The sequence below is a fragment of the Rhodococcus sp. UNC363MFTsu5.1 genome, from assembly GCF_000686785.1.
GTDB lineage: Bacteria > Actinomycetota > Actinomycetes > Mycobacteriales > Mycobacteriaceae > Rhodococcus_G > Rhodococcus_G maanshanensis.
Genome location: NZ_JMLO01000002.1, coordinates 282,084 through 337,271, shown reverse-complemented (window position 1 = coordinate 337,271; position 55,188 = coordinate 282,084). Strand labels below are relative to the sequence as shown.

Genomic DNA, 55,188 nt, shown 5'->3' with positions numbered 1-55,188 from the left:
CCCACGTCCTACCTCCTCCCACCGTGGCGCGACCGCCCGTTCTGCCCAGTTTCGAGTTTGCCAGCGCTTGCTGAGAAACGAATGTGGAACATGTGACGAGGCCCTCATAGGACGGGCGAATCCGATCAATGACAGGATGGGACCGCGAGGTTCCGCGTCGCAACACGCCCCGTGGACCCGGTACGACCCGCACAATGAATTTCGACCACAAGTCGGCAAACTCAACAACCCGAACACAACTGTCGAGGAGTCAAAAGCATGGCCTTCTCCGTCCAGATGCCAGCTCTTGGTGAGAGCGTTACCGAGGGGACTGTCACGAGGTGGCTCAAGCAGGAAGGAGATACGGTCGAAGTCGACGAGCCCCTGCTCGAGGTCTCCACTGACAAGGTCGACACCGAGATCCCTTCCCCGGTGGCAGGCGTGCTGACCAAGATCGTCGCGCACGAGGATGAGACCGTCGAGATCGGCGGAGAGCTCGCGGTGATCGGCGCAGCAGGAGAAGCCGCCGCACCCGCACCCGCTGCCGCACCGGAGCCCGCCGCCGCACCCGCGCCGGCCGCACCCGCCGCCCCGGCACCCGCCGCAGAGGCACCCGCCGCACCCGCGCCCGCCGCGCCCGCCGCTGCGGTGTCCGGAACCCCGATCACCATGCCGGAACTCGGCGAGTCCGTGACCGAGGGCACCGTCACCCGCTGGCTCAAGGCAGTCGGCGATTCGGTCGCCGTCGACGAGGCGCTGCTCGAGGTCTCGACCGACAAGGTCGACACCGAGATCCCCTCGCCCGTCGCGGGCACGCTGCTCGAGATCAGCGCCCACGAGGACGACACCGTCCCGGTCGGCGGCCAGCTCGCCGTCATCGGTTCGGGCGCCCCCGCCGCCGCGCCTGCCGCGCCCCCCGCACCTCCGGCTGCTCCCCCGGCTCCCCCGGCACCGGCCGCCGCACCTCCGGCTCCCCCGGCACCTCCGGCTCCCCCGGCACCCCCGGCTCCCCCGGCACCCCCGGCGCCTGCCCCCGCTCCGGCCGCACCTGCGCCCGCCGCTGCGGCCGCACCGTCCGGTGACGGCAGCCCGTACGTGACCCCGCTGGTCCGGAAGCTGGCCACCGACAACAACGTCGACCTCGCGACGGTCACCGGCACCGGCGTCGGTGGACGCATCCGCAAGCAGGACGTGCTGGCCGCCGCCGAGGCGAAGAAGGCCCCGGCCGCCGCCCCTGCGGCCGCCGCTGCCGCGGCCCCGGCCGCACCGGCCGCTGGTGTCCGGCCCGAGCTCGCGCACCTGCGCGGCACCACCCAGAAGGTCAACCGGATTCGCCAGATCACCGCGGTGAAGACCCGGGAGTCGCTGCAGACCACCGCGCAGCTGACCCAGACCTTCGAGGTCGACGTCACCAAGATCGCCGCCCTGCGCGCCCAGGCCAAGGCCGGGTTCGCCGAGCGCGAGGGCGTGAACCTGACCTTCCTGCCGTTCTTCGCGAAGGCCGTCGTCGAGGCGCTCGGGGCACACCCGAACGTCAACGCCAGCTACAACGAGGACGCCAAGGAGATCACGTACCACGCGGCCGAGCACCTCGGCATCGCCGTGGACACCGAGCAGGGCCTGCTCTCCCCGGTGATCCACAACGCGGGCGACCTGTCCCTTGCCGGCCTGGCCCGGGCGATCGCGGACATCGCGAAGCGGGCCCGCTCCGGCGGCCTCAAGCCGGACGAGCTTGCCGGTGGCACCTTCACGATCACCAACATCGGCAGCCAGGGCGCCCTGTTCGACACCCCGATCCTGGTGCCGCCGCAGGCCGCCATGCTCGGCACCGGTGCGATCGTCAAGCGCCCGATGGTGATCACCGACGAGAACGGCAACGAGTCCATCGGCGTCCGGTCGATGTGCTACCTGCCGCTCACCTACGACCACCGCCTGATCGACGGCGCCGACGCAGGCCGGTTCCTCACCACGATCAAGCAGCGGCTCGAGGAAGCGTCGTTCGAGGCGGACCTGGGGCTCTAGCTCGACCAGTAGATCGGCAGCACGGACACGCCCGTCGGGGGCACCATCGGATCACCGATGGTGCCCCCGACGGCGTCAGGAGGCAGCACGATGCGAGTGACAATCGCCGGCTCGTCCGGCTTGATCGGGTCGTCCCTTGTGGCTTCGCTGCGGGCCGACGGCCACCAGATCCGGCGACTGGTGCGGCGGCCCGCCGCGGGTCCGGACGAGTTCCGGTGGACGCCCGAGCGCGGCGAACTGGACGAACGCGCCCTCGCCGACGCGGACGCGGTGGTGAATCTGTGCGGCGCGAATTTCGGCGACACCCGATGGAACGGCGTGTTCAAACAGACGCTGCGGGACAGCCGGATCACGTCCACCGACGTGATCTCGCGGGCGGTGGCGGACGCCGGGGTGCCGACCCTGCTCAACGCCAGCGCGGTCGGCTATTACGGCGACACCGGCGAGCGGGTCGTCGACGAGACCGCAACGGCGGGAACCGGGTTCCTTGCCGACCTGTGCCGCGACTGGGAAGCGGCGACTGCGCCCGCCCGCGAGGCCGGGGTGCGCACCGTGCTGCTGCGGAGCGCGGCGGTGATCTCACCGCGGGGCGGGCTGCTCGGTCGCCTGCGTCCGCTGTTCCGGGTCGGTCTCGGCGGCCGGCTCGGCACCGGGCGGCAGTACCTGTCCTGGATCTCCCTCGAGGACGAGCTCGCCGCCATCGCGTTCGCGCTGCGCACCGAGACGCTGAGCGGGCCGGTGAATCTCGCCGGACCATCGCCCGCGACCAACGCGTCCTTCACCGCCGAGCTCGGCCGCGCCCTGCACCGCCCGACGCCGTGGGTGGTGCCCGGATTCGCGGTGCGCGCCCTCGTCGGCGAGATCGCGGACGAGGTCGCCCTGACCGGGCAGCGGGTCCTGCCCGCGGCACTGGAGGATGCCGGATTCACCTTCCACCACAACACGATCGGCGAGGCAATCGACGCCGCGCTGTCGGACTGACCGCCTCCGGCCCGGACCGCGCCGAGCGGGCAGGCCGGCCGGGCGTAACGTGTGCCCCATGGGCGCCACTTCCTCGGTTCGGTTCAGCACGGATTCCCTCGAGGTGAGGAACCTCGGCACAGTCGACTACCTGACGGCATGGGATCTGCAGCGCGAGCTCGCCGCCGAACGGGCCGCGGACAGCGGGCGCGACACCCTGCTGCTGCTCGAGCACCCGTCCGTGTACACCGCCGGACGCCGCACCGCCCCGGAGGATCGGCCCACCGACGGCACGCCGGTGATCGATGTCGATCGCGGCGGCAAGCTCACCTGGCACGGGCCGGGGCAGCTGGTCGGCTACCCGATCGTCAAGCTCGCCGTGCCGGTCGACGTCGTGAACTACGTCCGGCGCATCGAGGAGGCACTGATCTCGGTCTGCACCGATCTCGGCATCGGGTGCGGTCGTGTCGAGGGCCGCTCGGGCGTGTGGCTGCCCGCCTCGCTGACCGGCGGTTCCTGGCTGCCCGAGCGCAAGATCGCGGCGATCGGCGTGCGGATGCAGCGCGGGGTCGCGATGCACGGCTTCGCGATCAACTGCGACGCGGACCTCGGGGCCTTCGACGAGATCATCCCGTGCGGCATCGCCGACGCGGGCGTCACCTCGCTCTCGCGCGAACTCGGGCGGACGGTCACCGTCGCCGAGATCACCCCTGCGGTGGTCGCCGCGGTCTCGGCCGCGCTCGACGGCGAACTCCAGGTCACCGAGCACGACATCGAGCGCATCACCTTCGACGAGGCGGCCGCGGCCGCGCCGACCCGGTTCACCACCCACCGGTTCGCCTGAGGCCCATCGCCTGCCGTCTCCCGGTCGATCGGCGTCCGCACGCCGGGCGTAGCATCGGAGCCGTGACTGTGGCCCCAGAAGGACGCAAGCTGCTCCGTATCGAGATCCGAAACGCGGAGACCCCCATCGAACGCAAACCCAACTGGATCAAGACCCGAGCGAAGATGGGCCCGGAATACTCCGAGCTCAAGGGTCTGGTCAAGCGGGAGGGTCTGCACACGGTCTGCGAGGAAGCAGGCTGCCCCAACATCTACGAGTGCTGGGAAGACCGCGAGGCCACCTTCCTCATCGGCGGTGAACAGTGCACCCGCCGATGCGACTTCTGCCAGATCGACACCGGTAAGCCGGACGCGCTCGACCGCGACGAGCCGCGCCGCGTCGCCGAGTCGGTGCAGGCGATGGGTCTGCGGTACTCGACGATCACCGGCGTCGCCCGCGACGACCTCGAGGACGGCGGCGCCTGGCTGTACGCCGAGACGGTTCGTCAGATCCACGCCCTCAACCCCGGCACCGGCGTCGAGAACCTGATCCCCGACTTCAACGGCAAGCCGGACCTGCTGGCCGAGGTGTTCGAGTCGCGGCCGGAGGTCCTCGCGCACAACGTCGAGACCGTGCCGCGGATCTTCAAGCGCATCCGTCCGGCGTTCCGGTACGAGCGCTCGCTCGGCGTCATCACCGCCGCCCGCGATTTCGGACTGGTCACCAAGTCGAACCTGATCCTCGGCATGGGCGAGACGCCAGAAGAGATCCAGCAGGCGCTGGTCGACCTGCACGAGGCCGGCTGCGACATCATCACCATCACCCAGTACCTGCGTCCGTCGCCGCGGCATCACCCGGTCGAGCGCTGGGTCAAGCCGGAGGAGTTCGTCGAGCACTCCGAGTTCGCCACCGAACTCGGCTTCGCAGGCGTGATGGCCGGACCGCTGGTCCGCTCCTCCTACCGGGCCGGTCGCCTCTACGCACAGGCGATGGCGCACCACGGCCGCGAGCTGCCCGAGGGCCAGGCACATCTCGCCGACGGGGGCAGCGCGTCGCAGGAAGCCAGCTCGCTGATGGAGCGGCTCGCCCGCGCCTGAGCCCGACCACCACTCGGGTGCGATTCGCCTCCGGCCAGGGACGTATCCTGTGACGTATGGCGAACGGCAAGGGCAAGCCCACCAAAGAGGCGAAGGCTGCGGCGAAAGCGGCCCGTAAGCAGGCATCGAAGGAGCGCAGGAGCCAGCTCTGGCAGGCGTTCCAGATGCAGCGCAAGGAAGACAAGCTGCTGCTGCCGCTGATGATCGGCGCCGTCGTCGGCCTCGCCGTGGTGTTCTTCCTGGTCGGCCTCATCTTCGGCATCGAGTGGTTCCTGCTGCCGATCGGCATTCTGCTCGGCGTGCTCGCCGCGTTCATCATCTTCGGCAGGCGTGTGCAGAAGACCGTGTACGGCAAGGCCGAGGGCCAGGCGGGCGCGGGCGCGTGGGCACTGGACAACATGCAGGGCGGATGGCGGGTGTCCAACGCGATCGCGGGCACCACCCAGCTCGACGCCGTGCACCGGGTGATCGGCAGGCCGGGCGTCATCCTGGTCGCCGAGGGTTCGCCTCAGCGGGTGAAGTCCCTTCTCGCGCAGGAGAAGAAGAAGACCGCGCGACTCGTGGGCGACACCCCGATCTACGACATCATCATCGGCAACGACGAGGGCCAGGTGCCGCTGTCGCAGCTGCAGAAGTACCTCGCGAAGCTGCCGAAGAACATCGACACCAAGCGGATGGACACGATCGAGGCGCGGCTGGCGGCACTCGGTACCCGCGGCGGCCCGGCCATGCCGAAGGGTCCGCTGCCCGGCGGCGCCAAGATGAAGGGCGTCCAGCGCACGATGCGCAGGCGCTGACCCTCCCCTCACAACAGAAGTGCCCTCGACGTGAATCACGTCGAGGGCACTTCTGGTTGGAGCGTGGAGTCAGCGCGAGCGGACCAGCGCCGTGCCGGTGGCGCGGTCGTGCATGCCGCGGCCGTCGAGGTCGGTGATCAGCGCGGGCACGACGAACACCAGTAGCACCTGCCGGGCCAGCGCCCGCACGACGCCGACGGGCACCGGTGCGTCGACCCGGGCCACCTGCAGTCCCACGCAGTACTGACCTGGGGTGAACGAGAACAGCGACACGGTGACCACGCCGACGACGAACCAGACCATCAGGATGATGCTGCCGAGCCGGCCGTCGAGCGCGTTCCCGCCGAGGAACAGCAGCGCGACACCGCCGCCCATCAGCCAGTCGATCATGAACGCCGCGAGCCGACGGCCGGTGCCGACCAACGAGCCGGGGCCCGTCTCCGGCAATCCGAGCAGCTCGCCCTTGTAGCGGTTCTCGGTGCCGTCCTCCCCCTTGGGAAGGGCCGCCGAGGGGCCAGAGAGCCAGGATCCGGTACTTCGCGCCATGCATCCAGGATAGGCCCAGCGTGGCGGGTCGATCACGGGGTGTGAGATATACCGTTTTCCAAGACGTGTAACACTGGCGAAACACAACCTTGATTGCTGGGCAACACCAGGTCCATACCGTCTGTCTCGACGCAAGCCGCCGGAATGCACAATCGGCAGGCACCAACTGAAGGAGCACACGCGTGGCGTTCACCACGGCCGAAGAGGTCATCAACTACATAGCCGACGAAAAGGTCGAGTACGTCGACATCCGGTTCAGCGACCTGCCGGGCGTCCAGCAGCACTTCTCGATCCCGGCCTCGGCGTTCAACAAGGACGTCTTCGAGGACGGCCTCGCGTTCGACGGTTCCTCGGTTCGCGGCTTCCAGTCGATCCACGAGTCGGACATGATGCTGCTGCCCGACGTCAGCACCGCGCAGCTCGACCCGTTCCGTGCCGCCAAGACGCTGAACATCAACTTCTTCGTGCACGACCCGTTCACCCGCGAGTCCTACAGCCGCGACCCCCGCAACGTCGCGCGCAAGGCCGAGGAGTACCTGAAGTCCACCGGCATCGCCGACACCGCGTTCTTCGGTGCCGAGGCCGAGTTCTACATCTTCGACAGCGTCGCCTACGACTCGAGCATGAACGGCGCGTTCTACAAGCTCGACGCGGTCTCGGGTTCCTGGAACACCGGCAACGAGCGCAACGCCGACGGCACCCCGAACCTCGGCTACAAGGTCCGCGCGAAGGGTGGCTACTTCCCCGTCGCCCCGTACGACCACTACGTCGACCTGCGCGACGAGATCTCCACCAACCTGCAGAACGCGGGCTTCGAGCTCGAGCGCGGCCACCACGAGGTGGGCACCGGCGGCCAGCAGGAGATCAACTACAAGTTCAACACGCTGCTCGCGGCCGCGGATGACCTGCAGCTGTTCAAGTACATCGTGAAGAACACCGCCTGGCAGCACGGCAAGTCGGCCACCTTCATGCCGAAGCCGCTGTTCGGCGACAACGGCTCGGGCATGCACGTGCACCAGTCGCTGTGGAAGGACGGCAAGCCGCTGTTCCACGACGAGTCCGGCTACGCGGGCCTGTCCGACATGGCGCGCCACTACATCGGCGGCATCCTGCACCACGCGCCGTCGCTGCTGGCGTTCACCAACCCGACGATCAACTCGTACCACCGCCTGGTGCCGGGCTACGAGGCCCCCATCAACCTGGTGTACAGCCAGCGCAACCGCTCCGCGGCCGTGCGTATCCCGATCACCGGCAACAACCCGAAGGCCAAGCGCCTCGAGTTCCGCGCGCCGGACTCCTCGGGCAACCCGTACCTGAACTTCGCCGCGCAGATGATGGCCGGCCTGGACGGCATCAAGAACAAGATCGAGCCGATGGCGCCGGTCGACAAGGACCTCTACGAGCTCCCGCCGGAGGAGGCCCGCAACATCCCGCAGGCCCCCACCAGCCTCGAGGCCGTCATCAACCGGCTCGAGGAGGATCACGAGTACCTCACCGAGGGTGGCGTGTTCACCACCGACCTGATCGAGACCTGGATCTCGATCAAGCGCGAGCAGGAGATCGCCCCGGTCAACCTGCGGCCGCACCCGTACGAGTTCCAGCTGTACTACGACGTCTAAGTCGTCACAGCTGACAACTGAACACACAACGGCGCCCCGACCAGTTCTGGTCGGGGCGCCGTTGTCCTGAGGGGGTCAGTACCGCCGGGCCGCGGTGAAGGGCATCGAGTCGAGGGGCGCCCGCTTGACCGACTGGCCGGGCGTCGGCGCGTGCACGACCATGCCGCCGCCTGCGTACAGGCCGACATGCTCGGTGCCGTAGAACAGCACGACGTCGCCCGGCTGCAGGTCACCCTTGCCGACCGGCGTCCCGCCGTTGATCTGGTCATATGTGGTCCGCGGGACGGACACGCCGGCCTGCCGGTACGCCCACTGGACCAGGCCCGAGCAGTCGAAGGAGTCGGGGCCGGTCGCGCCCCACACGTAGGGCGCGCCGATCTTGGTCTGCGCCGCGTCCAGTGCGCGCTGCCCGTGGCTGACCACCGCATTCGGAGAGATCGCGCCGGCAGGCGGCAGGCCGGGGATCTCGATGTTTCCGAGACCGGGGATGCTCAGTGGCTGTGCCATCGCGGGGGCGACGGGGATCAGCACCGCTCCCACGGTGATCGCCCCCAGCAGCATTCCACGGGTCAGTCGGTTGTTCTTCTGCAGGCGGTGCTTGCTCATACGAGGGGTCCTCCGGGTGGTCCGCTGACCGATGCCTCGTGTGGCTCGGTCGACTGGCGGAACCCAGAGTTCCTTCGTTACCCAATCGAGACATCGGGAGAACTACCCGGACAGGTACCCGTTTCGTGACATTTGGGTACCTGGGGCGATTTGTCTGTTACCTGGGTCGGAATCCGTACCGACTCCCCGGTCGGCTTGCACCCCACACGCTCGCACCGAATCCAGGCGCGAGCGCGACACCCGCTATGGGGTGTTGATGTAGTCCTCGATCGCCTTCTGCGCCTTGGGGTTTCCATTACCGATTCCGATGAGCGCGCCGGTCACGGCACCGGTCGGCAGCCCGATCATGCATCCGGCGAGGCTGCCAGGGAACATCGAGAGGCATCCGACACCGAGCCCGATGGCCGCGCCGATCGCGGTTCCGGCCGCGCCGCCGTTGGCCCAACCGAGATTGAGCTCGTTGAGCATGTTCTCCAGCGCTGCCTGTTTCTGGTCGACCAGGTGCACCCCCGGGATCACCGGTCGCGGCGGGCCGTCCTCCTGGGCGATCGGGCCGGCGTGTGCGGTTCCCGCTCCGGCCGCGATCACCGCCGCGGCGAACACTGCCGATACTGACGTTCGGGTCATCAGTTTCATGTCGATCCCCACCTTGACGACGAAGGACGAGTCGGGACTGACTGTAACTTCCGGTCGCGGCGACGGGTGAGCGAAACGCCGCAATTCCCCTGGCTCCGCCAGGCACCCGCTCATGGACGATCGTCCGAGTTCCAGCGGCGTTTCGCCGAGTGTGCAGCTACCGCCGCGTCGGCCGAGGGCCGGCGACGGCAGGTGCACACTCGGCGGCGGGCCGAGCGCAGCGAGAGTCGGTCTCCACCGTCCAGCGCACGTGCGTCACCAGCGGCTCCATGCTGAGCCTGCTGACCGCGCTCTCGAGCAGTCGGTCATCCCGTTCGTCGGCCGTCAACTCCGCCAGCACCGTCACCTCGCCGGTCTCGGGCAGATCGAACGAGCGCACTGACCGCAGTCGGAACTCCGGGCGGGAGACCGCCTGCACGGCGAGCCCGCGCACGTGGGCCTCGGCGTCATCGCGGCAGGTCACCTCGAAGACGTACTCGGCCGCGGGCATCTCGCGCCCCTTGGTGGCCGGTTGGTGGTCCATCAACCGGCCGAGCGGGCGCAGCAGGGTGTTCGCCGCCATGATCGCCACGGTGCCGATCACCGCCGCCCAGTACATCCCACCACCCGCCAGCGCGCCGATCGCTGCCGTCGCCCACAGCGTCGCCGCCGTGTTCAGCCCCGTGATCGAGGCGCCCTGCTTCATGATCACGCCGGCCCCGAGGAATCCGATACCCGAAACGATCTGTGCGGCAACACGAGTCGGGTCGGCGCCCGGACCGTCGAAGCTGTAGGCACCGAGAATCACGAAGAGCGTCGCCCCGAGGCTGACCAAGGCGTTGGTCCGGAGCCCGGCCAGCCGAGACCGCCACTGTCGCTCGATCCCGACCGCCGCGCCCAGCGTGAGGCCGAGCACGACGCGCAAGATGATCACCGTCGTATCCATTTTCAACTCCTAGTCCCCTGTGCCGAATCGGCGCAAAGGTCGCGAGGGGAAGGACCGAGGTGGGCGAGACCAGTCGTCTCAGCGACCACCGTCAGCCGAAATGCGTTGCGTCAAAACTCGACTGGGCGGGTCGTCCACGGTGGTCACCTCCTGGTGCGTCGGGCTGCCGCACACGGATGGACACCGTCGCGGTGGAACCTGCGAGCACACGAGGCCGAATCCACCATCATCCGATCGGGATTCCGTCGACATGACACCTCCACGTAAGGGCTTTGACACTGCACGACGTATCCCGATCACCGAAGGGAAGCCACTTGGGATCACCCCTTAAGCCGGGGAGATCTGTCCTGATCTTGGGCGTCTCTCGACGTCGTCAGATCAGTGGCCTGTGTTCGTGCAGGAGCCTCGCCTAACGAGGTGCTGCGTTGCCCACCGTAGGCGCGATGCCCGGGCGGGGCAACCCGCCAACGCCGCCGACGCCGGGGCCGGTCGGGTCACCGCGGCCCATCCCCGACCGAAGATCAGGGCACAGATCGGGGGTAACCCCGATGACACCGATCGGCCCCGTCCGTACGGTCATCGCCATGCGACCACAGAAGTCGGCGCTGACCGCCGCCATCGCCGCGATCGCCCTACTGCTCAGCGGCTGTGCGGATTTCGAGCGCACCCGCACCCTGCAGACCGACCTCGACGGGTTGACGGGCGCGGGGGTCGTTGGCGCGGTGACGACCGTGAGCGCGGGCAGCACCACCACGGTCCTGACGAGTGGTGTCGGCGATCGCACGACGGGCGCCGAGATCGCCGACGACAGCCGCGTCCGAGTGGGCAGCATCACCAAGACCTTCACGTCCGCGGTCATCATGCAGCTCGTGGCGGAGGGAAAGATCGATCTCGACCGCGCCATCGAGGGTTACCTGCCCGGCATGATCGCGGGCGCGGGCGGGGACGGCACGGCGATCACGGTCCGGCAGCTCATGCAGCATCGCAGCGGGCTGCCCGAGTTCGCGGGCGAGCCAGGGGCGGACGAACTGGTCGCCGCGACCGAGAACCGCACGATCACCCCGGCACAGGCGGTCGCGATCGCGATGGCCAAACCGGCGCAGTTCCCACCGGGTTCCCGCTTCCTCTACACCAACACCAACTACATCGTGCTCGGCATGCTGATCGAGGCGGTGACCCGGCACAGCTACACCGACGAGCTCACCACCCGCATCCTCGGCCCCCTCGGCCTCGAGGACACCTACCTTCCCGGCCCGGGCGAGCGCGCGATCCGGGGCCCGCACCCGTCCGGATACCAGGACGTCGACGGTGTCGTCGCCGACGTCTCGATGATCGAACCCTCGGTGCCGTGGTCCGCGGGTGCCCTGGTCTCCACCGGCCGCGACCTCAACAGGTTCTGGCTGGCCCTGCTGGACGGAAAGGTGGTTCCCCGTGCGCAACTGGACGAGATGACGAGGGCGCAACCGGCCGCCGACGAGGCCGAGGGCATGGGGTACGGCCTCGGCGTCGGATCCACCGACCTGCCCTGCGGGGTCAGGTACGTCGGCCACACCGGCGGAATCCCCGGCTACTACACCCTGTCCGGCGCGAGCACCGAGGGCAGGGCGGTGACCATCACCCTCACCCAGATCCCGACCCGGCAGACCGACAGCGAGGCCCTGCTCTCGCACGCACTCTGCCCGTGAGAACCGCGGTCAGGCGCCGAAGGTGTGCTCCACCACGGCCTTCGCCCGGCGCGTGACGCGCAGGTAGTTGTCCAGGAACTCCCCTGCGTCGCCGGAGTCCCAGCCGGCGACCTGCGCGACCGCGGACAGCACCCGGCCAGGTCCCGGCAGCTGATCGGTTGGCTTGCCGCGCACCAGGACCAGGGCGTTGCGGGCCTTGGTCGCCGTGAGCCAGGCCTCGCGCAACAGCTCGATGTCCGTCTCGCTCATCAGTTCCGCCGCGCCGATCGCATCCAGCGTCTGCAGGGTCGAGGTGTTGTGCAGGGCAGGCACATCGTGGGCGTGCCGGAGTTGGATCAGCTGCACCGTCCACTCCACGTCGGCGAGGCCGCCGCGTCCGAGCTTGGTGTGGGTGGCCGGGTCGGCGCCGCGCGGCAACCGCTCGGAGTCGACCCTGGCCTTGATCCGCCGGATCTCGCGGACCGCCTGTTCCGAGACCCCGCCCTCCGGGTACCGGGTCTCGTCGATCATGTGCAGGAACCGCAGGGCGAGATCCGGGTCGCCCGCGGCGGTGTGCGCGCGCAGCAGCGCCTGGATCTCCCAGGCCTGCGCCCACTGTCGGTAGTACGCCTCGTACGACGCCAGCGTCCGCACCAGCGGACCGTTGCGGCCCTCCGGGCGCAGGCCGGTGTCCACCTCGAGCGGCGGGTCCGTGCTCGGCGCGCCGAGCAACTTCTGCACCCGATCCGCGATGCTGTTGGCCCACTTGACCGCCCGGACCTCGTCCTCGCCCGGTCTTGGCTCGCAGACGAACAGCACGTCCGCGTCCGAGCCGTAGCCGAGTTCCCCGCCGCCGAGCCTGCCCATCCCGATCACCGCGAACGACGCGGGCGCCGGTCCGCCCAGTTCGGCCTCGCTGGCCCGGATCACCGCGTCGAGCGCGGCACCGAGCACGGCCGCCCACACCGAGGACAGGGCGCGACACACCTGCGGGACGTCGAGCATTCCCAGCACGTCGGCCGACGCCACCCGCGCCAGCTCATGCCTGCGCAGCGAGCGGGCGGCATTGACCGCACGCACCGGGTCGTCATAGCGCGCAGAGGAAGACAGGATCCCGCGGGCGACCTCGTCCGGGTCGATGTCGAGCAGCCGGGGGCCCGCCGGTCCGTCGGCGAACAGCCGCAGCACGTCCGGCGCCTTGATCAGCAGGTCCGGGATGTACGCGGACGACCCGAGCACGATCATCAGGCGCTGGGCCACCGCGCCCTCGTCGCGCAGGACCCGCAGGAACCAGTCCTGCTCCAGCATGGCCTCGGACAGCCTGCGGTAGGCGAGCAGTCCGGCATCGGGATCCGGTGTGTCGCTGAGCCATTCGAGCAACGTCGGCAGCAGCAGGGCCTGGATCCGCCCCTTGCGCGATGCGCCGCCGGTCAACGCCTTCAGGTGACCGAGGGCGTTCTCGGGCGCGGTGTAGCCGAGCGCCGCGAGCTGACGCGTCGCCGCGTCCGGGCTCAACCGGATCGCGTCCTTGTCCAGCCGGGCAACCGATTCCAGCAGCGGGCGGTAGAAGAGCTTGGCGTGCAGGCGACGGATCCGGTGCGCGTTGCGCTTGACCTCGGCATTGAGCACGCCGAGCGCGTCGCGCTGGCCGTCCGGGCGCATGTGCGCGGCGCGGGCGAGCCAGCGCAGCGCCTCCTCGTCGTGCGCGGGCGGCAGCGTGTGCGTGCGCTTGAGCTTCTGCAGCTGCAGCCGGTGCTCGATCAACCGCAGGAACTCGTACGACGCAGCGAGATTCGCGGCGTCGTCGCGCCCGACGTAGCCGCCGGCCGCGAGCGCGGTCAGCGCGTCGACGGTGCTCTGCACATGCAGCGACTCGTCCGCGCGCCCGTGCACCAGCTGCAGCAACTGCACCGCGAACTCGACGTCGCGCAGACTGCCGCGGCCGAGCTTGATCTCCCGCTCGCGCAGCTCCGGCGGCACCATCTCCTCGACCCGACGGCGCATGGCCTGCAGGTCGACGACGAAATCCTCGCGCTCGGAGGCCGTCCACACCATCGGGTTCAGCGCGTCGACGTAGCGTTCGCCGAGCGCGAGGTCGCCGGTCGCCGGTCGCGCCTTGAGCAGCGCCTGGAACTCCCAGGTCTTGGCCCAGCGCTTGTAGTACGCGATGTGCGAGTCGAGGGTGCGGACCAGCTCGCCGCGCTTGCCCTCGGGCCGCAACGCCGCGTCGACCTCGAAGAAGGCGGCCGAACCCACCCGCATCAGCTCGCCCGCGAGCCGACTGGTTGATGCGTCCGAGGGCTCCGCGACGAACACCACGTCGACATCGCTGACGTAGTTCAGTTCGCGCGCACCGCATTTGCCCATCGCGACCACGGCGAGCCGGGCCGGACACGGCCCGTCGGGGTAGATCTCCGCGACCGCGACCGCGAGCGCCCCCGTGAGCGCGGCGTCGGCCATGTCGGAGAGCTGTCGCCCGACCGTCTGGTACGGCAGCACCGGCTCGTTCTCGACGGTGGCCGCCAGGTCGGCGGCCGCCAGCACCATCAGCTGGTCGCGGTAGGTCTTGCGCAGCGCGGCGATCGCGGCGGGTCCGGTGATCCCCGCCCGGTACACCAGATTGGTCTCGGACGCGCTGCCGTCCGGGGTGGCCTGCACGCTGGCCAGCAGCTCGTCGGTGAGCTCGTCCCGGCTCGGCAGCTGGGACTCCCCCGCCAGCAGCTTCCACCCGGACGGATCGGCGACGAGGTGGTCGCCGAACGCGCTCGACGCACCGATCAGTCCGAACAGCCTGCCCCGCAAGGCCGTATCGGTTCGGAGTTCGGCATCGAGCTCGGCCCACCCGTCACCGAGACCGTCTTTGACACGGACCAGGGTGCGCAGGGCCAGGTCGGCATTCGCGGCGCGCGAGAGCGCCCAGAGCAGCTCCAGGCTCTCCGGGTTGGCCCAGTCGAGGTGGGCGAGCTCGTCCCCCGCGGTCGGCTCGACGAGGCCGAGACGGCCGACGCTGGGGATCGTGGAACGGGCGGTAGGCGGCTTGACCATCTGCGCTTACAGACCCAGGTAGGTCTTGATCTCGAACGGGGTCACCTGGCTGCGATACTCCTCCCACTCGCGCCGCTTGTTGCGCAGGAAGAAATCGAACACGTGCTCGCCGAGGGCCTCGGCCACCAGCTCCGAGCGCTCCATCTCGCGCAGCGCGGTGTCGAGGCTGCTCGGCAGCTCCTTGTAGCCCATCGCCCTGCGCTCCGCCGACGTCAGCGACCAGACGTCGTCCTCGGCCTCAGGCGGCAGCTCGTAGCCCTTCTCGATGCCACGGAGTCCGGCGGCGAGCAGCACCGCGAAGGTGAGGTACGGGTTGCAGGCCGAGTCTGGGCTGCGGATCTCGACGCGGCGCGAGGACGCCTTGTTCGGCGTGTACATCGGCACCCGGATCAGGGCCGAGCGGTTCGACGGGCCCCAGGACGCGGCGGTCGGGGCCTCGCCGCCGTGGATCAGCCGCTTGTAGGAGTTCACCCACTGGTTGGTCACCGCGCTGATCTCGTTGGCGTGCTCGAGGATGCCTGCGATGAACGCCTTGCCGGTGTCCGAGAGCTGCATCGGGTCGTCCGGGTTGTGGAAGGCGTTGTTCTCGCCCTCGAACAGGCTCATGTGGGTGTGCATGGCCGACCCGGCCTGATCGCTGAACGGCTTGGGCATGAAGGTCGCGCGCACGCCCTCGTTGATCGCGACCTCCTTCACGATGTAGCGGAAGGTCATCACGTTGTCGGCCATCGACAGCGCGTCGGCGTAGCGCAGGTCGATCTCCTGCTGCCCCGGCGCGGCCTCGTGATGGCTGAACTCGACCGAGATGCCCATCGACTCGAGCGCGTCGATGGCGTGCCTGCGGAAGTTCGGCGCCGAGTCGTGCACGGCCTGGTCGAAGTAGCCGCCGCTGTCCGCGGGCACCGGCGGGGTGCCGTCGACGGGGCCGTTCTCGAGCAGGAAGAACTCGATCTCGGGGTGCACGTAGCAGCTGAACCCGAGGTCGCTCGCCTTGCTCAGCTGTCGGCGCAGCACGTGCCGCGGGTCGGCCCACGACGGGGTCCCGTCCGGCATCGCGATGTCGCAGAACATGCGAGCCGAGTGCTGCGCGCCGTCCTTGTGCGCCCACGGCAGGATCTGGAACGTCGACGGGTCCGGCTTGGCGACGGTGTCCGCCTCCGAGACCCGCGAGAAGCCCTCGATGGCCGAGCCGTCGAACCCGATGCCCTCACTGAAGGCACCCTCGAGCTCGGCCGGGGCGATCGCCACCGACTTCAGGTAGCCGAGCACATCGGTGAACCACAGTCGGACAAAACGGATGTCGCGCTCTTCGAGGGTGCGGAGCACGAATTCCTTTTGGCGATCCATGTCCGCGAGAGTAGGCAAAGTCCGTTAAATCTGTGTTACATCGTGAAATCGGTTACTAACACGTGAGGTCGGGCTGGGGTTCGGTCAGCTCGGTGAGGTACTCGACGACGGGGTCGTCGACGCAGGAGACGCCGCTCATCGCGACGGTGTGCTGAGTCCCCCGGTAGGTGATCAGCGAGGCCCCGAGCTGCTTGGCGAGCTCCACTCCCGCCTGGTACGGCGTGGCGGGATCCTCGGTCGTCGAGATCACGAGAAGGGGCGGCAGGCCAGGCGCATCGATCGTGTGCGGGCCCCCCGAGCTGGGCACCGGCCAGAAGGCGCAGGTGTCCAGCGGGGCATTGCCCGTGCCGCGGCCGTCGTCGAGGAACGGGGCGGCCCGCCGGAACTCGGTGTCCGCCGCACCGGCCTCGGCCCGGTCGGTGACCGGCGGGTCGTCGACGCACCGAACCGCGTTGAACACGTCATCGATATTGCTGTAGCTGCCGTCCGCCTGGCGACCCTCGTACGTGTCGGCCAGCTGCAGGAGGGTGTCGCCGTGGCCGTCGGCCAGCGAGCTGAGCCCTCCGCGGAGCGCCCCCCACAGGTTCTGCGAGTACAGCGCCTGCTGGACCCCGGTGATCGCGTCCCGGTAGCCGAGGCCCCTTGGGTCGGTGGTGGCGGCGGGCTTGTCCACCAGCGGGTCGACCAGCTCCTGGAACCTCGCGGTGAACCGGGCCGGGTCGGTGCCGAGCGGGCAGTCGTCCGACGTCGCGCAGTCCGCCGCGAACGCGTCGAACGCCGTCTGGAAGCCCGCCCCCTGCAGCACCACCTCCTTGACCGAGTCCTGGTTCGGGTCCAGCGCACCGTCGAGCACCATCGCGCGCACGTTCGCGGGGAACGTCTCGGCGTAGCTCGAGCCGAGCCGGGTGCCGTAGGAGTACCCGAGATAGCTGAGCTTCTCGTCGCCGAGCACCGACCGGATCACGTCCATGTCCCGGACCACCTCGCGGGTGCCGACGTGCTCGAGGAACTCGGCGCCGGTCCGCTCGGCACACTTGCGCGCGTAGTCGGCGTTCTTCGCCTCGGTCCTGGCGATCCCCTCCGGGCTCATGTCCACGCCGGGATCCGCGCGCTTCTCGTCGTTCTCTGCGGGCGTCAGGCAGCGCACCTGCGGTGTCGACGCGCCGATCCCACGCGGGTCGAACCCGATCACGTCGAACCGTTCGCCCAACGCGGTGCCCGAGCCCTCGGTCGCCATCGACAGGCCGGAGGCGCCGGGACCGCCGGGGTTGACCAGCACGGAACCGATCTTCGAGCCGGTCGCCTTGCTCCGGGAGATCGCGATCTTGGCGGTGTCGCCCGACGGGTCCGCGTAGTCCACCGGCACGGTGACCTCGGCGCAGTCGATCCTGCTGGACAGCGGCATCCCGTCGGTGCTGTAGCCCTCGCAGGACTCCCACTGCGGGGTCTGCGTGTAGAACGCCTCCAGGCCGGCGGGCACGGCGCCCGCGCCGGGACCGAAATCGCCCGCAGCCCCGCCGACGGGCTCCCCCTTGGCGGCCCCGTCGACCACGCTTCCGCATCCGGCGGCCATGGCTGCGACGAGCGCTCCCACGGCCAGGGCGACAGGGACTCGGCGCGATATCGGCATGCCATCGATGGTGCCACGGTCCCCGAAACGGGCCGGTCCGCGCTCTTTCGGCAGGGTTGACCCCGTATTCCGGGGCAGATCCTGCCGAACTGCGCGTCGGTTGGAACGCGAGGCGGTCCGGCCGACGTCCAAGACGACATGACTCCGATCGCCGTGCACGCCCTGATGGCACATCAAGACGGCGTCATCACCTTGGATCAGGCGCGGTCGGCGGGAATGAGCGCGACCGCCGTCGACCGCCGGGTGAGCACCGGGCAGTGGCGTCGTCTGCACCGGGGCATCTACCTACGGTCCGACAGGCAGCTGACTCGGGCCGCGCGGTTGCGCGCGTCGGTGTTCGCCGCCGGACCGGACGCCGTGGCGAGCGGAACCAGCGCGGCCTGGTGGCTCGGTCTCACCGACCGACCTCCCGCCGACGACCTCGTCACGATCCCTCGCGCCCGTGCCGTCAAGAACCGGGATCGGATCCGCGTCCGGCGACGCGACCTGCACTGGAGCGATATCGGCACAGTTCGCGGCCTGCGTATCACTGAGCTCCCGCTGACCGTCCTCGAGGCCGCCGTCGAGCTCCGGGACGGATCGGTATTGATGGACCGAGCGCTGCAGCGGCACACGACCCTCGCGATCCTGGAGGCAGTGCACGAGCGAAACAGCGGACGGTTCGGCACCACCGCGGCCACCCGACTGCTCCGCTCGGCAGGCGAGGGTGGCGCGTCGGAAGCCGAGCGAATGCTGATGCGGTTGCTGCGGGGCTCGGAGCTGACCGGCTGGAGTACCCACGTCACCAGCTGTGGCTACGAGATCGACGTGGCGTTCGTGCGCAGCCGCGTTGCGATCGAAGTAGACGGGTGGGCCTGGCACCGTGACGTGGCCCGGTTCAACAACGATGCCCGGCGACAGAACATCCTGGTCAACGCCGGCTGGCACGTGCTGCGCTTCACCTGGCACCAGCTTCGACACGACCCGGATTTCGTCCTGCACCAGATCGTCGCGGCACTCGGGGGCCGCTCGTAACCAATGTGGGAAGGATCGGCCCCGGAATGCGGGGCCGATCCTTCCCACAACCGACCACTGCGAGTGTGACCAATTGCACGTCACCGCCTGTTCTCGGGGTGATCGGCCGGTGGCAGACTGAGCTACGTCATCACCCACAACCCGGGGACCCGCACTGGGCCTCGAGGCACGAAAGGGACACTGATGTCCGATAACACTGCGCCCTACGGTTCCGCGCCCGCTCAGCCGGCCGCCAAGCGAACCAAGATCCGCACCCATCACCTGCAGGCCATGAAGGCCGAGGGTGAGCGCTGGGCGATGCTCACCGCGTACGACTACTCGACCGCGCGGCTCTTCGAGGAGGCCGGCATCCCGGTACTCCTGGTCGGCGACTCCGCCGCGAACGTCGTATACGGCTACGACACGACGGTGCCGATCACCATCGACGAACTGATCCCCCTGGTCCGCGGCGTGGTCCGCGGCGCTCCGAACGCCCTCGTCGTCGCCGACCTGCCGTTCGGCAGCTACGAGTCCTCCCCCGAGCAGGCGCTGGCCACCGCCACCCGGTTCATGAAGGACGGCCAGGCCCACGCGGTCAAGCTCGAGGGCGGCGAGCGCGTCGCCCCGCAGATCGCCGCGATCACCGCGGCGGGCATCCCGGTGATGGCGCACATCGGGTTCACCCCGCAGTCCGTGAACAGCCTCGGCGGCTTCCGCGTGCAGGGCCGCGGCGACGGCGCCGAGCAGCTCGTCGCCGACGCCATCGCCGTGCAGGAGGCCGGCGCGTTCTCCGTGGTCATGGAGATGGTGCCCGCCGAGATCGCCGGGCAGGTCACCAGGAAGCTGACGATCCCGACCGTGGGCATCGGCGCTGGCGCCGAGTGCGATGCCCAGGTGCTGGTCTGGCAGGACATGGCCGGGTACACCAGCGGCAAGACCGCCAAGTTCGTCAAGAAGTTCGCCGCCGTCGGCGACGAACTGCGCGGCGCGGCGGCCGCCTACGCCGCCGAGGTCCGGTCCGGCACCTTCCCCGCCGAGGAACACAGCTTCTGACGCCGGCTCCACGCGCGGCGACGATCCGCCCTCTCGCGGGGCGGGTTGTCGTCGCGCGATGGCACACTCGATGACAACGGCGCGCGCGGGTATCCCGCGCGCGCCACACACTTCACCGAAAGACAGGGTGCCTACATGTTCCATCGTCGTCTCGCGGCCGCCGTCGCCGGAGCCGCTGCTGTCGTCGCTCTCGCGAGCGGCTGCGCCACCGAGAACGCCCCTGCACCCGCCCCCGCGCCGAGCGGCGGCACGGGCACCCTGCCCGGCACCTCCGCCGCCCCTGCGCCAGGCGGCCTCGTCGCCGGCGGCGTCACCGAGGCGCAGGCCGCCCAGCTGTGCTCGGACATGCAAGCACAGCTGCAGAGCTGGCGCACCTACACCCCGACCATCGGCAAGGGTGGGCTGAACACGGTCGTCGGCACCTGGGCCGCCCAGAACGGAATCAACGTCATCGAACTGATGGGCAACAAGGCCCGGATCGACGCGATCACCCAGGCGCAGTGCCCTGATGTGCGCGCCGAGGCCATCGAATCACTGCGGATCCCGGACCTGGCATCGGGCCTGATCGGGTTCTGACGCCGATGCGGGCCCTGTACCCCGAGATCGAGCCGCACCGCGCCGGACACCTCGACGTGGGCGACGGGCAGCGCATCTACTGGGAGGTCAGCGGCAATCCCGACGGCAAACCCGTCGTGTTCCTGCACGGCGGGCCCGGCGGCGGCACCACCGCCGACCACCGCCGGTTCTTCGACCCCGACGCCTACCGGATCGTGCTGTTCGATCAGCGCGGCTGCGGGCGTTCGACCCCGCACGTCGCGGACGGCGCGGACCTGTCGGTGAACACCACCCAACACCTCATCGCCGACATCGAGGCCCTGCGCACGCATCTCGGGGTGCAGCGCTGGCAGGTCTTCGGCGGTTCCTGGGGTTCGACGCTGGCGTTGGCCTACGCGCAGGCCAACCCGGACCGGGTCACCGAGCTGGTGCTGCGCGGGGTGTTCCTGCTGCGCCGCAGCGAGATCGACTGGTACTACAACGGCGGCGCGAGCGCGATCTACCCCGACCTGTGGGAGGGCTTCCTCGCCCCGGTGCCCGAGGCCGAGCGCGGCGGCGACCTCGTCGAGGCGTACCACCGCCTGCTGCACTCCCCCGACGCCGACGTCGCGCTGGCCGCCGCCGTCGCCTGGTCCACCTGGGAGGGTGCCACCAGTTCGCTGCTGCCGAGGCCGGCGCGCGTCGAGGAGAGCGCGGAGCCGCGCTTCGCCCTGGCGTTCGCGCGGATCGAGAACCACTACTTCCGCAATCACGGATTCCTCGATGAAGGCCAGTTGCTCCGGGACATCGCCGCGATCGAGACGATCCCGGCGGTGATCGTGCAGGGCCGGTACGACGTGGTGTGCCCGACGACCAGCGCGTGGGCCCTGCACCGGGCCTGGCCGTCGGCCAGGCTGGTGATCGTCGACGACGCCGGGCACGCCGCCAACGAACCGGGGATCACCCATCACCTGGTCGAGGCGACCGACACCTTTCGCGGCTGACGCGCGCAACTCTCGACAGCGACGGACGCGGGCGGGTAGACCTGAGGTATGGGCAAGGGGCGCACATCGGACGGGACCACGGCCGTGCTGGCGGCGCTGCGCGACTACGCCGACCAACTGGACGCGCACGCCGACGAGGTGCGCCGCGACGAGTTCGACTCCGTGCACCAGATGCGGGTGTCGGCGCGGCGCCTGCGCAGCGTGCTCGGCAGCTACCGGTCGCTGTTCCCGGACGGTGACACCGACGGCGTGCGGGCCGAACTCCGATGGCTGGGTACGGTTCTCGGCAACGCCAGGGACGCCGAGGTGATGGCCGAACGGTTTCGCGAGCTCCTCGACGCGCAGCCTCCCGAGCTGATCCGCGGGCCCGTCCGCCACCGCCTGATCGAGACCAACGAGCTCGCCTACCGCGACGCGCACACCGAGGCGGTCGCCACGCTCGACGGCCCGCGCTACGAGGCGCTCCTGGCCGCGCTGGACGCCCTGCTCGCGGCGGCCCCACACCGGCACGACGCGGTCCGGTCCGGGCTGAACCACGCCAGTCGCAGGATGCGCAAGGCGGCGAGAAGGGCGGGACTCACCGCACGAGGCACCGGCGAACCGACGCCGGAGCGCCTGCACACGGTCCGCAAGCGCGCCAAGGCGCTCCGGTACGCCGCCGAGGCCGCCGCATCCACTCGTCCCTCGCCCGTGCGCGCGGGCAAGGCGGCGAAGAAGCTGCAGACCGTGCTCGGCGATCACCACGATTCCGTGGTCGCACGCTCCCGGCTGCTGGCGGCGGCCGACCTGGCCCGCGGCGCGGGCGAGGACACCTTCACCTACGGCGTGCTGACAGCCGTCGAGGCCGACCGGGTTCGACGCGCCGTGCCGCGGTCGCGAAAGCTGGTGCGAAAGATCAGGTCTGCGAGCCGGAAGCTGTAGCCGGGTAGCCGAACTTCACCGTCCGCTCGGCCACGTCGGCCTGGACCAGACGAACCGACACCGCCTCGCCCTCCGGCGGATCGCCGAGGCACTTGCCGATGACCGTTGCCTGCGGCGCGAAGACCTCGGCCTCGCGCTTGCCGTCCACCCCGCGCAGCACCACCGCCTCGAACACCTCGCCCTCGCGGCCGGCGAGCAGGGTGGCCTCGGTGAGGTCCACACAGGCGCGGTCGACCTTGTTGGCCACCGTGTCCGAGCCCCTCATCAGATCCGACAGGGAGGGCAGGGCCTCGCGAACCCATTGCGGCACCGGTGTTCCCGCGCAGACCGCCAGGCACACCTCGGTGCTGAACCGGTCCGAGAGGCGCCGCAGCGGAGCGGTGACGTGGGCGTACGGAGCGCCGATCCCGGAATGCGTGACCAGCTCGGGGACCTCGCCGTCGAACGCGGCGTAGCCCGCTCCCCGCAGCAGGGAGGTCGCCTCGGTCATCATCACCAGCGTGGCGGGCGTGTTCGGCTCCAGCCCCGCGAGGAACTCGCCGACCGGGACCCGCGCCGGCCAGTCCATGCCGAGGGCGCTCGCGGCCGTGCGCAGGGCCGCGACCGCGCCGGGCGCCGGGTCCGGCAGCGTGCGCAGCAGCCCGATGCCTGCGTCGATCATCAGCTGGGCCGCGCACATCCCGGTCAGCAGCGACACCTCCGCGTTCCAGTCGTCGGCCTCGGTGCGCGGCTGCAGCTCGAGCCGCCAGCCGTCGCCGTCGCCGACCACCTCCTGCTCGGGCAGCTTGAGCTCGATCGCGCCGCGGTCGATCGCGGATGCGAGTCGCAGCTTGCCGAACTCGGGCAGCGCCGCGATCGAGGGATGCAACGAACCGGACTCGGAATCCGCCTGCACCCCCGCGTAATCGAACCGTGCGACCGAACGCACCAGGGCGCGTGTGACCTCGACGGAGACCGGCTCCGCCCGCTCGTCGAGCTCGATTCGCCACAGGGCGGCGGGCCGCACCAGATCGGGTAGCAGGCTGGCGGCGCCCTCGGACATCACCCGCGGGTGCAGCGGGAGCGACCCGTCCGGCAGGTAGAAGGTCTGCCCGCGCCGCCGGACCTCGGCATCCAGGTCGCCGCCGGGGATCACGACGGCCCCGACGTCGGCGATCGCGTAGTGCAGGACGAACCCGGTGGGCGTGCGCTCGAGGTGCAGGGCCTGGTCGAGGTCCATGGACGTCGGCGGGTCGATGGTGACCAGGGCAAGGTCGGTTCGGTCCGCGCGCTCGGCCGCGAACCGGTCGACCGCGGACTCCGCCTCCGCGACGGCCCTCGGGGGAAAATCGGCGGTCAGCGAGAAGTCGGTCCGGATGGCACCGAAGTCGATCCCGCGGGCTGAGATACGCGTCATCACAACTGCCGAGAGTAATGGCTCCCGGCGACCGGGCGGCCGACCGTCAGTTGTTCCAGTCGTCCTCGGCCTTGTCCGCGGCCCTGTTGCGCTCCGCGGCGATCTCCAACGCCCGCTCGGCGGTCTCGCGATCGGGATAGGGACCCATCCGGTCGAGCCCGCGGGCGTCCTTGCCCTGACGCACCGAACCGTCCGACACGCAGTAGTACCAGAGGTGCTCTTCGTCCTCGCTCATGTCTTCAGTGTGCCCGGTTCCCGCGACCCTCACCATCCGAACCGAAGACTCGAAATCTTTTCGGCCAGTTCGCTTGAGGACTGCACGCAAGCATGAGACTCTTACGCGCGGCAGGGTACGGCGTGTCACATCCACCGCACCCGTATCCAGGATTCGAGAGATTCCGCGCTGCTCCGCCTCAACCCGTATGAAATGGAGAATCACCCGCATGGCCCCCATGTCTTACCTGCTCTACGATGCCCTCCTCCCGCATCTCGGAGCCGAAGCCGCCACCCACTGGGCGACGACCTTCGTCGTCGACCCGGTCTAGGTCCGGCTTCACCGGCTATGCCCCCGCCGATTCGGTGGGGGCATAGCTGTATCCGTCGGCGACCGGGGTCTGCCCGCGCATCGCGGCCTGCTCCGCCAGCCGCCGGTTCAGGTCGGCGACCTCCGCGGTGAGCCGGTGGATCTCGTCGGTGGCGTGCTTCGTCCCGTCCTCCTGCGCCGCGGCGACCCGTTCGACGAACCAGGACGCCAGGGACGCGGTGACGACACCGAGCAGCGCAACGCCGCCGAGCATCAGCCCGAACGCGATCAGCCGGCCCTCCGCCGTGGTCGGGTACCGATCCCCGTAGCCGACGGTGGTCACCGTCGTCACCCCCCACCAGAGCGCGTCCCCGAACCCGGTGATGTTCGCGTCCGGATTGGCCCGTTCGGCGTCGAGGACCGCGAGGGCGGCGCAGAACACCAGCAGCCCGGCCCCGCCGACCACGTATGCGCCGACCCTGCCCCGGAACGATCCGGCCATGCTGCGGCTGAGCGCGGCCAGCACCACCACCAGGCGCAGCGGACGCAGCACCGGGAGCAGCAGCGCCACCAGTTCGAAGAGGTTGGCCCTGATGAAGTCCCACTTCTCGCGTGCCCGCACGAGTCGGTCGCCGTAGTCGAGCGCGAAGGCGACCCACGTGACGATCATCGTGACGTCGCAGAGGAGTCGCATTCCCGGCGGGAGTCCCACCACCAGGATCGGGAGTGCGTAGGCCCCGAGGAAGACGAGCGAGGCGACAGTGAGGAAGGCGTCCCTCGACGACTTGAGCAGTGTCATCGGCAGAGAGTAACGACTCCCGACCCACACCTTCTCGGTAAGTGGGCGGACGAGTTGGTCTGTAAGCCGGATCCTGTCCCCGGCGCCGAGGCGCCGGGTGGCGACCATCCATCTGGGCACACCGTTGCCGGGTACCTCGAGCGGTCCACCCGCAGGCTCGGGCGAGCAGCCCTCGAACACCTGCGCAGCCGCACCTTCGAGAAGGTGCGGCCTTCGACCTTGCTCCGGGCGGGGTTTACCTAGCCACCCCAGTCACCTGGGGTGCTGGTGCGCTCTTACCGCACCGTTTCACCCTCACCGACGCTCGCGCGCCGGCGGTCTGTTTTCTGTGGCACTGTCCCGCGGGTCACCCCGGGTTGCCGTTAGCAACCGCCCTGCTCTGTGGAGTCCGGACTTTCCTCGGCCCTGGGCCTGCGCGCGCGAGCGCACGGTTCCCCGAGCCGCGGCCGCCCGACCAACTCGTCCGCCGCTACAGACTACTGCCTGCCACGCTCGGCTCTGACACTCGAACGCTTGTTTGACCGGCGTCGACTGTCTACGGTCTAGCCATGGCCAGATACATCGCGTTGCTCCGGGGCGTCAACGTCGGCGGGATCAACATCAAGATGGCGGACCTCAAGGACGCGATCTCCGGGCTCGGATTCGACGGCGTCAAGACCGTATTGGCCTCGGGCAATGTGCTTTTCGACTCCGACCGCACCGATCGGCAGGAGATCAAGTCCGATATCGAGGCCTGCCTGCGGGAGCGGTTCGGCTACGACGCCTGGATCGTGCTGGTGGACCATCCGACGCTGGCCGCGATCGTCGAGGCGTTCCCGTTCGAGGCCGACCGGGACGGGTGGCACCCGTACGTGCTGCTGTCCTCCGACCCGGCGTCGCTGGACGACATGTTCGCCGCCGCACAGTCTCTCGCGCTCGGCGACGAGGCCGTCGCACTCGGCGACGGCGTCCTGTACTGGCACGTCGAACGCGGCCAGACCCTGCAGAGCCCGTTCGGAAAGCTCAGCGCCAAGGCCAAGTACAAGTCGACGACGACCAACCGGAACCTGCGCACCCTGCGCAAGCTGCTGTGACGGTCGGCTGAGGTACTCACCGAATGGTCTGGCTGGTCGGCGCCCTCGTCGCCCTGGTGCTGGCCGCCGCGATCATCCGGCCGCACGGACTGCCCGAGGTCGCCGTCGCCGCTCCCGCCGCCCTGATCGTGGTCGGCATCGGGGCTCTCACCCCGACAGAGGCCCTCGAGGAGGTACGCGCGCTCGGGCCGACCGTGGCGTTCCTTGCCGCGATCCTCGTGCTCGCCCACCTCGCGGACGCGAACGGCGTGTTCACGTGGACCGCGTCGGTCCTGCGGCGCGGCAGCCGAGGTCGCCCGAAGCGGCTGCTGGGACTGGCGTTCGCCGCCTGCGCGCTCACCACCGCGGTGCTGAGCCTGGACGCCACGGTGGTGCTGTTGACGCCCGCGATCCTGGCGACCGCGAGGAGGGTGGGCGTCTCGCCGCGCCCGGTGAACTACGCCGCGGCGCACCTGGCCAACTCGGCGTCGACGCTCCTACCGGTCTCGAATCTGACGAACCTGCTGGCCTTCTCGGCGACAGGCCTCGGCTTTGTTCACTTCGCCTCCCTGATGGCCCTGCCGTGGCTCGTGGCGATCGCCGTGGAGTTCGTGGTGTTCCGGCTCTTCTTCGCGCGCGACCTCGCGGCGCCGCCCCAGCCGGCCCCGCCCTCGACGCCGACCCGGCCCGCGCCGCCGCCACGCTGGGCGCTGACGGTCCTCGGTCTGACCCTGCTCGGCTTCGCGCTGTCCGGAATCGTCGGGGTTGCCCCGGCGTGGATCGCGGTCGCAGGCGTTGTCCTTCTCGGGGTGCCCGCCATGAAGGAGGGGCGCACCAGGCCGCGGTCGATGCTCGCCGCGGCCGATCCCTATTTCGCGGTGTTCGTCCTCGCGCTCGGGATCCTGGTCGCTCCCCTGACCGACGGGGCGGTCGGCGATTGGGTCGGTGGCCTGCTGCCGCATTCGGAATCGTTCACGGCCCTGCTGGTGACGGCGTCCATCGCCGCGATCGCCGCGAACCTGGTCAACAATCTGCCGGCCACCCTCCTGATGATCGGCGCCCTCGGGCCGGGCGCACCGACCGGACTGCTCCTGGCGATGCTGATCGGGGTGAACCTCGGGCCGAACCTGACCTACACCGGGTCCCTGGCAACGCTGCTGTGGCGCCGGGTCGCGACCCGCTGTGGGCAGCCGCCTTCGCTGCACACCTTCACGATGCTCGGCCTGATCAGCACCCCCCTGACCATCGTCGGCGCCGTCGCCGCGCTGTGGCTGGCGCTCTGACACGCTGCCGAAGGACTCGCGTCGGGTCAGCAGGCGGCGAACTCGGCGACGTGATCCTGCGCCCACGTCGCGAAGCTGCGCGGACCGTGGCCGGTGAGGAGCCGGACGTCGTCCGTGAGCTCGACGGGCGTGCCGTCGTTGGACTGCCACAACTTCAGGAGCGCGTCGGCGTAGTCCGCCGGGACATACTCGGCCATCTCGGCCTTCCAGGCGTCACGGGTGACGTGGTTGACCGCGATGGGCCTGCCGATGACATCTTCGAGGACATCGATCTGCGCGGCGAAGGTGACGGATTCGGCACCGGAGAGGGTGTACGCACAACCCGCGAGGCCGGGATCGGTGAGCACGGCCAGCGCGGCCTCGGCCACGTCCGCCTCGTGGATCGGGTCGTTGTGGGCGCCGGGGTACGGCAGGCTCACCGGGCTGCCGGACCTGATGGGCCACGCCCAGGCCTGCGCATTGCCCGCGAACGCGCCGGGGCGGAGCAGCGTCGTGCGGATCGGCGACGCCAGCAGGGCGTTCTCGACGTCGAGGTGAGACCTGGCCATGATGTCGGTGGCGGCATCCGGCGCGAGGACGGACGACGAGGACAGCAGCACGACGTGCTCGACGCCCGCCGCCGTCGCCGCGGCGATGAAGGCATCGATCTGTTGGGCCGCGGCGTAGAGGAAGACCGAGGTCACCCCGTCCAGCGCGGCGGCGAAGTCGGCGGGGTCGGTCAGGTCGCAGCGGATCGTGGACGGGTCCTGCGGGTTGCTGGAGGCCGCGCGGTGCGGCAGCCCCCTGGCGTCGAGGAGTGCGATGAGGCGCTGGGCGACAGCGCCGCGGCTGCCGGTGACGAGGATGGTCATGGGGTTCCCTTCATTGGAGTACTCTATGTGCACTACGCAGATTCTGCGTGACGCATTCTCTGCGTGACGCAGATAAATTTAGGCAAGGAGGTCCCCGGTGTCAACCCGTGCAAAGTTGTTGGAACAGATCGCCGTCGACAGCCAGCGGCATTACGCCGACTACACGCTGTTCAACCAGGCGATGGCAGATCACCTCGGCCTGCACCCCACCGACCTGCAATGCGTCGCACTGCTCGATGTCGAGCCGGGCCCGGTGAGCACCGGCGAGATCGCCAGGCTGACCGGACTGACCTCGGGGTCGGCGACCCGCCTTGTCGACCGGATGGCCAAGGCAGGACTCGTGGAACGCCACGCCGATCCGCAGGACCGGAGGAAGTCACTGGTCACGCTGGCCCCCGAGGCCAGGGCGCGGATCGGCGCGGCCTGGGACGTGCCGGGGAAGGCCTTCGGGGCGGTGCTGGAGACCTACAGCGACGAGGAGCTGGCGATCATCGCGGACTACCTCGAGCGGGCGGGGGCCGTCGGGCGGGCACAGGCGGAGCGCCTCGTAAGCCCGGACGCGTCCTGACACGGTCCCCCGAGATCACGAAGCGCCCCGCCTCCACACCAGGGAGACGGGGCGCTTCGCGTCGGATGCGATCCGGCGGGTCCGGTCAGACGGTCGCGGGGACCTTCTCCGCGGACGGCGGCAGATCGGGATCCTCTTCGGCGAACGGGTCACCGTTGCGCGGCGCGTTGTAGAGCTCCTCGTCGAGGATCCCCTCCCGCTTGGCGACGATGGTCGGGACCAGCGCCTGCCCGGTGACGTTGAGCGCAGTGCGGCCCATGTCGACGATCGGCTCGACGGCCAGCAGCAGTCCGACGCCCGCGAGCGGCAGACCAAGGGTGGACAGGGTCAGCGTGAGCATCACGGTGGCACCGGTGGTGCCCGCGGTGGCGGCCGAACCGATCACCGAGACCACGACGATCAGCAGGTAGTCCGTCAGGCTCAGGTCGACGCCGTAGAACTGGGCCACGAAGATCGCGGCGATGGCCGGGTAGATGGCGGCGCAGCCGTCCATCTTGGTGGTCGCGCCGAGCGGCACCGCGAACGACGCGTACTCGCGCGGCACGCCGAGGTTGCGCTCGGTGACCCGCTCGGTCAGCGGCAGGGTGCCGATCGAGGACCGGGACACGAACCCGAGCTGGGTGGCAGGCCACACGCCCGAGAAGAACTGCTTGACCGAGAGTCCGTGCACGCGAACGAGAATCGGGTACACGACGAAGAAGACGATGGCCAGGCCGATGTAGACGGCCAGCGTGAACACACCCAACTGACCGATCGCGTCCCACCCGTAGGTGGCCACGGCCTTCGCGATCAGCGCGGCGGTCCCGATCGGGGCGAGGCGGATGATCCACCAGAGCACCTTCTGCACGATCGCGAGCAGCGAGGCGTTCAGCTCCAGGAACGGCTCGGCCTTCTTCCCCACCTTGAGCGCCGCGATCCCGACCGCGATCGCGATGACCAGCAGCTGCAGGACGTTGAAGCTCAGCGACGTGGTCGCGGCGCCCGCGTCGGTGACCGTCGTCTTCGCACCGAGCGCGAGGAAGTTCTGCGGCACCAGGCCGGTGACGAACGCCCACCAGGAGCCGGAGCCCTTCGGCACTCCGGCATCGTCGGGATTGACCGAGGTGTTCGAGCCGGGCTGGGTGATCAGCCCGACCGCGATGCCGATGAGCACCGCGATGAACGCGGTGATCGCGAACCACAGCAGGGTCTGGACGGCGAGACGGGCGGCGTTGGCCACCTGGCGGAGATTGGCGATGGAGCTGACGATCGCCGTGAAGACCAGCGGGATCACCGCGACTGTCAGCAGCGCGACGTAACTCGAGCCGATGGTGGTGACCGTGCCGGTCAGCCAGTTCGCGCTGCCGTCGTCCGCCTTGGGCATCGAACGGGCCAGCAGCCCGATGAGGACGCCTGCGATCAGGCCGGCGACGATCTGCGGGCCGAAGGAGGTTGCCCAACCGGGCAGACGCCTGGTGCGGGTGAGGGTGGGGGCCGACATGTGACGGACCTTTCGTGAAGGGTGCGCAGCTGAAGGCACGCTCGTTCCAGCGTGGGTGCGCGAGGAGTGCTGACGGGGGCCAGACCCGGGACAGACGTCGACCGGGTGACACAAGCGGATGGGTCAGCGCGTACAGACAGCGCTCGCCTGCAGACAGTTGTCGACATACCGTCGACTGGTCAGCAGCGAGTTCACCCGGAGCATGTTACTCCCGCTAAGAAACGCGCCGCGCGCCCGTGCGCGATTTGTACCCCGATTGGGGTACAGATCACTCACGGGCGGCGCAGCCGCACTACAGGTGCGAGGTGTCGTTGACCAGGCGCACCGAGGCGCCGCCGTCGGGGTAGAACTCGGCGATGGACAGCGAGGCCAGGTCCAGGTGCAGCCGGTAGAGCAGGGACGGCCCGACATCGAGCGCCATCTGCAGCAGGGTCTTGATGGGCGTGACGTGCGAGACCAGCAGCAGGTTCGCGCCGGGGAACTCGGCCACCAGCTCGTCGCGCACCCGCTCGATGCGCGCTCGCACCTCGTCGAAGCTCTCGCCGCCGGGCGGCCGGACGGAGGTGTCGGAGATCCACCGACGGTGCAGCTCCGGGTCGCGAGCGGACGCCTCCCCGAAGGTCAGCCCCTCCCAGTCACCGAAGTCCGTCTCGATCAGGCCCTCGTGGACCCGGACCGGCAGGGCGAGCTCGGCGGCGACCGCCTCGGCGGTCTGTCGCGCGCGCCCCAGCGGCGACGTCAGGACCGCCGTGATGCCGCCGCGCTCGCCGATCCGCTTCGCGGCCGCGCGGGCCTGCGTCAGACCGAGGTCGGTCAGCTCGGGATTACCGCGGCCGGAGTAGCGACGCTCGACCGACAGCGCGGTCTGCCCGTGGCGCAGCAGCAGCATCCTGGTCGGCTTGCCCAGCGCGCCCGTCCATCCCGGCGACACCGGGGCGGGCGCCTGCTTCTCGCTTCCCGCCGCGGCCGCCGCGGGGGCGGGGGCCGTCAGGTTCGTCGGCTTGCCGTCCATGGCCTCGTTCGCGAGCCCGTCGGCGTGCGAGTTCTCGGCCCGCGGGATCCAGGTGTAGTCCACCCGGTCGAAACCGGCGGCCAGCTCGCCCGCCTGCCTGGCGAGCGGCTTCATGTCCGGGTGCTTGACCTGCCAGCGCCCGGACATCTGCTCGACGACCAGCTTCGAGTCCATCCGCACCGACACCGAACGGGCGCCGAGCTCGGCGGCCGCGGTCAGCCCGGCGATCAGCCCCCGGTACTCGGCGACGTTGTTGGTCGCGATGCCGATGGATTCGCCGCGTTCGGCCAGCACCCGGTCGTGGTCGGAGTCGAAGACGACAGCGCCGTAGCCGGCAGGCCCCGGGTTCCCGCGTGACCCGCCGTCGGCCTCGACGAAGACATGTCCGGGCCCGGAGCTCCCGGACCGGGTCACAGCCCGGATTCCTTGGTACGCACCATGATCGCGTTGCACTCGGGGCAGCGGATCAGCGTCTCGGGGTCGGCCTTCGCGATGCGGGAGATCTCGCCGCGGTCGATCTCGATCCGGCAGGCGCCACACCGGCGGGCCTGCAGCAGCGCGGCGCCGGGGCCGCCCGCCGACCGCTGACGGTCGTAGATGGCCAGCAGGTCGGCCGGGAACTCCGGCTCGAGCGCGGCCCGATCGGCCACGCACCGCTGCTCGGCCGCGTCGAGATCGGCGGCGGCGTCGTCGCGGCGACGGGAGGCGTCGATCAGGGCGTCGTCGATCTGGCTCAGCTGCGCGCCCGCGTGCTCGTAGTCGGACTGGGAGGCCTCGCGGCGCTCCATCACCTCGAGCAACTCGTCCTCGAGGATCGACTGCCTGCGCTCGAGGCTGCCGAGCTCGTGCTCCAGCTCGGTGAGCTGCTTGGCCCCGACCGTGCCGCTCTGGAGCAGCTTCCGGTCGCGCTCCTCGCGCTGACGGACGGCGTCCACCTCGCCCTCGAGCTTCTTGATGTCCCGATCCAGGTCGTCGAGGACGATCTCCACCGCGACCGCGGCGTCCTTGCGCGCCACGCGGTCGGACTCGAGGCGCTGCACCTCTTCCTGCTCGGGCAGCGTCCGGCGGCGGTGCGCGATCCTGGCCAGCTCGGTATCCACCGCGGCGAGGTCGAGCAACTTGGCCTGAATCCGGGGTTCGACGTTCACTCGGGAGGGCTCCTGCTTGTGCTGAGTGGGGATATTGGCCCCGCTACCGTACCGCTCTGCGGGGCGCCGACAGTACAGCTGCGCAGGGTCACCGCGCCCGCGCGACGAATACCTCGATTCCGTCGAGGACGCACCGCAGTCCGAGCTCGAGCCCGTCCCCGTCTCCCGGCTCGAATGCGCCGCCGTCGATGGCGTCGATCAGCGCGGGATAGTCGTCCCGGCGCCGATCGACGATCGACGTGACCGAACCGAGCCACTCCCCGCGCCACAGCTCGGCCGTCGCGTCGGGCAACGCCGCCTGACCGGCGACGCCTCGCACATGCCCGAGAAGCAGCAGGAACAGTTGGTGGACATCACGGTGCGCCAGCCCGGTCTCGGCGAATGCGCGCAGCGCGGAATCCATCCAGCCGAGCTGATTCGGACCCATCACCCCCTCGTCGCCGGTCGACGCGAGCACCCAGGGGCGCCGCACGAAGAGGCGGTGGAGCTCGCGCGCCCACGCCTCCAGCCGCGGCCGCCAGCCGCCCTCGATGTCGCCGAGGTCGGGCGGCGGGCCGATCGCCTCGTCCAGCATCAGCGTGAGCAGCGTCGCCTTGTCGGGGACGTAGCGGTACAGCGACGTCGTGGTGAACCCGAACTCGGCGGCCACTCGCTGCAGCGACACCGCGTCGAGCCCACCCGCATCGGCGATGGCGACGGCGGCCGCGACCACCTCGCGGACGCTCAGGCTCGGGCGCCGCCCCCGGCGCGCGGGTTCCTCGTCTCGCCACAGCAGCTCGAATGCCCTGGTCATCTGCTCTCCTCCGTTGACACCGCGGCCCGCCATTGACCGCAAACAGAAACTGTGTATAACCTACACTCAATCGTGAACGGCATTCACAGTGAATGCGATTCGCACTTACTATATGGAGGCACCCATGATCGAGTCGACAACGGCACGCAGCGGCAACGTCCTCATCTCGGGGGCCAGCCTGGCCGGCCCCGCCCTGGCGTTCTGGCTGCACCGGTTCGGTTTCTCCGCCACCGTCGTCGAGCGCGCACCGCGATTGCGCGAGGGCGGCCAGGCTGTCGACTTCCGTGGCGCGGCGCACCTGCAGATGCTGACCCGGATGGGCCTGCTCGACGAGATCCGCGCACTCCGGACCCCTGGCGGCCGACTGAACGTCATCGACGCCGACGGCCGGACGGTGGCCAGCCTGCCCCCCGAGTTCACCGGCGGCGACGTCGAGATCCAGCGCGGCGACCTCGCCCAGCTGCTGTTCGACAAAACCGAGGCCTACACCGAGTACGTCTTCGGCGACTCGATCACCGGACTCACCGACACCGACGAGGGCGTGCACGTCACCTTCGAGCACGGCGCACCGCGCACCTTCGACCTGGTGATCGGCGCCGACGGCCTGCACTCCAATGTCCGCAAGCTGACCTTCGGTGACGAGTCCCGGTTCCTCACCCAGTCCGGCTACTACGTCGCGATCTTCAACGCACCCAACACGATCGGTCTCGGCGACGACACCGTCCTCTACAACGAGCCGGGCGTCGGCGTGATGGCGTACGGCACAAGGAGCGGCGACGAGTGCGAGGTCATGTGCCTGTTCGAGTCGGCCGCCATCGACTACGACCACCGCGACATCGACCAGCAGAAGCGGATACTCGCCGACGTGATGGCCGGCGTCGGCTGGCAGACGCAGACCCTGATGCGCGAGCTCGAGTCCGCGACGAGCTTCTACTTCGACTCGATCAGCGTGGTCGAGATGGACCGCTACAGCGAGGGCCGGATCGCCCTGATCGGCGACGCCGGCTACGGCGCCACCTGCGGCGGGATGGGTGCGGGCATGTCGCTGATCAGCGCCTATGTGCTGGCCGCCGAGCTGGCCGCAGCGGACGGCGACCACCGCGCCGCGTTCGCGCGGTACGAGGAGCAGATCCGCGGTTACGCGACGGCCTGCCAGAAGGTCGCCAAGGGCGCCGGTCCGAGCCTCGCCCCGCCGACCGCGAAGAAGCTCGGCCAGCGCAACCGGATGTTCAAGGTGCTGACCTTCGGCCCGCTGAGCAGGGTGCTGGCCTGGATGTCCACCCGAGCGGCGAACGCCATCGACGTCAGCCGCTACGAGAGCGTGCCCGAGCGGGTACGGGCGACGAGCTAGCAGCCGCCCAGGGTCCACGGGTCGGTGCGGACCGCGGACACGGCGCTCGCCCAACCCGGGGTCCCGGCGAACCGGGCGTCGAGCACTCCCCTGGCCTGCGCGCACCAGGGGAACTCGCTGGCCCAGTGCGCGACGTCGACCAGCGCGGGGCCGCCCGCGCGCACGTGCTCGTCCGCGGGGTGATGACGCAGGTCGGCCGTCACGTAGGCGTCCACACCGCGGGCGGCGGCGACGCCGAGCAGCGAGTCGCCCGATCCACCGCACACCGCCACCGTCCGCACCTGCGCGTCCGGGTCCCCCGCCGCGCGCACGCCCCAGGTGGTCTCGGGCAGCGCGGCCCGCACCCGGGCGGTGAACTGCCGCAACGTCTCCGGTGCCGCGAGCTCACCGATCCGGCCGATGCCCCGCGGCGACCCGGTGTCCGCCAGCTCGAGGACGTCGAAGGCCGGCTCCTCGTAGGGGTGGGCGTCGCGCAGCGCGCCGAGCACCCGGCGTCGCAGCGACCGCCTGGCCACCACCTCCACCCGGTCCTCGGCGACCCGCTCGAGCCGGCCGACCTCGCCCAGCGCCGGGGTCGCGGCCGCGCCTGGGAGGAATTGTCCGGTGCCGGTGACCGTCCAGCTGCAGTCGCGGTAGTCCCCGACCTCGCCCGCGCCCGCGGCGAAGAGCGCCCCGCGCACGGCGTCGGTGTCCGTCGTCGGGACCATCACCACCCACTTGTCGAGCGGCTCGGACGGCGCCGGGTCCAGCGGGCCCGTCACCGTCAGGCCAAGGGCCAGCGCCAGCGCGTCGGACACCCCGGGATCGGCGGAGTCGGCGTTGGTGTGCGCGGTGTACAGCGCGCACCCGGACCGGATCAGCCGGTGCACCAGCGCACCCTTCGGGGTGTGCGCGCCGACGGTGTCCACCCCGCGCAGCAGCAGCGGATGGTGCACGAGCAGCAGTTGCGCGCCCCAGGTCAACGCCTCCTCGACCACCGACTCGGTGGCGTCGACGGCGATCAGCACCCGGCTGACCTCGTCGGCCGGGTCGCCGCACACCAGGCCGACGGAGTCCCAACTCTCGGCCAGCGCGGGCGGATAGGCCAGCTCCAGCGCATCGATCACCTCGGCCAGCCGAACAGCCATCACAGCACCTCTCTCATCGCGTCGACCAACACCCGCGCCTGGGCGGACTCCCGGACCGCGACCCGCAGGTGGTCGGGGCCGAGGCCGGGGAAGGTGTCACATCGGCGCACCGCGATCCCCTTGTCCCGCAGCCGCGCTCGCACCGCCTCGCCGTCCGGCACCCGCAGCAGCAAGAACGGCGCCCGCGCCGGACCGTGCACGGCGACGCCCGCCTCGGTCAGCATCGCCACCATCTCCGCGCGCTCGGCCTCGATCACGTCGGCCTCGCGGCGAGCCCACGCGACGGCGGCCGGCTCGCTGCACGCCCGGATCGCCTCCACCTGCAGGCTGCCGAGCGGCCAGTGCGCCCTGCCGACCTGCAGGCGTGCCAACAACTCCGGCGGACCGAGCACGTACCCGCACCGCAGCCCCGCCAGCGCGAACGTCTTGGTCAGGCTGCGCAGAACCAGCACGTCGGGCAGGGACAGCCCGGCCAGCGACTCCGGCTCGCCCGGCACAGCGTCCCCGAACGCCTCGTCGACCACCAGGATCCGGCCGGGCCTGCGCATCGCCAGGATGTCCGCGGCGGGGTGCAGCACCGACGTCGGGTTGGTCGGGTTGCCGATCACCACCAGGTCCGCGTCCTCGGGGACCGCGGCCGGATCGAGCCGGTACGGCTCGTCCAGCATCACCGTCGTGACTGCGACGCCCGCCTCCCGCAGCGCCCACTCGGGCTCGGTGAACGACGGGTGGATCAGCGCCGCCCCCGCGGGCGCGAGCCGCGGCAGCATGGCGAAACCCTCGGCGCCACCCGAGAGCAGCAGCACCTCGTCGCGGCGGCGGCCGTGCCGCGCGGCGACCTGGTCCCGCGCGGCCTCCTCCGCGGCAACCTCCGGGTATCGGCCCAGCGTTCCCAGCGCCTCGACCAGGCGTCGGCGCAGCCAGTCGGGCGGCCCGTCGCCGCGCACGTTGACGGCGAAGTCGAGCAGTCCGGGTTCGGCGTCGATATCGCCGTGATGCCGCAGGTCGGTCCACTGCGGGGAGCGGGTGTCCACGAGGGGAGTTTATGGCGGTCGCATCGCCCGGCAGGACAACGGGCAGGATGAAGGCGTGAGCCCCACCGTGACACTCTTCGACCTCGACGGCACCCTCACCGATTCGGCGCCGGGCATCGTGGCCGGCTTCCGGCACGCGCTGGCCGCGGTCGGCGCCCCCGAACCCGACGGCGCCCTGCTGGACCGGATCGTCGGGCCGCCGATGGTGGACACCCTGCGCTCGCTCGGGCTCGACGAGGAGACCACCCAGCGTGCCTTCGCCAGCTACCTCGAGCGCTACGACGAGGTCGGCTGGGCGGAGAACGCGGTGTTCGACGGCATCGGCGACCTGCTCGCCACCGCCGCGGGCCGCGGGTCCCGGCTGGCGGTCGCGACGTCCAAGTCGGAACGGTTCGCGCGCCGGATCCTCGAACACTTCGCGCTCGCCGAGCACTTCGAGGTGATCGCCGGGGCCTCCGACGACACCTCGCGGCGCGCGAAGGTCGACGTGATCGAGCACGCGCTCCGCGGGCTCGGCATCGAACCGATCGACGCGCGCAGCGGCGGCACCCCCGACGTGGTGATGGTCGGCGACCGGGAACACGACGTGCACGGCGCCGCGCACTGGGGCATCCCGACGGTGTTCGTCGGCTGGGGCTACGGATCCGCCGCGGAGGCCGAGGGCGCCCGCTGGTCGGTGGACACCGTCGACGACCTCGGGAGGCTCCTCCATGCCGGCTGAGACGAGCGCGGCGACGGCGAAGGTCGCCGACGTCCCGCTGCACATCACCTTCGTCTGCACCGGCAACATCTGCCGGTCCCCGATGGCCGAGAAGATCCTGCTCGGACACCTGCGCGAGGCGGGCCTCGACGGGCGGGTCCGGGTGTCGAGCGCGGGCACCGGCGACTGGCACGTCGGGCACGAGGCCGACCACCGCACCAACGCGGTGCTGCGCGGACACGGCTACCCCACCGGGCACCGGGCGGCACAGGTCGACCGCGACCATCTCGACGCCGACCTGGTGGTCGCGCTCGACACCGGCCACGACCGCGCGCTGGCGCATCTCGGGGTGCCGACGGAGCGGCGTCGTCTGCTGCGGAGCTTCGATCCCGACGCGGACGGCGACTCGGTGCCGGACCCGTACTACGGCGACCGCGCCGACTTCGAGCTCGTGCGCGAGCAGATCGAGGCCGCCGTGCCCGGACTGCTGCGGTGGGTACGCGAGCAGCGCTGAATCGGACACCGGTCGACCGGGCCGGTCGGCGCGGCAAGTACCGTGGAACCGTGCGAAGGCTGAAGTTTCTGCTGCGTCCGGGCTGGTTGGCGCTGGCCGCCGTCGTCGCCGGGTTCGCCTTCATGTGCTTCACCGTGCTCGCCCCGTGGCAGCTCGGCAAGAACACCGACACCGAGCACCGCAACCGGCTGATCGAGGAGTCGAGCAACGCCGAACCGGTGCCCGTCGAGTCGATCCTGCCCGAGTCGGGACCGCTGGACCGGGACGACGAGTGGCGCCAGGTGACCCTGACCGGCAGCTACCTGCCCGGCAGCGACGTCCTGATCCGGCTGCGCTCGATCGAGGATTCGCCCGCCTACGAGGTCATCACCCCGCTGCGGTTGACCGATGGCCGGATCGTCCTGGTCAACCGCGGGTACGCCCGCCCGGAACAGGGCGCCGTGCCGCCGTCGTTCGCGCCCGCGCCAACCGACCAGGTGACCGTCACCGCGCGGGCGCGGGTCTCGGAGGGCACCGTGCCGGGCAAGGACCCGATCCGGGAGAACGGCTACGAGCAGGTCTATTTCATCGACGCGGGCCAGATCGGTGCCACGCTCGGCCTCGAGCCCGTCGACGCCTACTTCCAGCTCGCCCCCGACCAGCCGGGCGGCCTGAAGCCGATCCCGCTGCCCCAGCTCGATGCGGGCCCGTACCTGTCGTACGGGTTGCAGTGGCTGGCGTTCGGGATCATGGCCCCGCTCGGGCTGATCTACTTCGCGCGCGCCGAGATCCGCGAACGCCGCCGCTCCCGCACGGCACAGCCGACGGCGGCCCCCTCCGCCCCGGCGCCCGCCGCCGAACCCGCGGGCGCCACCGACGACATCACGCTGCCGCGGCGCCGGTTCGGCCGCTCACCGCAGCCCGAGCCCGCGGCGCTGACCGCGACGGAGGCGAAGCTCGCCGATCGCTACGGCAAGCGCCGCTGACCCGAGCGCGGCGCCGATCTGTACCGCCGAGGAGAGCCGCACCACCCTCCGCAGGTCCGCGGTGGCCGGCGGCGGACCGTCGCCGAGCGTCGGCCGCTCCTCGACGCCGTGCGGGTACTCGGTGCGACCGCCGAGCCGCACCCCGAGCGCGCCCGCCATCGACGCCTCGGCGACACCGGCATTGGGGCTGGGATGCGCCGCCGCGTCCCGCCGCCACGCCGCCGCCGCTGCGGCGGGCGAACCGCCCACGACCGGCGCGGTGAGCACGGCCAGCAGCCCGGTCACGCGGGCGGGCACGAGATTCACCAGGTCGTCGAGCCGGGCCGCCGCCCAGCCGAAGCGCAGGTACCGCTCCGAGCGGTAGCCGATCATCGCGTCGAGGGTGTTGATCGCGCGGTAGCCGAGCGCGCCGGGCGCGCCCGCGACGGCCGCCCAGAACAGCGGCCCGACGGTGGCGTCGGAGGTGTTCTCGGCGACCGATTCGACGGTGGCCCTTGTCAGGCCCTCGGTGTCGAGGGAGTTCGGGTCGCGCCCGCACAGCGACGGGATGAGCGCGCGGGCCGCGGCGAGGTCGCCGCCCTCGACGCGCGCGGCCATGTCGGCGCCGACGCGGGCCAGGGAGGTGCCGCCGAGCGCGGTCCAGGTCGCGGCCGCGGTGATCGCGGTCTCCCCCGCCCAGCCCAGCCCGCGCCCGAATCGCACGGCGACCAGGGTCACGCCCGTGACCGCACCGACCAGGACGGCGGTGTGGACGGTGCCCGCCGCGCGCCGATCGGCGTACGTGCGCCGTTCGAGGAGCGCCGCGGTCTGACCGAACCCGGCCACCGGGTGCCACCGCACGGGGTCGGCCACGGCCCGATCCGCCGCGTACCCGAGCAGGATCCCGGCCGCCCTCGCCGTCGCGCGACCGCTGAAGTTCACGCCGGTATTTCTATCAACGGCATCGGGTTCGCCTCCCGGCGGGCCAGGGCGGCCGGTCCGGGTCGGCCTCGGGGTCTCGTCATACCCGGGGATGATGCGGGGCCACCTGGAGTCCGGCGACGGTCCGATGACTCGGACACCCCGCATCGGCGACGGTGGAACCATGACCATCCCGACCCCGCTACCCGTCCTGTCCGTGCACGCCCTCGGCAAGTCCTTCGGGCAGGCCCCGGTGCTCCGCGACGTCAGCCTGGAGATCCAGGCCGGCACCGCGACCGCGATCATGGGCCCGTCCGGATCGGGCAAGTCGACCCTGCTGCACTGCATGTCGGGGATCGTCAAACCGGACTCCGGCGCGGTGTTGCTCGCGGGGCAACACATCCAGAACCTCGGCGAGAACGACCGCAGCCGGCTCCGGCGCGAGGCCTTCGGCTTCGTCTTCCAGTCCGGGCAGCTGCTCCCGGAACTGCCCGCGATCGAGAACGTCGCGCTGCCGCTGATCCTCAACGGCGCCTCCATCCGCGACGCCAGGGCCACCGCGAACACCTTCTTCGCGCCGCTCGGCCTGGACGGTCTGCAGGACCGTCGGCCGGGCCAGATGTCCGGCGGGCAGTCGCAGCGGGTGGCGATCGCCCGCGCCCTTGCGACCAAACCCTCGGTGCTGTTCGCGGACGAGCCGACCGGCGCGCTGGACGCGCAGACCAGCTGGGAGGTGATGCGCCTGCTGCGGGAGTCGGCACAGCAGATCGGGTCCGCCCTCGTGGTGGTCACCCACGACCTCGAGGTGGCCCGCTGGTGCGATCGCACGCTGGTGATGCAGGCCGGTTCCCTGGTCGCGCAGCAGGTGGCGGCATGAGCGCCACCGCCCGCGTCGCCCTGCTGACGGTGCGGGGCGAGGGCCGAAAGGCGATCAGCACCTACGCCCTTCCTGTCACCGCCTTCGCCGCCTCCACCGCGCTGCTGCTCACGGTCCTCGGCGGGTACGGCGCCTTCGACGGCCGCACCGGGGAGCCGGAGGCGCAGATGTACCTCTCCCTCGCGGGCGTGGCCTCGGTCCTCATGGTGGTGCCCGCCGTGACCCTCGGACTCGCCGCGGCGCGACTCGGTGCGCGGCGCCGGGACGAGCGGCTCGCGGCGCTGCGGCTGATCGGCGCCACCCCGCGCCAGATCGTCGCCCTGTGCTCTGCCGAATCGGGTGCGCAGGGCCTGGTCGGCGCGCTGATCGGCGTGGTCGGCTATCTCGCCGCGCTGCCACTGGTCGCGCAGCTGCGGTTCCAGGGCCGCACCTTCGACCTCGCCGAGCTCTGGGTCGGCGTCCTGCCGCTGCTCGGGGTGGTGCTCGGGATGACGGCGCTGGCCGCGCTCACCTCGATGCTCGGCATGCGGCAGGTGTTCGTCAGCCCGCTCGGCGTCGCACAGGGCAATCCCCGGCCCGCGCCCAAGGCCCTCATCGCCGTGCTCGCCGTCGCGGTCCTGATCGGGTGGACCGCCGTCGGCGGCGCGATGCCGGGCGTCGCGGCCATCCTGGTGGGGCTCGCGGTCTGCTTCGGCGTCGTCGCCCTGATCGGACCGTTCGTGATCTCCCTGCTGGGCCGCATCATGCTCGCCCGGTCGAGGGACGCCGCCTCGCTGATCGCCGCGCGCCGGGTGCTCGACAACCCGAAATCCGTGTGGCGCACCGTCAGCGGCGTCACGATGGCCGCCTTCGTCGCGGCGGGCACCTCGTTGCTCGCCGCGATCGGCGACGGTGAGGGCCAGGAGCTCCAGCCGGGTCAGGAGTTCATCTTCGCGGACATGCGGACCGGCGTGCTGTTCACCCTCGGCGCGACCTTCGCGCTCGCCGCGATCTCCTCGGCGCTCACCCAGGTGTCGACGATCCTGGACAACCGGCAGGTCTACCGAAGCCTCGCGCTGGCAGGCACCCCCGTCGAGGTGATGGACCGGGCCCGGATCCGGCAGGTCCGCACCCCGGTCGTGGTGATGGCGCTGGCGGGCGCGGGCGGCGCGCTGCTGTTCCTGTTCCCCCTCGCGGGCGCCGTCGTCCTCACCACCCCGATGGCGTTGGTGCAGCTCGGCGTCACGCTGGCGGCGGGCATCGCCCTGGTGCTGGCAAGCGCGCTCGTGGCCCGACCGGTGATGCGCCGGGTGCTCGCCGATTAGGCTCTGACCGATGAACGCCCCTGCGCCAAGGAGGAAGTGGATCCTCGCCCTCGGCGCGGGGGCCGCCGTCGCGGTGGGTGTGGCGCTGGTGACGACGGACCGGTGGACGGTCACCGAACCCGCGGCGCGGGTCGACCCGCGGGCGATGACGGTCGAGTACGTGTACGACGGCGACACGGTGCGGACGCGCGACGGCAAGGGAGAACTGACGGTCCGGGTGCTGGGCATCGACACCCCCGAGACCGTGAAGGCGGGATACACCGTCGGATGCTGGGGACCGGAGTCCACCGCCTACGCCCGCGCCGCGCTCGACGGTGTCGCGGTGCGGGTCTCGACCGATCCCCTGGCGGACGCCGTCGACGACTACGGCCGCACCCTCGCCTACCTGACACTGCCCGACGGCTCCGACTACGGGACCGCCGCCGTCCGGACCGGGATGGCCAAGGCGTATGCCTACGGCCGCAGCACCGGTCGGCTGACCGAGGACATTGCGCGGGCCGAGGGCGAGGCACGAGCCGCGGGCGCCGGCCTGTGGGGGCCGCCCTGCGCAGGGATCACGGATTCGGTCCCGCTGGAAGGGAACTGACAGCTACCGGTCAGCCGCTGCGACGGATCCGGGCGAGGGCGCCCGCGGCGATGACGAGCCACAGCAGTCCGAGCGCGATGGTCCAGCCGACGCTCTCCAGCCGGGCCGCCGCCAACCCGAGGCCGAAGGCCAGCACCGCGAGCCCGACCAGCGTCAGCACCGCTCCCATCTTCATCGGTCAAGCGTACGTCGGCGGACGGTCACGAGCCGGGGAATGTCGGTGGCGTCCGCCCCGTCTGGTAGTCATGGCGGGCACACATCCCAAAAGGAGTACCACCACCCATGACGAACCCCGGCGGACCCCCTCCCGGTTGGTATCCCGATCCCGAGCCGAGCGGAGCCGCGGAATTCCAGCGCTACTGGAACGGCGACGAATGGACCCTGACAACGCGCCCCGTGCCGCCGGATTCGACCGCCACCACCCTGCTGCCGGTCATCCCGGCCGAGCCGGAGCCCGAACCGGAGCCGGAGCCCGCGCCGAAGAAGAAGTCGAAGACCGTCCCGCTGCTGGTGGCAGGCGCGGCCGCGGTGGCAGTGCTCGCCGTCACCGCAGGCGTGATGGGCTCGGCGACGAGCGAACCCGCCTCCTCCCCGACCATCTCGAGGACCGTGCCAACGACGACGGCGCGCCCGTCCACGCCCGCGACCACGCCGGCCCGCTCATCTGCGGTGCCCGCGCCCGTGAAGCCGGCGCCGCTGGTCGACGTGCCGAGGCCGACGACCTACGTTCCTGACGTCCCCCTCACCACCCGTGCGCCCGCGCCCGCCTACGTTCCGGATACTTCGGCACGTATGCCCGCCCCGCCGCCGGTGATCACGAAACCCCAGCCGCTCGTCGAGGCGCCCTCGCCGTCGGGCAAGTTCTCATCGTGCGAGGACGCGATCGCGGCGGGAGCCGCACCGATGTACAAGGGCGACCCCGGATACAGCCCCAAACTGGACCGGGACAAGGACGGCATCGCCTGCGACAAGTAGGGCCGCCCATCCGTGGGGCGGCGCGAGTTCCCGCGCCGCCCCACGGATCGCGCACGCTGCACGGCGCGCGAAACGCGAAGCCGCGCCGGGGAATCCGTGATCAGGCGGGCAGATCCCGGACCCGTCGCGCCGGATTCCCGGCGTACAGGCCGTTCGGCTCGCAGTCCTTGGTCACCACCGCACCCGCGCCGATCATGCAACCGGGCCCGACGGTGACGCCGGGCAGGATCGTCGCCCTCGCACCGATCCAGCAGCCGTCCCCGACGACGATCGGCAGGTCGTAGACGCGACCACCACGCCCGTCCGCCGGGCCCATCTCGTGGGTGCTGGTGATGAAGGCGGCCTGATGCCCGACCGCAACCTGCCTGCCCAGCGTGATCGGCGCGGTGCCGTCGAAGAACACGCCCCTGTTCACGAAGGTGCCGAGGCCCATCCGGATGTCCTTGCCGCCGAAGTGACATCCCGCGTAGATCCCGGCTCCCCACACCTTGGCGCCACCGGCGAGCAGCAACAGGATGCGCAGCCACACCGGGACGAGCCGCCAGGACTGGACGATGTTGATCAGACGCACACAGGTGACCCTAGTCCGTGCGATCCGGCCGATCCCCGTGCGCGGGACGAGCCAAAGCCGCGCCATTTCGTACGGCGGATACAGAATTTGGGAGTGTCCGAGGCACAGAAGTGGGTTCAACCCGACCACGTAATGGCAGGATTCACGAGTCAGATCCGTCGGGAATGGAGATGCGTTGTGGCCGCAATGAAAGTGAAGACCGCCAGGAAGAGACTGAAGAAGCTGATCCGGAGGGCAAACGATGAGTCCGCCGCGATCGAGATCGGCGGCAAGCACGGTAGCGCTGTCCTGATCTCACGGTCCCACTACGAGGCGCTCCGAGAAACCTCGTACCTGCTGCGGTCGCCGGATCTGCTCGAGAGCCTGCGTCGGGCGGGCGCCCGGGAGCGGCTCCTCGACGACCTGTACGGCACGCCCGCAGAGCGGACCGATCAGATCGCGTGACCGGCAGGCGAAGGCGTCACACCTCGGAATCACCCACTGCAAGCCGCATCGCCGCATAGGCACCGCCCGCCTCGGTGTCCGGTGGGACGACCAGCAACGCCAGCCGTGACCCGTCGGTCCCGAACAGGTACATGACGTTCTGTGGCTGACCGTCCACCGGGCCGCAGACGAGCACTCCGTCGTGCCGATCGAGGCCGCGTTGCGTGACACTGCGCGGATTCCACGCGAAGGCAACCCGGGCTGTGCGGCCGAGATGTGATGCGACAGCACTGATCACGTCATGCAGCTCCAACGTCAAGTTCGCGGTCCACGGCCACCACGCGCCGTCGACCAGACCGGGCGACGCGCCTCGAGCCCGAAGGAGAACGCGCGATGTGCGGGTTGCCGGTTCGAAGGGTTGGAGGCCGTCGGTCACGTGCAGTCGCGAACCCATGTCGAAGTGATTCCCGACGCTTCGGACCCCGTCGCGCATCATGGCCGACGCACCTTCCCAGCCCCACCTTCCGAATCCCAGCGATGCTGGGCGGCAAGATGGGACGCTTCACGTACCCCGACCCTCAGGAGGTCGTTCGCCGTTGTCGCACTGTTCGGTTCGGCGGCGGTCATCATGGTCGCGTGCGCGTAGTCGGGCTCGGTGTAGGGCGGGACCACCAGCAAGGCCATCCTCTTCTTGTTCGCACCGACGACGTACAGGGTGTTGACCGGCTGAAATGGGTAGCCGTCCAATCGAACTTCGTCTCCATCGCTGCGGATCCGTGCAGGCGCCTTCGCCCACTCGTTGACGTGGTAGACCACTCTGTCGATTCGACCCAGGTGGGTGCCGAGCACCGCCAGCAGTCCGGGGACTTCGGTGGCCAGGTCGGGTGACCTGGGCCACCATGCGCCGTCGACGAACCCCCGGCCTGCACGCTGCGGCTTCAACCGCAGCCGCAGTGTTGGTAGCCGCCGCGCACGGGGTTGACGGACATTGCGATGGTCCAGGGACGTGCTCGTGTGATTCAGCGTCACGACTGACGCTCCTGCCTTGGCCGCGAACCGGCCAGGTTCATTCCAATCGGAGACGACGCGATCGAGAGAATGCCGCGTTCGAGGTGCATCCGATACACCCGACTCTACGCCCGCACTCGCCTCGGCCCCTCTGAGCCGCACCGACGGAAGCTCGAAATCGACAATCTGGACATTTCTGTAGCCTGTATGTGTGTTCATGCCTGCCAACCGAAGCTTCGTCGATCACGCATTGACCGTCACGGATGAGAAGTAACGGGCGCGCCCACGCTCTCCAGGCACTATGAACAAACGACTCGGCGACAGCCAGAACCGTCCTATTCCCCGGCCCGGGTCTCGGTACTCTGCCGCGACGTCGCGGCGGCCGTGGCCTGCACTACCGCCCGATACCCCGAGGGCTCCCGGCCTCGCGCCGTACGGGCCGCCTCCCCCGGCGAGGCGGAGGTTCCGGCAGGCGAGGCAGGAGGCTCCGGCCTGGCCGCCGCCGCTGCCGCCGACCCCGGGACCACCGCCTCCGGCCCCTCCCACCCCTGAGTTCCCCGACACCGCAGCACCCAGGTCGCGGAGGCCCGCCTGGCGGCGGTGGACGAAATGGATGGCCATCGGATTCGTCGTGTGGCTCGTCGTGACGCCCGCGATCTATCGCGTGTGGACGCCGCCCCGCACGATGTTCATGCTGACGGACAGCGCCGACGGCAACACGGTCTTCCAGGAAGTCTCACTCGACTACATCAGCAGGCACTACGTCGCGGCCGTACTCGCCCACGAGGACGCCGAACTAGGCACGCGCAAGGGGCCGTTCCACATCGGCGAATTCATCGACCGGACACAGACCTATCTCGAGACCGGCGAGGACCTCTCCGGCTCGACCATCCCCCAGCAGCTCGTGAAGAACATCTTCCTCGTCCGGGGCGAGTCGGCAGGAGCCAGGGTCTTCCGCAAGGGTGTGGAGGCCGGGCTGTCCTGGCCCTTCAGCCTGGTGGGCGACAAGCGGCAACTCGAGCTGTATCTGAACTACGCCCAGTTCGGCCCGAACCTGTACGGCGTCTGCGCCGCCAGCTGGTACTACTTCAATCGTCCGCCATGGGACAGCAACCCCTGGGACGCAGCAACTCTGGCCGGTCTCCTTCCCCTCGGCGAGGACGTCAGACGTGCGCCGGGTGGAGGCGTCGACATCGAGAGCGACGGGACATGGCTGGTGGCCAGCACCGTCGCGAATGCCCAGAACAAGCTGCCGGGGCGGATTCGGCAGATGGGCGGCTGGGAAGGAGCGGTCGCGACGGTCGGCATCACCGACGCTGCCAGCGATCACCCACTCGGCCCGCACAGCTGCGCCGTCATGCCGCAAGGCGTTGCCGATCGGCTCGCGGCCGAGGACGCCTGGTGGAGTTCGCAATACGGCGGCTGACCACCCGCGCGGACGGCACAGTGAATTGCCGACTTTCACTACCCGAGCGTCGTGAGGCCAATAGCGTGGCCTGGTTCACTCCACAACCCACGAGGGGAACCACAGTGCGTAGAACCGCAGGATTCATCGGCGCCGCCATCGCCGCCGTCGGCCTCACCATCGGCACCGCAAGCGTCGCAAGCGCGCTTCCGGTGAGCATTCCCGGCACCACCAGCCACGCCTACGTGGGGGGTGTCGACGTGGAGCCGGGGACGTACTACTCCCGCTACACCGACACCGCCTGCCAGTTCGACCTCACCCAGGCCGGCGAAACCGAGCCGAGCTACGACGGCGTCAGTTTCAGCAACAGGTACCGCATCGTCGACCTGGATGCCGGCGACCGGCTCGACTCCGTCGGCTGCACCACCTGGCACCGGCAGGGCAACCCGTCCGGGTTGGCCGGGTCGGACGACTTGGGCTTTCTCGGAATGACGGGCAGCCTGGAAGGCTTCATCTTCGACAACCTCCCGCTGGGTTCCTGACCGACCGGCTTCGGCCCACGCTCGACGAAACAGAACAAGCCCCCCGCCTCGTCGAGGCGGGGGGCTTGTTGGCTGTCCGACAGCGAGATCCACGACTCAGCGGTTCGGCCCAACTACATGCGGGTGCACGCGTGTACGTGCGAGGGAGGCGGAACCTCTCTGCCTTCCCTCTGTTGTCGGGCGCTGCGGTTAACCCGTGACCATGGCGGAGGAAATACCGGTCAGGACTTCCCGGACTTGGCCATCGCCTGGCTGCTCTCCGCTTGGTCTCGTCCGGTTCGATGCCGGCGTGATCCTGCAGACATCCGAGCATGACGCAAGGTCGGTCGGTCATTGATGATGCAATGTGCGGTGGAGGTGCCCATTGCTGGTCAAGTGTGCCGATTGCGACGTGATGTTCGACCCGCGACCCACCGGGCGTGGGCCGAGCCGTCAGCGTTGCCCAGTGCACGTCAAGCTGCGTAAGCAGGAGCTCATGCGAGCTCGCGACATGCTTAATCGTGCTCAGGAGTGGGGAGTCGAGACTGAGTTCGTCATCGCCCGAGAGGTGTTCGAGCGAGACGGGTGGATCTGTCACTTGTGCGGGGAGACGATCCCGGAGCTCTTGCGTGCAACCCGGGTGCTCGGGGGCACGCATGAACCGCTGTCTCCGGTGATCGACCATGTGGTCCCACTGTCTAAGGGTGGCCCTCACACGATGGAAAACTGCCGGGCTGCTCACTGGACGTGCAACGCTCGCAAGTACAACACCCTGTCCGATACGGCGACTCCCGACGATGAAGCGCTGCCCACGGTGCCGACTCAACCCCGCACGGAGGTCGAGGGCCGCCGGTGCGAACTGGTCGGGTGTGCGCGCCCGCACTACGCACGCGGGTTATGCGCGCCGCACTACAAACGGTTGAGAAAGTATGGCGACCCCAACAAGGTCAGGTGCGGCTGCGGCTGCGGTGAACTGATCATGGTGGGAGGGCACGTCGCCGTCGTCACCTACATCGACGGCCACGGCCTCACGGGTATCGCGGATTCCCCCGAGGCGAAGCTGCGTGCGAACGTCACGACGCAGGCGGTGTCGGAGCGTGGCAAGACCTTTCATGGGTTGACGGACGACTGCGTGGTGTGGACCGGCGCCAAGAACCCGGCAGGTTATGGCCGCGTCTACCTTCGCGTACCGGGACGGAAGCGAAAGGGACGGAGCGCTCAGGTTCACCGCCTCGCCTACGAGTTGGCGAACGGGGATGGGTCGGCCCACACCCTCACCATCGACCACCTGTGTGGCGTCCGATTGTGCTGCAACCCGAACCATCTGGAGGCGGTGACAATCGCCGAGAACCTCCGGCGCGCTGCCGTAGTCATCATGGCCTGCCCCGAGGGTCACCCGTACGGCGCGGACAACACGGACTACAGCCCCGACGGGCACCGCCGGTGCCGCCAGTGCAACACCGACCGCTACCACGTCGCCTCACACGGACATGCGTTCGTGGCTGACCCGGACAACCCCAGCGAGGTGCGCCGTCGCTGCCTGATCTGCCGACAGCGCGAGGAGTCGACGCCGCAGTTCTGTCCGTACGGTCACGAGTACACACCCGAGAACAAGAGGATCGACACCCAGGGAAAGCGGGTGTGCCAGCAGTGCCTATGGGACCGGACCCATCTCCCCCAGTTCGGACACTCCTTTCTGCCCGACCCGAACGGCGGTTCCGACAAGCGGCGCCGGTGCCTCACGTGCCACGAGTCCAAGCCGGAACGGACCCACTGCGTCAACGGGCACGAGTACACCGAACTGACTGCCGAGTACACCGCGAAGGGTCAGCGCAATTGCGTTATGTGCCGGCTCAACGCCAAACACGTCCAGACTCACGGCCACGAGTACGTCATCGACCCCGACAGTCCCGCTACGGCGCGCCGGTGTTTGGTCTGCGCGGAAGCGAAGCGGGCGACGCCGCAGTTCTGTCCGTACGGTCACGAGTTCACGCCAGAGAACACGAGGCTCAAGAGTGGATCGCGCAACTGCCGCGCGTGTGAGCGCAATAGGAACCACCGCAGACTATTCGACCACGATTTCGTGGCCGACCCGCACAGTGGCAAGCGGGTTCGTTGCCTTCACTGCGCCGCGCCCAGTCGAGACCGGTAACCCATTGTGCTGGTGTCCCTATTGACCTCATGGAGAGGACGACACAATGCACCGACCTCCCCACCGGCCAGGTGCCGGGCACCACACCCGGCCAACGGGCGGAGTGGGAGCCACCACTGCTGCTGTGGGGGTCTCGCTACTTGCTTAGCAGGCGTCGAGCAAGTCGCCGACGGGCTTGGCTGCCGGCAACTTCGGTGCAGCAGCGGACCCGTCTGGGCGCCGCGTTCGATACTGCGATCTGGACAGCGAACCACGCAATACTGGAGCCGCTCCGAGGTTTGAAAGCGCTCCCGCCGGACCCCAAAAGAATGGAAGTGCGGTCTCGCTGCGGTCTGACTGCCCATTCGAACGGAACCCAGCGACCGCAAACCGCCTTGACCTGTACAGACTTTGTGGGCGCGGAGGGTTTCGAACCCCCGACCGCTGGTGTGTAAAACCAGAGCTCTACCACTGAGCTACACGCCCGAAATCCGACGGTTTCCCGTCGAATTGCACTCAGGAATCTAGCGCGGCGAGCGCATTCTCCCAAGCTGCCTGGTCACGGGCCTCTCCGGGGCCGTTCATCTCGGCGAACCGGATGTAGCCCTCCTTGTCCACGACGAAGGTTCCGCGGTTCGCGAACCCGGCCTTGTCGTTGAACACGTCGTAGGCCTGGGCCACCTCACCGTGCGGCCAGAAGTCCGACAGCAGCGGGAAGGTGTACCCCTGCTCCGCCGCCCAGATCTTGTGCGTGGGCGGCGGACCGACGGAGACCGCGAGCACCGCGGCGTCGTCGTTCTCGAACTTCGGCAGCCCGTCCCGGACCTTGCAGAGCTCACCCTGACAGGTACCGGTGAAGGCGAGCGGATAGAACACGATCAGGACGTTCTTCTTGCCCCGGTAGTCCGAGAGCGAGACTTCCTGGTTGTTCTGGTCCTTGAGGGTGAAATCGGGAGCGATCGCACCGACGTCGAGAGGCATGGGGGTTCCTTCTGGAGTAGTGCGATCAGCGCTTGGCGGGGCGGGCCTTCGGCTGAACCAGCCGACTGCCGCTCCACATGCCGAGGTTCGCCGCCGAGGTCTGGGTCAGACCCGCCGTCGGCGCCGACTCGGCGATCTCGCTGGGCTCGACATGGCCAGGCTGTCCGGTCTTGGGGCTGAGTACCCACACGAAACCCTCGTCGGCCAGGGGGCCGATCGCGTCCATGAGTGCATCGACGAGGTCTCCGTCGCCGTCCCGCCACCACAGCAGGACCACGTCGATCACCTCATCTGAATCCTCGTCGAGGAGCTCCCCACCGATGGTCTCCTCCACCGATGCGCGCAGCGCATCGTCGGTGTCCTCGTCCCAACCCAGTTCCTGAACAACCATGTCATTGGTGATGCCGAGTTTCTGGGCATAGTTCTGGGCGTCCGCCGCGGCGACCACGGTGGTGTCCTCCTTTTGTTGTCGGGGCCGAAACCTCCAGCACCCGGTCCGTGTGGATCAGTAGTGAAAGCGAACAGGGTGAACGGCTCTCGCGCAAGCCGACGCCACCGAAAAACCGAACAAAGATTTTGTGACGTACCAGATTGTGACTCGCCGTCGACCCTCGCTGGGCAATACGGCAGGATTGAGCCAGATCACCATCACGCGTAAAGCGGACCGCCGTCACACAGGCGATTCGCATGGATAGGGCGCCGCACCGAGCGTCCTCCCCGATGAAGGAGAGTCATACGTTGTCCGAGCGCACCCAGGACCAATTCTCGCCAGCGCAGCAGCCCGCACCCAGCGGCGACGGCCGCGTCCGCGTGATTCGTGAGGGGGTGGCCTCATATCTCCCCGACATCGATCCCGACGAGACCAGCGAGTGGTTGGACAGCTTCGACGGCCTGCTGCAGAACTCGGGCCCGGCGCGCGCCCGCTACCTGATGCTGCGACTGCTCGAGCGCGCAGGCGAGAACCACGTGTCCATTCCCGCGCTGACCTCCACCGACTACGTGAACACCATCCCGACCGAGAACGAGCCGTGGTTCCCCGGCGACGAGGAGGTCGAGCGCCGCTACCGCGCCTGGATCCGCTGGAACGCCGCGGTCATGGTGCACCGCGCGCAGCGCCCCGGCGTCGGCGTCGGCGGCCACATCTCCACCTACGCGTCCTCCGCGGCCCTCTACGAGGTCGGATTCAACCACTTCTTCCGTGGCAAGGACCACCCCGGCGGCGGCGACCAGATCTTCATCCAGGGTCACGCCTCGCCCGGCATCTACGCCCGCGCCTTCCTCGAGGGCCGGATCCCGGCCGAGCAGATGGACGGCTTCCGCCAGGAGCACAGCCACGCGGACTCGGGCGGCGGTCTCCCGTCGTACCCGCACCCGCGACTGCTGCCCGACTTCTGGGAGTTCCCCACGGTGTCCATGGGCCTCGGCCCGATGAACGCCATCTACCAGGCTCGGTTCAACCACTACCTGCACGATCGCGGCATCAAGGACACCTCCGACCAGCACGTCTGGGCCTTCCTCGGCGACGGCGAGATGGACGAGCCGGAGTCGCGGGGCCTGGCGCACGTCGCCGCCACCGAGGGCCTGGACAACCTCACGTTCGTCGTCAACTGCAACCTGCAGCGCCTCGACGGCCCGGTCCGCGGCAACGGCAAGATCATCCAGGAGCTGGAGTCGTTCTTCCGCGGTGCCGGCTGGAACGTCATCAAGGTCGTCTGGGGCCGCGAGTGGGACGCGCTGCTGCACGCCGACAAGGACGGCGCGCTGGTCAACCTGATGAACACCACCCCGGACGGTGACTACCAGACCTACAAGGCCAACGACGGCGGGTACGTCCGCGAGCACTTCTTCGGCCGCGACCCCCGCACCAAGGAACTGGTCAAGGACCTCTCCGACCAGGAGATCTGGAACCTCAAGCGCGGTGGGCACGACTACCGCAAGATCCACGCGGCGTACGCGGCGGCGCTGGCGCACAAGGGCCAGCCGACGGTCATCCTGGCGCACACCATCAAGGGCTACACCCTCGGCAAGCACTTCGAGGGCCGCAACGCGACCCACCAGATGAAGAAGCTGACCCTCGACGACCTCAAGGCGTTCCGCGACCTGCAGCGCATCCCGATCTCCGACGCGGAACTGGAGAAGGACCCGTACCTGCCGCCGTACTACCACCCCGGCGCGGACGCCCCCGAGATCCAGTACATGCTCGATCGGCGCAAGCAGCTGGGCGGGTTCCTGCCCTCGCGCCGCACCGACGTCGCGCCGCTGGCGGTGCCGGACATCAGCGCCCTCGACGCCATCCGCAAGGGCTCGGGCAAGCAGGAGGTCGCCACCACGATGGCGCTGGTGCGGGTCCTCAAGGAGCTGCTCCGCGACAAGGAGATCGGCAAGCGGATCGTGCCGATCATCCCCGACGAGGCCCGCACGTTCGGCATGGACTCGTGGTTCCCGTCGCTGAAGATCTACAACCGCAACGGCCAGCTGTACACCTCCGTCGACGCCGACCTGATGCTCGCCTACAAGGAGAGCTCGATCGGCCAGATCCTGCACGAGGGCATCAACGAGGCAGGCTCCACCGCCTCGTTCACCGCGGTCGGCACCTCCTACGCCACCCACGGCGAGCCGATGATCCCGCTGTACATCTTCTACTCGATGTTCGGCTTCCAGCGGACCGGCGACGGGCTGTGGGCGGCCGCCGACCAGATGGCCCGCGGTTTCGTCCTCGGCGCCACCGCCGGCCGCACCACGCTCACGGGCGAGGGCCTCCAGCACGCCGACGGGCACTCGCTGCTGCTGGCGTCGACGAACCCGGCCGCTGTCACCTACGACCCGGCCTTCTCGTACGAGATCGCGCACATCGTCAAGGACGGCCTGCGCCGGATGTACGGCGGCACGCCCGGCGAGGACGGTTTCGGTGGCGAGAACGTCTTCTACTACCTGACCATCTACAACGAGCCGTACGTGCAGCCCGCCGAGCCGGCGGATCTCGACGTCGAGGGCCTGCTCAAGGGCATCTACCTCTACAGCAAGAGCGAGGGCACCGGTCCGCGCGCGCAGATCCTGGTCTCCGGCGTCGCGATGCCGGAGGGCCTGCGCGCCCAGGAGCTGCTGGCCGAGGACTGGGGCGTGGCGGCAGACGTGTGGTCGGTGACGTCGTGGGGCGAGCTGCGCCGCGACGGCGTCGAATGCGAGCGGCAGGCGCTGCGGAACCCGCAGGACACCGCGGCGGTGCCGTACGTGACCACCGCGCTGGCAGGGGCCGAGGGCCCGTTCGTGGCGGCCTCGGACTGGATGCGCGCGGTCCCGGACCAGATCCGGCAGTGGGTGCCCGGCGCGTACACGACGCTCGGCACCGACGGGTTCGGCTTCTCCGACACCAGGACCGCGGCCAGGCGCTACTTCAACGTCGACGCCGAGTCGATCGTGGTTGCGGTGCTGGCCGGCCTCGCCAAGGAGGGCAAGATCGAGCACAACACCCCCGCGGCGGCCGCCAGGCAGTACCGGATCGACGACGTCCTCGCGGCGCCGAAGTCGCTGAAGGACCCGGGCAGCGCCTGACGACTATCTGTACACGGGCGTTTATAGACACCTGACAAATCAGGCGCCCGGGGAGCACGTCGATCGTGCCCCTGGGCGCCTGAGGTCTCGATGGGCGTAAGTTTCGAGACTATGGGCGAGCAGGAAACCCCGGTGGACGGCTCCGCCGACGACGGGACACAGACGGCGGCCGCGCCTGCTTTCGGCAGGCAACGTCAGCCCCGCGACCCCCTGCCCGACGCGCTGCTGCGCCGGGTCAAGCAGTTCTCCGGCCGGCTCTCCACCGAGGCGATCACCTCGATGCAGGACCAACTCCCGTTCGTCGGCGACCTCGACGCCGCCCAGCGGGCGAGCGTGCAACTGCTCGTGCAGACCGCGGTGGTCAATTTCCTCGAATGGCTCAAGGACCCCGAGGGCGACATCCGGTTCAGCATGGAGGCGTTCCAGGTCATCCCCCAGGACCTGGCCCGCAGGCTGACCCTGCGCCAGACCGTCGACATGGTGCGGGTGGCGATGGAGTTCTTCGAGCAATGGCTGCCCGCGCTGGCCAGGAACGAGCAACAGCTCATCGCCCTGACCGAGGCGGTGCTGCGCTACGGCCGCGAGCTCGGGTTCGCCGCCGCCTCCGTCTATGCGAGCGCCGCCGAGTCCCGCGGCGCGTGGGACACCCGACTGGAGGCCCTCGTCGTCGACGCCGTGGTCCGCGGCGACACCGGCTCCGACATGCTCTCCCGCGCAGCGACACTCAACTGGGACGCGACCGCCCCCGCGACCGTTCTCGTCGGCACCCCGCCGCCGGACCAGGGCGTGTCGGTGGTCAGCACCGTGCACTCGATCGCCCAGAAGCACGGGCGGGCCGCGCTCGCGGTCGTGCAGGGGTCCCGGCTGGTGATGGTCGTCAGCGGCGACATGCAGGACCCCTACGGCGATCAGTTCATGACGGACCTGCTCACCAACTTCTCCGACGGTCCCGTGGTGATCGGGCCGACCACCCGCACCCTCAGCGCCGCACACTTCAGCGCAGTGGAGGCCCTCGCGGGCATGGAGGCCGTTGCCGGCTGGCGGGGCGCCCCGCGGCCGGTCCACGCGGGTGAACTGCTACCCGAGCGGGCCCTGCTCGGCGACCGGGCTGCCCTCGATTCGCTCATCGATCTGCTCGTGCGGCCGCTGGCCGTCGC

54 protein-coding genes, 1 tRNA gene, 1 other RNA gene and 1 riboswitch (2 of these 57 running past the window's edge) are annotated in these 55,188 nt (G+C 69.9%); of the genes, 29 read left to right on the top strand and 27 right to left on the bottom strand.

The window, feature by feature from the left end; all coding sequences use genetic code 11:
* Nucleotides 1-5, bottom strand: the beginning of a protein-coding gene (locus tag BR31_RS0105305; protein ID WP_027500051.1) for a hypothetical protein. 334 nt of this gene lie to the left of the window's left edge; only the first 5 of its 339 coding nucleotides appear in the window; the start codon lies at nt 3-5; its stop codon lies beyond the left edge, outside the window.
* A 253-nt stretch (nt 6-258) separates the two neighbouring features.
* On the opposite strand from BR31_RS0105305, the gene sucB reads away from it, so the two are divergent.
* From sucB to BR31_RS0105275, 5 genes are all read left to right on the top strand, one after another.
* Nucleotides 259-2,001, top strand: coding sequence for a 2-oxoglutarate dehydrogenase, E2 component, dihydrolipoamide succinyltransferase (gene sucB, locus BR31_RS0105300; RefSeq protein ID WP_027500050.1), 1,743 nt, complete (start codon nt 259-261; stop codon nt 1,999-2,001).
* A 90-nt stretch (nt 2,002-2,091) separates the two neighbouring features.
* Nucleotides 2,092-2,982, top strand: a complete 891-nt coding sequence (locus BR31_RS0105290) for a TIGR01777 family oxidoreductase (RefSeq protein WP_027500049.1) — start codon at nt 2,092-2,094, stop codon at nt 2,980-2,982.
* Nucleotides 2,983-3,040: 58 nt separating this feature from the next.
* Entirely contained in the window at nt 3,041-3,805 is a 765-nt protein-coding gene (gene lipB / locus BR31_RS0105285) for a lipoyl(octanoyl) transferase LipB (RefSeq protein ID WP_037175574.1), read from the top strand.
* 62 nt (nt 3,806-3,867) lie between these two features.
* Entirely contained in the window at nt 3,868-4,881 is a 1,014-nt protein-coding gene (lipA, locus tag BR31_RS0105280; protein ID WP_027500047.1) for a lipoyl synthase, read from the top strand.
* Nucleotides 4,882-4,937: 56 nt separating this feature from the next.
* Entirely contained in the window at nt 4,938-5,678 is a 741-nt protein-coding gene (locus BR31_RS0105275; protein ID WP_027500046.1) for a DUF4191 domain-containing protein, read from the top strand.
* 69 nt (nt 5,679-5,747) lie between these two features.
* Here BR31_RS0105275 and BR31_RS0105270 read toward each other — a convergent pair whose 3' ends face one another.
* Nucleotides 5,748-6,224 (bottom strand): RDD family protein, encoded by a 477-nt coding sequence (locus BR31_RS0105270; RefSeq protein ID WP_027500045.1) that lies wholly within the window; start codon nt 6,222-6,224, stop codon nt 5,748-5,750.
* Nucleotides 6,225-6,406: 182 nt separating this feature from the next.
* On the opposite strand from BR31_RS0105270, the gene glnA reads away from it, so the two are divergent.
* Nucleotides 6,407-7,843: a type I glutamate--ammonia ligase gene (gene glnA / locus BR31_RS0105265; RefSeq protein ID WP_027500044.1), complete on the top strand. Its 1,437-nt coding sequence runs from the start codon at nt 6,407-6,409 to the stop codon at nt 7,841-7,843.
* Between the two features lie 75 nt (nt 7,844-7,918).
* On the opposite strand, the gene BR31_RS0105260 is transcribed toward glnA, so the two are convergent.
* The 3 genes from BR31_RS0105260 to BR31_RS27495 all read right to left on the bottom strand — a co-directional run bounded on the left by BR31_RS0105260 (nt 7,919) and on the right by BR31_RS27495 (nt 10,010).
* Complete coding sequence (locus BR31_RS0105260) at nt 7,919-8,449, bottom strand: C40 family peptidase (protein ID WP_027500043.1); 531 nt, start codon at nt 8,447-8,449, stop codon at nt 7,919-7,921.
* Nucleotides 8,450-8,692: 243 nt separating this feature from the next.
* Nucleotides 8,693-9,085 (bottom strand): hypothetical protein, encoded by a 393-nt coding sequence (locus BR31_RS0105255; RefSeq protein ID WP_027500042.1) that lies wholly within the window; start codon nt 9,083-9,085, stop codon nt 8,693-8,695.
* 157 nt (nt 9,086-9,242) lie between these two features.
* The gene (locus BR31_RS27495) at nt 9,243-10,010 is read right to left on the bottom strand and encodes an MgtC/SapB family protein (protein WP_051636975.1); all 768 of its coding nucleotides are present in this window, start codon (nt 10,008-10,010) and stop codon (nt 9,243-9,245) included.
* A gap of 250 nt (nt 10,011-10,260) precedes the next feature.
* A riboswitch (M-box (ykoK) riboswitch) is annotated at nt 10,261-10,434 on the bottom strand.
* A gap of 160 nt (nt 10,435-10,594) precedes the next feature.
* On the opposite strand from BR31_RS27495, the gene BR31_RS0105245 reads away from it, so the two are divergent.
* Complete coding sequence (locus BR31_RS0105245; RefSeq protein WP_051636990.1) at nt 10,595-11,695, top strand: serine hydrolase domain-containing protein; 1,101 nt, start codon at nt 10,595-10,597, stop codon at nt 11,693-11,695.
* Nucleotides 11,696-11,704: 9 nt separating this feature from the next.
* On the opposite strand, the gene BR31_RS0105240 is transcribed toward BR31_RS0105245, so the two are convergent.
* The 3 genes from BR31_RS0105240 to BR31_RS0105230 are packed head-to-tail and all read right to left on the bottom strand — an operon-like array spanning nt 11,705 to nt 17,696.
* Nucleotides 11,705-14,719, bottom strand: a complete 3,015-nt coding sequence (locus BR31_RS0105240) for a bifunctional [glutamine synthetase] adenylyltransferase/[glutamine synthetase]-adenylyl-L-tyrosine phosphorylase (protein ID WP_027500040.1) — start codon at nt 14,717-14,719, stop codon at nt 11,705-11,707.
* Nucleotides 14,720-14,725: 6 nt separating this feature from the next.
* The gene (locus tag BR31_RS0105235) at nt 14,726-16,066 is read right to left on the bottom strand and encodes a glutamine synthetase family protein (RefSeq protein ID WP_027500039.1); all 1,341 of its coding nucleotides are present in this window, start codon (nt 16,064-16,066) and stop codon (nt 14,726-14,728) included.
* 55 nt (nt 16,067-16,121) lie between these two features.
* A complete protein-coding gene (locus tag BR31_RS0105230; protein WP_027500038.1) occupies nt 16,122-17,696 on the bottom strand; it encodes an alpha/beta hydrolase in 1,575 nt (524 codons plus the stop codon).
* Nucleotides 17,697-17,834: 138 nt separating this feature from the next.
* Between BR31_RS0105230 and BR31_RS0105225 the strand changes: the two genes are divergently transcribed.
* The 5 genes from BR31_RS0105225 to BR31_RS27490 all read left to right on the top strand — a co-directional run bounded on the left by BR31_RS0105225 (nt 17,835) and on the right by BR31_RS27490 (nt 22,201).
* On the top strand, nt 17,835-18,710 hold the full coding sequence (locus BR31_RS0105225; protein WP_027500037.1) for a type IV toxin-antitoxin system AbiEi family antitoxin domain-containing protein: 876 nt from the start codon (nt 17,835-17,837) through the stop codon (nt 18,708-18,710).
* Between the two features lie 183 nt (nt 18,711-18,893).
* Nucleotides 18,894-19,742 carry a 3-methyl-2-oxobutanoate hydroxymethyltransferase gene (gene panB / locus BR31_RS0105220; protein WP_027500036.1) on the top strand — a complete coding sequence of 283 codons (849 nt, stop codon included), beginning with the start codon at nt 18,894-18,896 and terminating at the stop codon, nt 19,740-19,742.
* Nucleotides 19,743-19,877: 135 nt separating this feature from the next.
* Nucleotides 19,878-20,318, top strand: coding sequence for a hypothetical protein (locus tag BR31_RS0105215; RefSeq protein WP_027500035.1), 441 nt, complete (start codon nt 19,878-19,880; stop codon nt 20,316-20,318).
* Entirely contained in the window at nt 20,315-21,280 is a 966-nt protein-coding gene (gene pip / locus BR31_RS0105210) for a prolyl aminopeptidase (protein WP_027500034.1), read from the top strand. Before BR31_RS0105215 ends, pip begins: the two co-directional genes overlap by 4 nt.
* Nucleotides 21,281-21,328: 48 nt before the next feature.
* Nucleotides 21,329-22,201 carry a CHAD domain-containing protein gene (locus tag BR31_RS27490; protein ID WP_051636974.1) on the top strand — a complete coding sequence of 291 codons (873 nt, stop codon included), beginning with the start codon at nt 21,329-21,331 and terminating at the stop codon, nt 22,199-22,201.
* Here the strand turns inward: BR31_RS27490 and BR31_RS0105200 are convergent.
* The 4 genes from BR31_RS0105200 to rnpB form a co-directional block, all read right to left on the bottom strand.
* Nucleotides 22,176-23,597, bottom strand: a complete 1,422-nt coding sequence (locus BR31_RS0105200; protein WP_027500033.1) for an RNB domain-containing ribonuclease — start codon at nt 23,595-23,597, stop codon at nt 22,176-22,178. The two genes, BR31_RS27490 and BR31_RS0105200, sit on opposite strands and share 26 nt — an antisense overlap.
* Nucleotides 23,598-23,643: 46 nt before the next feature.
* Nucleotides 23,644-23,832: a hypothetical protein gene (locus BR31_RS0105195; RefSeq protein WP_027500032.1), complete on the bottom strand. Its 189-nt coding sequence runs from the start codon at nt 23,830-23,832 to the stop codon at nt 23,644-23,646.
* 325 nt (nt 23,833-24,157) lie between these two features.
* Nucleotides 24,158-24,919, bottom strand: a complete 762-nt coding sequence (locus tag BR31_RS32360; RefSeq protein ID WP_051636973.1) for a potassium channel family protein — start codon at nt 24,917-24,919, stop codon at nt 24,158-24,160.
* Nucleotides 24,920-24,965: 46 nt separating this feature from the next.
* An RNA gene (gene rnpB, locus BR31_RS30450) (RNase P RNA component class A) lies at nt 24,966-25,381 on the bottom strand.
* Nucleotides 25,382-25,467: 86 nt separating this feature from the next.
* On the opposite strand from rnpB, the gene BR31_RS0105180 reads away from it, so the two are divergent.
* Nucleotides 25,468-25,992, top strand: a complete 525-nt coding sequence (locus tag BR31_RS0105180; protein WP_027500031.1) for a DUF1697 domain-containing protein — start codon at nt 25,468-25,470, stop codon at nt 25,990-25,992.
* Nucleotides 25,993-26,015: 23 nt separating this feature from the next.
* Complete coding sequence (locus BR31_RS0105175; protein WP_027500030.1) at nt 26,016-27,254, top strand: SLC13 family permease; 1,239 nt, start codon at nt 26,016-26,018, stop codon at nt 27,252-27,254.
* Between the two features lie 26 nt (nt 27,255-27,280).
* Here BR31_RS0105175 and BR31_RS0105170 read toward each other — a convergent pair whose 3' ends face one another.
* Complete coding sequence (locus tag BR31_RS0105170) at nt 27,281-28,105, bottom strand: NAD(P)H-binding protein (RefSeq protein ID WP_027500029.1); 825 nt, start codon at nt 28,103-28,105, stop codon at nt 27,281-27,283.
* Between the two features lie 97 nt (nt 28,106-28,202).
* On the opposite strand from BR31_RS0105170, the gene BR31_RS0105165 reads away from it, so the two are divergent.
* Nucleotides 28,203-28,673 carry a MarR family winged helix-turn-helix transcriptional regulator gene (locus BR31_RS0105165; RefSeq protein WP_027500028.1) on the top strand — a complete coding sequence of 157 codons (471 nt, stop codon included), beginning with the start codon at nt 28,203-28,205 and terminating at the stop codon, nt 28,671-28,673.
* A gap of 85 nt (nt 28,674-28,758) precedes the next feature.
* Here the strand turns inward: BR31_RS0105165 and BR31_RS0105160 are convergent, their stop codons facing one another.
* From BR31_RS0105160 to BR31_RS0105145, 4 genes are all read right to left on the bottom strand, one after another.
* The gene (locus tag BR31_RS0105160) at nt 28,759-30,153 is read right to left on the bottom strand and encodes a dicarboxylate/amino acid:cation symporter (protein WP_027500027.1); all 1,395 of its coding nucleotides are present in this window, start codon (nt 30,151-30,153) and stop codon (nt 28,759-28,761) included.
* A gap of 292 nt (nt 30,154-30,445) precedes the next feature.
* A complete protein-coding gene (locus tag BR31_RS0105155) occupies nt 30,446-31,579 on the bottom strand; it encodes a bifunctional RNase H/acid phosphatase (RefSeq protein ID WP_027500026.1) in 1,134 nt (377 codons plus the stop codon).
* Nucleotides 31,576-32,313, bottom strand: a complete 738-nt coding sequence (locus BR31_RS0105150; RefSeq protein WP_027500025.1) for a zinc ribbon domain-containing protein — start codon at nt 32,311-32,313, stop codon at nt 31,576-31,578. Before BR31_RS0105150 ends, BR31_RS0105155 begins: the two co-directional genes overlap by 4 nt.
* Nucleotides 32,314-32,401: 88 nt before the next feature.
* The gene (locus BR31_RS0105145; protein ID WP_197023554.1) at nt 32,402-33,106 is read right to left on the bottom strand and encodes a TetR/AcrR family transcriptional regulator C-terminal domain-containing protein; all 705 of its coding nucleotides are present in this window, start codon (nt 33,104-33,106) and stop codon (nt 32,402-32,404) included.
* Between the two features lie 124 nt (nt 33,107-33,230).
* On the opposite strand from BR31_RS0105145, the gene BR31_RS0105140 reads away from it, so the two are divergent.
* Nucleotides 33,231-34,457, top strand: a complete 1,227-nt coding sequence (locus BR31_RS0105140; RefSeq protein ID WP_027500023.1) for an FAD-dependent monooxygenase — start codon at nt 33,231-33,233, stop codon at nt 34,455-34,457.
* Here the strand turns inward: BR31_RS0105140 and BR31_RS0105135 are convergent.
* Both BR31_RS0105135 and cobC read right to left on the bottom strand, forming a co-directional pair.
* A complete protein-coding gene (locus BR31_RS0105135; RefSeq protein ID WP_037175565.1) occupies nt 34,454-35,584 on the bottom strand; it encodes a Nif3-like dinuclear metal center hexameric protein in 1,131 nt (376 codons plus the stop codon). The two genes, BR31_RS0105140 and BR31_RS0105135, sit on opposite strands and share 4 nt — an antisense overlap.
* Complete coding sequence (cobC, locus tag BR31_RS0105130; protein WP_027500021.1) at nt 35,584-36,618, bottom strand: Rv2231c family histidinol phosphate aminotransferase CobC; 1,035 nt, start codon at nt 36,616-36,618, stop codon at nt 35,584-35,586. The genes BR31_RS0105135 and cobC overlap by 1 nt, the downstream gene beginning before the upstream one ends.
* Nucleotides 36,619-36,673: 55 nt before the next feature.
* On the opposite strand from cobC, the gene BR31_RS0105125 reads away from it, so the two are divergent.
* The 3 genes from BR31_RS0105125 to BR31_RS0105115 are packed head-to-tail and all read left to right on the top strand — an operon-like array spanning nt 36,674 to nt 38,797.
* Nucleotides 36,674-37,339 carry an HAD hydrolase-like protein gene (locus BR31_RS0105125; protein ID WP_027500020.1) on the top strand — a complete coding sequence of 222 codons (666 nt, stop codon included), beginning with the start codon at nt 36,674-36,676 and terminating at the stop codon, nt 37,337-37,339.
* Nucleotides 37,329-37,832: a low molecular weight protein-tyrosine-phosphatase gene (locus BR31_RS0105120; protein ID WP_051636972.1), complete on the top strand. Its 504-nt coding sequence runs from the start codon at nt 37,329-37,331 to the stop codon at nt 37,830-37,832. Before BR31_RS0105125 ends, BR31_RS0105120 begins: the two co-directional genes overlap by 11 nt.
* A 50-nt stretch (nt 37,833-37,882) precedes the next feature.
* Nucleotides 37,883-38,797 carry an SURF1 family cytochrome oxidase biogenesis protein gene (locus tag BR31_RS0105115; RefSeq protein WP_027500018.1) on the top strand — a complete coding sequence of 305 codons (915 nt, stop codon included), beginning with the start codon at nt 37,883-37,885 and terminating at the stop codon, nt 38,795-38,797.
* Here the strand turns inward: BR31_RS0105115 and BR31_RS0105110 are convergent.
* Nucleotides 38,723-39,718 carry a cobalamin biosynthesis protein gene (locus BR31_RS0105110; protein ID WP_027500017.1) on the bottom strand — a complete coding sequence of 332 codons (996 nt, stop codon included), beginning with the start codon at nt 39,716-39,718 and terminating at the stop codon, nt 38,723-38,725. The genes BR31_RS0105115 and BR31_RS0105110 overlap by 75 nt on opposite strands.
* Nucleotides 39,719-39,881: 163 nt before the next feature.
* Between BR31_RS0105110 and BR31_RS0105105 the strand changes: the two genes are divergently transcribed.
* From BR31_RS0105105 to BR31_RS0105095, 3 genes are read left to right on the top strand one after another with little or no spacing between them, the layout of a single operon-like run.
* Nucleotides 39,882-40,574, top strand: a complete 693-nt coding sequence (locus BR31_RS0105105) for an ABC transporter ATP-binding protein (RefSeq protein ID WP_027500016.1) — start codon at nt 39,882-39,884, stop codon at nt 40,572-40,574.
* Complete coding sequence (locus tag BR31_RS0105100) at nt 40,571-41,878, top strand: FtsX-like permease family protein (protein ID WP_027500015.1); 1,308 nt, start codon at nt 40,571-40,573, stop codon at nt 41,876-41,878. Before BR31_RS0105105 ends, BR31_RS0105100 begins: the two co-directional genes overlap by 4 nt.
* Nucleotides 41,879-41,888: 10 nt before the next feature.
* Nucleotides 41,889-42,464: a thermonuclease family protein gene (locus tag BR31_RS0105095; RefSeq protein ID WP_081830323.1), complete on the top strand. Its 576-nt coding sequence runs from the start codon at nt 41,889-41,891 to the stop codon at nt 42,462-42,464.
* 10 nt (nt 42,465-42,474) lie between these two features.
* Here the strand turns inward: BR31_RS0105095 and BR31_RS31375 are convergent, their stop codons facing one another.
* Nucleotides 42,475-42,639 carry a hypothetical protein gene (locus tag BR31_RS31375; RefSeq protein WP_156042353.1) on the bottom strand — a complete coding sequence of 55 codons (165 nt, stop codon included), beginning with the start codon at nt 42,637-42,639 and terminating at the stop codon, nt 42,475-42,477.
* A gap of 107 nt (nt 42,640-42,746) precedes the next feature.
* Here BR31_RS31375 and BR31_RS31370 point away from each other — a divergent pair, with 107 nt between their 5' ends.
* The gene (locus BR31_RS31370) at nt 42,747-43,439 is read left to right on the top strand and encodes an excalibur calcium-binding domain-containing protein (RefSeq protein WP_051636971.1); all 693 of its coding nucleotides are present in this window, start codon (nt 42,747-42,749) and stop codon (nt 43,437-43,439) included.
* Between the two features lie 100 nt (nt 43,440-43,539).
* Here the strand turns inward: BR31_RS31370 and BR31_RS0105080 are convergent, their stop codons facing one another.
* Nucleotides 43,540-44,010 (bottom strand): acyltransferase, encoded by a 471-nt coding sequence (locus BR31_RS0105080; RefSeq protein ID WP_027500012.1) that lies wholly within the window; start codon nt 44,008-44,010, stop codon nt 43,540-43,542.
* Between the two features lie 186 nt (nt 44,011-44,196).
* Between BR31_RS0105080 and BR31_RS27480 the strand changes: the two genes are divergently transcribed.
* Nucleotides 44,197-44,454, top strand: coding sequence for a type II toxin-antitoxin system Phd/YefM family antitoxin (locus BR31_RS27480; protein WP_037175563.1), 258 nt, complete (start codon nt 44,197-44,199; stop codon nt 44,452-44,454).
* Nucleotides 44,455-44,470: 16 nt separating this feature from the next.
* Here BR31_RS27480 and BR31_RS0105070 read toward each other — a convergent pair whose 3' ends face one another.
* Both BR31_RS0105070 and BR31_RS0105065 read right to left on the bottom strand, forming a co-directional pair.
* On the bottom strand, nt 44,471-44,887 hold the full coding sequence (locus BR31_RS0105070; RefSeq protein ID WP_027500011.1) for a DUF5994 family protein: 417 nt from the start codon (nt 44,885-44,887) through the stop codon (nt 44,471-44,473).
* 38 nt (nt 44,888-44,925) lie between these two features.
* Entirely contained in the window at nt 44,926-45,660 is a 735-nt protein-coding gene (locus BR31_RS0105065) for a DUF5994 family protein (RefSeq protein WP_231496378.1), read from the bottom strand.
* 394 nt (nt 45,661-46,054) lie between these two features.
* On the opposite strand from BR31_RS0105065, the gene BR31_RS27475 reads away from it, so the two are divergent.
* The 3 genes from BR31_RS27475 to BR31_RS30435 all read left to right on the top strand — a co-directional run bounded on the left by BR31_RS27475 (nt 46,055) and on the right by BR31_RS30435 (nt 49,519).
* Nucleotides 46,055-46,867, top strand: a complete 813-nt coding sequence (locus BR31_RS27475) for a biosynthetic peptidoglycan transglycosylase (protein WP_051636970.1) — start codon at nt 46,055-46,057, stop codon at nt 46,865-46,867.
* 104 nt (nt 46,868-46,971) lie between these two features.
* A complete protein-coding gene (locus BR31_RS30440) occupies nt 46,972-47,388 on the top strand; it encodes a hypothetical protein (RefSeq protein WP_027500009.1) in 417 nt (138 codons plus the stop codon).
* 445 nt (nt 47,389-47,833) lie between these two features.
* Nucleotides 47,834-49,519, top strand: a complete 1,686-nt coding sequence (locus tag BR31_RS30435; protein WP_051636969.1) for an HNH endonuclease — start codon at nt 47,834-47,836, stop codon at nt 49,517-49,519.
* 393 nt (nt 49,520-49,912) lie between these two features.
* Here the strand turns inward: BR31_RS30435 and BR31_RS0105040 are convergent.
* From BR31_RS0105040 to BR31_RS0105030, 3 genes are all read right to left on the bottom strand, one after another.
* Nucleotides 49,913-49,984, bottom strand: a tRNA-Val gene (locus BR31_RS0105040).
* 30 nt (nt 49,985-50,014) lie between these two features.
* Nucleotides 50,015-50,479, bottom strand: a complete 465-nt coding sequence (locus tag BR31_RS0105035) for a peroxiredoxin (RefSeq protein WP_027500008.1) — start codon at nt 50,477-50,479, stop codon at nt 50,015-50,017.
* A 25-nt stretch (nt 50,480-50,504) separates the two neighbouring features.
* Nucleotides 50,505-50,927 (bottom strand): DUF3052 domain-containing protein, encoded by a 423-nt coding sequence (locus tag BR31_RS0105030; protein WP_027500007.1) that lies wholly within the window; start codon nt 50,925-50,927, stop codon nt 50,505-50,507.
* A 272-nt stretch (nt 50,928-51,199) separates the two neighbouring features.
* Here BR31_RS0105030 and aceE point away from each other — a divergent pair, with 272 nt between their 5' ends.
* Nucleotides 51,200-54,031, top strand: a complete 2,832-nt coding sequence (gene aceE, locus BR31_RS0105025) for a pyruvate dehydrogenase (acetyl-transferring), homodimeric type (RefSeq protein WP_231496377.1) — start codon at nt 51,200-51,202, stop codon at nt 54,029-54,031.
* A gap of 111 nt (nt 54,032-54,142) precedes the next feature.
* Nucleotides 54,143-55,188: the 5' portion of a PucR family transcriptional regulator gene (locus tag BR31_RS27455; protein ID WP_051636968.1), read on the top strand. The gene runs 271 nt beyond the window's last position; only the first 1,046 of its 1,317 coding nucleotides appear in the window; it begins with the start codon at nt 54,143-54,145; the stop codon falls past the right edge of the window.

What these genes read in the sequence shown, in the direction of transcription:
- sucB (WP_027500050.1), top strand. Translation starts at nt 259, where the DNA reads ATGGCCTTCTCCGTCCAGATGCCAGCTCTTGGTGAGAGCGTTACCGAG.
- BR31_RS0105290 (WP_027500049.1), top strand. Translation starts at nt 2,092, where the DNA reads ATGCGAGTGACAATCGCCGGCTCGTCCGGCTTGATCGGGTCGTCCCTT.
- lipB (WP_037175574.1), top strand. Translation starts at nt 3,041, where the DNA reads ATGGGCGCCACTTCCTCGGTTCGGTTCAGCACGGATTCCCTCGAGGTG.
- BR31_RS0105275 (WP_027500046.1), top strand. Translation starts at nt 4,938, where the DNA reads ATGGCGAACGGCAAGGGCAAGCCCACCAAAGAGGCGAAGGCTGCGGCG.
- BR31_RS0105270 (WP_027500045.1), bottom strand. Translation starts at nt 6,224, where the DNA reads ATGGCGCGAAGTACCGGATCCTGGCTCTCTGGCCCCTCGGCGGCCCTT.
- BR31_RS0105260 (WP_027500043.1), bottom strand. Translation starts at nt 8,449, where the DNA reads ATGAGCAAGCACCGCCTGCAGAAGAACAACCGACTGACCCGTGGAATG.
- BR31_RS0105255 (WP_027500042.1), bottom strand. Translation starts at nt 9,085, where the DNA reads ATGAAACTGATGACCCGAACGTCAGTATCGGCAGTGTTCGCCGCGGCG.
- BR31_RS27495 (WP_051636975.1), bottom strand. Translation starts at nt 10,010, where the DNA reads ATGGATACGACGGTGATCATCTTGCGCGTCGTGCTCGGCCTCACGCTG.
- BR31_RS0105245 (WP_051636990.1), top strand. Translation starts at nt 10,595, where the DNA reads ATGCGACCACAGAAGTCGGCGCTGACCGCCGCCATCGCCGCGATCGCC.
- BR31_RS0105240 (WP_027500040.1), bottom strand. Translation starts at nt 14,719, where the DNA reads ATGGTCAAGCCGCCTACCGCCCGTTCCACGATCCCCAGCGTCGGCCGT.
- BR31_RS0105235 (WP_027500039.1), bottom strand. Translation starts at nt 16,066, where the DNA reads ATGGATCGCCAAAAGGAATTCGTGCTCCGCACCCTCGAAGAGCGCGAC.
- BR31_RS0105230 (WP_027500038.1), bottom strand. Translation starts at nt 17,696, where the DNA reads ATGCCGATATCGCGCCGAGTCCCTGTCGCCCTGGCCGTGGGAGCGCTC.
- BR31_RS0105225 (WP_027500037.1), top strand. Translation starts at nt 17,835, where the DNA reads ATGACTCCGATCGCCGTGCACGCCCTGATGGCACATCAAGACGGCGTC.
- panB (WP_027500036.1), top strand. Translation starts at nt 18,894, where the DNA reads ATGTCCGATAACACTGCGCCCTACGGTTCCGCGCCCGCTCAGCCGGCC.
- BR31_RS0105215 (WP_027500035.1), top strand. Translation starts at nt 19,878, where the DNA reads ATGTTCCATCGTCGTCTCGCGGCCGCCGTCGCCGGAGCCGCTGCTGTC.
- BR31_RS27490 (WP_051636974.1), top strand. Translation starts at nt 21,329, where the DNA reads ATGGGCAAGGGGCGCACATCGGACGGGACCACGGCCGTGCTGGCGGCG.
- BR31_RS0105200 (WP_027500033.1), bottom strand. Translation starts at nt 23,597, where the DNA reads ATGACGCGTATCTCAGCCCGCGGGATCGACTTCGGTGCCATCCGGACC.
- BR31_RS0105195 (WP_027500032.1), bottom strand. Translation starts at nt 23,832, where the DNA reads ATGAGCGAGGACGAAGAGCACCTCTGGTACTACTGCGTGTCGGACGGT.
- BR31_RS32360 (WP_051636973.1), bottom strand. Translation starts at nt 24,919, where the DNA reads ATGACACTGCTCAAGTCGTCGAGGGACGCCTTCCTCACTGTCGCCTCG.
- BR31_RS0105180 (WP_027500031.1), top strand. Translation starts at nt 25,468, where the DNA reads ATGGCCAGATACATCGCGTTGCTCCGGGGCGTCAACGTCGGCGGGATC.
- BR31_RS0105175 (WP_027500030.1), top strand. Translation starts at nt 26,016, where the DNA reads ATGGTCTGGCTGGTCGGCGCCCTCGTCGCCCTGGTGCTGGCCGCCGCG.
- BR31_RS0105170 (WP_027500029.1), bottom strand. Translation starts at nt 28,105, where the DNA reads ATGACCATCCTCGTCACCGGCAGCCGCGGCGCTGTCGCCCAGCGCCTC.
- BR31_RS0105160 (WP_027500027.1), bottom strand. Translation starts at nt 30,153, where the DNA reads ATGTCGGCCCCCACCCTCACCCGCACCAGGCGTCTGCCCGGTTGGGCA.
- BR31_RS0105145 (WP_197023554.1), bottom strand. Translation starts at nt 33,106, where the DNA reads ATGACCAGGGCATTCGAGCTGCTGTGGCGAGACGAGGAACCCGCGCGC.
- BR31_RS0105140 (WP_027500023.1), top strand. Translation starts at nt 33,231, where the DNA reads ATGATCGAGTCGACAACGGCACGCAGCGGCAACGTCCTCATCTCGGGG.
- BR31_RS0105135 (WP_037175565.1), bottom strand. Translation starts at nt 35,584, where the DNA reads ATGGCTGTTCGGCTGGCCGAGGTGATCGATGCGCTGGAGCTGGCCTAT.
- BR31_RS0105120 (WP_051636972.1), top strand. Translation starts at nt 37,329, where the DNA reads ATGCCGGCTGAGACGAGCGCGGCGACGGCGAAGGTCGCCGACGTCCCG.
- BR31_RS0105105 (WP_027500016.1), top strand. Translation starts at nt 39,882, where the DNA reads ATGACCATCCCGACCCCGCTACCCGTCCTGTCCGTGCACGCCCTCGGC.
- BR31_RS0105100 (WP_027500015.1), top strand. Translation starts at nt 40,571, where the DNA reads ATGAGCGCCACCGCCCGCGTCGCCCTGCTGACGGTGCGGGGCGAGGGC.
- BR31_RS0105095 (WP_081830323.1), top strand. Translation starts at nt 41,889, where the DNA reads ATGAACGCCCCTGCGCCAAGGAGGAAGTGGATCCTCGCCCTCGGCGCG.
- BR31_RS31375 (WP_156042353.1), bottom strand. Translation starts at nt 42,639, where the DNA reads ATGAAGATGGGAGCGGTGCTGACGCTGGTCGGGCTCGCGGTGCTGGCC.
- BR31_RS31370 (WP_051636971.1), top strand. Translation starts at nt 42,747, where the DNA reads ATGACGAACCCCGGCGGACCCCCTCCCGGTTGGTATCCCGATCCCGAG.
- BR31_RS27480 (WP_037175563.1), top strand. Translation starts at nt 44,197, where the DNA reads ATGAAAGTGAAGACCGCCAGGAAGAGACTGAAGAAGCTGATCCGGAGG.
- BR31_RS0105070 (WP_027500011.1), bottom strand. Translation starts at nt 44,887, where the DNA reads ATGGGTTCGCGACTGCACGTGACCGACGGCCTCCAACCCTTCGAACCG.
- BR31_RS0105065 (WP_231496378.1), bottom strand. Translation starts at nt 45,660, where the DNA reads ATGAACACACATACAGGCTACAGAAATGTCCAGATTGTCGATTTCGAG.
- BR31_RS27475 (WP_051636970.1), top strand. Translation starts at nt 46,055, where the DNA reads ATGGCCATCGGATTCGTCGTGTGGCTCGTCGTGACGCCCGCGATCTAT.
- BR31_RS0105035 (WP_027500008.1), bottom strand. Translation starts at nt 50,479, where the DNA reads ATGCCTCTCGACGTCGGTGCGATCGCTCCCGATTTCACCCTCAAGGAC.
- aceE (WP_231496377.1), top strand. Translation starts at nt 51,200, where the DNA reads ATGAAGGAGAGTCATACGTTGTCCGAGCGCACCCAGGACCAATTCTCG.